Origin of the sequence: Thermoflexus hugenholtzii JAD2 (genome assembly GCF_900187885.1) — a bacterium.
Taxonomy (GTDB): Bacteria; Chloroflexota; Anaerolineae; order Thermoflexales; family Thermoflexaceae; genus Thermoflexus; species Thermoflexus hugenholtzii.
Genome location: NZ_FYEK01000008.1, coordinates 1 through 57,671, shown reverse-complemented (window position 1 = coordinate 57,671; position 57,671 = coordinate 1). Strand labels below are relative to the sequence as shown.

The 57,671-nt window shown below is 67.0% G+C and carries 39 protein-coding genes and 3 tRNA genes; 31 read left to right on the top strand and 11 right to left on the bottom strand.

Going from position 1 to position 57,671, the window contains the following annotated elements; translation table 11 throughout:
- The first annotated feature begins 758 nt into the window (after nucleotides 1-758).
- The 5 genes from trpS (at nucleotide 759) to CFB18_RS02895 (ending at nucleotide 5,604) form a co-directional block, all read left to right on the top strand.
- A complete protein-coding gene (gene trpS / locus CFB18_RS02915; protein ID WP_088570312.1) occupies nucleotides 759-1,799 on the top strand; it encodes a tryptophan--tRNA ligase in 1,041 nt (346 codons plus the stop codon).
- Between the two features lie 61 nt (nucleotides 1,800-1,860).
- The gene (locus tag CFB18_RS02910; protein WP_088570311.1) at nucleotides 1,861-3,231 is read left to right on the top strand and encodes a TrpB-like pyridoxal phosphate-dependent enzyme; all 1,371 of its coding nucleotides are present in this window, start codon (nucleotides 1,861-1,863) and stop codon (nucleotides 3,229-3,231) included.
- A gap of 563 nt (nucleotides 3,232-3,794) precedes the next feature.
- Nucleotides 3,795-4,817: a D-2-hydroxyacid dehydrogenase gene (locus CFB18_RS02905; RefSeq protein ID WP_159461538.1), complete on the top strand. Its 1,023-nt coding sequence runs from the start codon at nucleotides 3,795-3,797 to the stop codon at nucleotides 4,815-4,817.
- A gap of 264 nt (nucleotides 4,818-5,081) precedes the next feature.
- Nucleotides 5,082-5,333 carry a hypothetical protein gene (locus CFB18_RS02900; protein ID WP_088570309.1) on the top strand — a complete coding sequence of 84 codons (252 nt, stop codon included), beginning with the start codon at nucleotides 5,082-5,084 and terminating at the stop codon, nucleotides 5,331-5,333.
- A gap of 10 nt (nucleotides 5,334-5,343) precedes the next feature.
- Nucleotides 5,344-5,604: a hypothetical protein gene (locus CFB18_RS02895; protein ID WP_088570308.1), complete on the top strand. Its 261-nt coding sequence runs from the start codon at nucleotides 5,344-5,346 to the stop codon at nucleotides 5,602-5,604.
- Between the two features lie 40 nt (nucleotides 5,605-5,644).
- Here CFB18_RS02895 and CFB18_RS02890 read toward each other — a convergent pair.
- Nucleotides 5,645-5,719 (bottom strand) — tRNA-Pro (locus CFB18_RS02890).
- A 175-nt stretch (nucleotides 5,720-5,894) separates the two neighbouring features.
- Here CFB18_RS02890 and CFB18_RS02885 point away from each other — a divergent pair.
- The gene (locus CFB18_RS02885; RefSeq protein WP_088570307.1) at nucleotides 5,895-7,196 is read left to right on the top strand and encodes an ABC transporter ATP-binding protein; all 1,302 of its coding nucleotides are present in this window, start codon (nucleotides 5,895-5,897) and stop codon (nucleotides 7,194-7,196) included.
- Between the two features lie 99 nt (nucleotides 7,197-7,295).
- Here the strand turns inward: CFB18_RS02885 and tkt are convergent, their stop codons facing one another.
- Nucleotides 7,296-9,341, bottom strand: a complete 2,046-nt coding sequence (tkt, locus tag CFB18_RS02880; protein WP_088570306.1) for a transketolase — start codon at nucleotides 9,339-9,341, stop codon at nucleotides 7,296-7,298.
- Nucleotides 9,342-10,015: 674 nt separating this feature from the next.
- On the opposite strand from tkt, the gene CFB18_RS02875 reads away from it, so the two are divergent.
- The 3 genes from CFB18_RS02875 (at nucleotide 10,016) to aroC (ending at nucleotide 15,265) form a co-directional block, all read left to right on the top strand.
- Nucleotides 10,016-10,735, top strand: coding sequence for an alanyl-tRNA editing protein (locus CFB18_RS02875; protein ID WP_088570305.1), 720 nt, complete (start codon nucleotides 10,016-10,018; stop codon nucleotides 10,733-10,735).
- A gap of 74 nt (nucleotides 10,736-10,809) precedes the next feature.
- Nucleotides 10,810-13,989 (top strand): isoleucine--tRNA ligase, encoded by a 3,180-nt coding sequence (gene ileS, locus CFB18_RS02870; RefSeq protein WP_088570304.1) that lies wholly within the window; start codon nucleotides 10,810-10,812, stop codon nucleotides 13,987-13,989.
- A gap of 109 nt (nucleotides 13,990-14,098) precedes the next feature.
- A complete protein-coding gene (gene aroC / locus CFB18_RS02865) occupies nucleotides 14,099-15,265 on the top strand; it encodes a chorismate synthase (protein WP_088570331.1) in 1,167 nt (388 codons plus the stop codon).
- A gap of 25 nt (nucleotides 15,266-15,290) precedes the next feature.
- Here the strand turns inward: aroC and CFB18_RS02860 are convergent, their stop codons facing one another.
- Genes CFB18_RS02860 through CFB18_RS02845 form a run of 4 tightly spaced genes read right to left on the bottom strand, consistent with a single transcriptional unit; the run spans nucleotide 15,291 to nucleotide 18,060 of the window.
- On the bottom strand, nucleotides 15,291-16,091 hold the full coding sequence (locus tag CFB18_RS02860; protein WP_088570303.1) for an ABC transporter permease: 801 nt from the start codon (nucleotides 16,089-16,091) through the stop codon (nucleotides 15,291-15,293).
- 12 nt (nucleotides 16,092-16,103) lie between these two features.
- Nucleotides 16,104-17,033 carry an ABC transporter ATP-binding protein gene (locus CFB18_RS02855; protein ID WP_159461537.1) on the bottom strand — a complete coding sequence of 310 codons (930 nt, stop codon included), beginning with the start codon at nucleotides 17,031-17,033 and terminating at the stop codon, nucleotides 16,104-16,106.
- Nucleotides 16,999-17,568, bottom strand: coding sequence for a shikimate kinase (locus CFB18_RS02850; protein WP_088570301.1), 570 nt, complete (start codon nucleotides 17,566-17,568; stop codon nucleotides 16,999-17,001). Before CFB18_RS02850 ends, CFB18_RS02855 begins: the two co-directional genes overlap by 35 nt.
- Nucleotides 17,569-17,598: 30 nt before the next feature.
- Nucleotides 17,599-18,060 carry a dTDP-4-dehydrorhamnose 3,5-epimerase family protein gene (locus CFB18_RS02845; protein WP_088570300.1) on the bottom strand — a complete coding sequence of 154 codons (462 nt, stop codon included), beginning with the start codon at nucleotides 18,058-18,060 and terminating at the stop codon, nucleotides 17,599-17,601.
- Nucleotides 18,061-18,249: 189 nt separating this feature from the next.
- On the opposite strand from CFB18_RS02845, the gene CFB18_RS02840 reads away from it, so the two are divergent.
- The 18 genes from CFB18_RS02840 (at nucleotide 18,250) to CFB18_RS02750 (ending at nucleotide 50,312) form a co-directional block, all read left to right on the top strand.
- Nucleotides 18,250-18,340, top strand: a tRNA-Ser gene (locus tag CFB18_RS02840).
- A 45-nt stretch (nucleotides 18,341-18,385) separates the two neighbouring features.
- Nucleotides 18,386-18,458: transfer RNA gene (locus tag CFB18_RS02835), tRNA-Gly, on the top strand.
- A gap of 283 nt (nucleotides 18,459-18,741) precedes the next feature.
- A complete protein-coding gene (gene rmuC, locus CFB18_RS02830) occupies nucleotides 18,742-19,800 on the top strand; it encodes a DNA recombination protein RmuC (protein ID WP_088570299.1) in 1,059 nt (352 codons plus the stop codon).
- Nucleotides 19,801-19,864: 64 nt separating this feature from the next.
- Nucleotides 19,865-21,445 (top strand): ribonuclease J, encoded by a 1,581-nt coding sequence (locus CFB18_RS02825; RefSeq protein WP_088570298.1) that lies wholly within the window; start codon nucleotides 19,865-19,867, stop codon nucleotides 21,443-21,445.
- Nucleotides 21,446-21,565: 120 nt separating this feature from the next.
- Nucleotides 21,566-25,324, top strand: coding sequence for a hypothetical protein (locus CFB18_RS02820; protein ID WP_143597493.1), 3,759 nt, complete (start codon nucleotides 21,566-21,568; stop codon nucleotides 25,322-25,324).
- Nucleotides 25,325-25,363: 39 nt separating this feature from the next.
- Nucleotides 25,364-30,265 (top strand): DEAD/DEAH box helicase family protein, encoded by a 4,902-nt coding sequence (locus CFB18_RS16175; RefSeq protein WP_088570296.1) that lies wholly within the window; start codon nucleotides 25,364-25,366, stop codon nucleotides 30,263-30,265.
- A gap of 22 nt (nucleotides 30,266-30,287) precedes the next feature.
- Nucleotides 30,288-31,226, top strand: coding sequence for a thermonuclease family protein (locus tag CFB18_RS02810; protein WP_200808052.1), 939 nt, complete (start codon nucleotides 30,288-30,290; stop codon nucleotides 31,224-31,226).
- 174 nt (nucleotides 31,227-31,400) lie between these two features.
- The gene (locus tag CFB18_RS02805) at nucleotides 31,401-34,736 is read left to right on the top strand and encodes a helicase-related protein (protein ID WP_088570295.1); all 3,336 of its coding nucleotides are present in this window, start codon (nucleotides 31,401-31,403) and stop codon (nucleotides 34,734-34,736) included.
- 59 nt (nucleotides 34,737-34,795) lie between these two features.
- Complete coding sequence (locus CFB18_RS02800; RefSeq protein ID WP_088570329.1) at nucleotides 34,796-35,905, top strand: AAA family ATPase; 1,110 nt, start codon at nucleotides 34,796-34,798, stop codon at nucleotides 35,903-35,905.
- Nucleotides 35,902-36,561, top strand: a complete 660-nt coding sequence (locus tag CFB18_RS02795) for a DUF4276 family protein (protein WP_088570294.1) — start codon at nucleotides 35,902-35,904, stop codon at nucleotides 36,559-36,561. Before CFB18_RS02800 ends, CFB18_RS02795 begins: the two co-directional genes overlap by 4 nt.
- 38 nt (nucleotides 36,562-36,599) lie before the next feature.
- Complete coding sequence (locus CFB18_RS02790; RefSeq protein WP_088570293.1) at nucleotides 36,600-39,380, top strand: DUF1156 domain-containing protein; 2,781 nt, start codon at nucleotides 36,600-36,602, stop codon at nucleotides 39,378-39,380.
- Between the two features lie 24 nt (nucleotides 39,381-39,404).
- Nucleotides 39,405-42,734 carry an ATP-binding protein gene (locus CFB18_RS02785; RefSeq protein ID WP_200808050.1) on the top strand — a complete coding sequence of 1,110 codons (3,330 nt, stop codon included), beginning with the start codon at nucleotides 39,405-39,407 and terminating at the stop codon, nucleotides 42,732-42,734.
- A gap of 433 nt (nucleotides 42,735-43,167) precedes the next feature.
- Entirely contained in the window at nucleotides 43,168-44,475 is a 1,308-nt protein-coding gene (locus tag CFB18_RS02775) for an RNA polymerase sigma factor (protein ID WP_088570291.1), read from the top strand.
- A 689-nt stretch (nucleotides 44,476-45,164) separates the two neighbouring features.
- Complete coding sequence (locus CFB18_RS15185; protein WP_234977002.1) at nucleotides 45,165-45,974, top strand: DUF11 domain-containing protein; 810 nt, start codon at nucleotides 45,165-45,167, stop codon at nucleotides 45,972-45,974.
- A 34-nt stretch (nucleotides 45,975-46,008) separates the two neighbouring features.
- Nucleotides 46,009-46,668 carry a hypothetical protein gene (locus CFB18_RS15530; protein WP_088570289.1) on the top strand — a complete coding sequence of 220 codons (660 nt, stop codon included), beginning with the start codon at nucleotides 46,009-46,011 and terminating at the stop codon, nucleotides 46,666-46,668.
- Nucleotides 46,669-46,737: 69 nt separating this feature from the next.
- Entirely contained in the window at nucleotides 46,738-48,204 is a 1,467-nt protein-coding gene (locus CFB18_RS02760) for a LamG domain-containing protein (RefSeq protein ID WP_088570288.1), read from the top strand.
- Nucleotides 48,205-48,546: 342 nt separating this feature from the next.
- On the top strand, nucleotides 48,547-49,470 hold the full coding sequence (locus tag CFB18_RS16170) for an ABC transporter ATP-binding protein (RefSeq protein ID WP_088570287.1): 924 nt from the start codon (nucleotides 48,547-48,549) through the stop codon (nucleotides 49,468-49,470).
- On the top strand, nucleotides 49,467-50,312 hold the full coding sequence (locus CFB18_RS02750) for an ABC transporter permease subunit (RefSeq protein ID WP_088570286.1): 846 nt from the start codon (nucleotides 49,467-49,469) through the stop codon (nucleotides 50,310-50,312). The genes CFB18_RS16170 and CFB18_RS02750 overlap by 4 nt, the downstream gene beginning before the upstream one ends.
- A 157-nt stretch (nucleotides 50,313-50,469) precedes the next feature.
- Here CFB18_RS02750 and CFB18_RS02745 read toward each other — a convergent pair whose 3' ends face one another.
- From CFB18_RS02745 to CFB18_RS02725, 5 genes are all read right to left on the bottom strand, one after another.
- The gene (locus CFB18_RS02745) at nucleotides 50,470-50,925 is read right to left on the bottom strand and encodes a PIN domain-containing protein (protein ID WP_088570285.1); all 456 of its coding nucleotides are present in this window, start codon (nucleotides 50,923-50,925) and stop codon (nucleotides 50,470-50,472) included.
- Nucleotides 50,922-51,164 carry an AbrB/MazE/SpoVT family DNA-binding domain-containing protein gene (locus CFB18_RS02740; RefSeq protein ID WP_088570284.1) on the bottom strand — a complete coding sequence of 81 codons (243 nt, stop codon included), beginning with the start codon at nucleotides 51,162-51,164 and terminating at the stop codon, nucleotides 50,922-50,924. Before CFB18_RS02740 ends, CFB18_RS02745 begins: the two co-directional genes overlap by 4 nt.
- Before the next feature lie 221 nt (nucleotides 51,165-51,385).
- Nucleotides 51,386-51,838, bottom strand: a complete 453-nt coding sequence (locus CFB18_RS02735) for a hypothetical protein (protein ID WP_088570283.1) — start codon at nucleotides 51,836-51,838, stop codon at nucleotides 51,386-51,388.
- A 51-nt stretch (nucleotides 51,839-51,889) separates the two neighbouring features.
- Nucleotides 51,890-52,918, bottom strand: a complete 1,029-nt coding sequence (locus CFB18_RS02730) for a DNA translocase FtsK (RefSeq protein ID WP_088570282.1) — start codon at nucleotides 52,916-52,918, stop codon at nucleotides 51,890-51,892.
- Between the two features lie 55 nt (nucleotides 52,919-52,973).
- The gene (locus tag CFB18_RS02725) at nucleotides 52,974-53,615 is read right to left on the bottom strand and encodes a LexA family protein (protein WP_088570281.1); all 642 of its coding nucleotides are present in this window, start codon (nucleotides 53,613-53,615) and stop codon (nucleotides 52,974-52,976) included.
- Between the two features lie 317 nt (nucleotides 53,616-53,932).
- Between CFB18_RS02725 and rplI the strand changes: the two genes are divergently transcribed.
- The 4 genes from rplI to CFB18_RS02705 all read left to right on the top strand — a co-directional run bounded on the left by rplI (nucleotide 53,933) and on the right by CFB18_RS02705 (nucleotide 57,303).
- Nucleotides 53,933-54,382, top strand: a complete 450-nt coding sequence (rplI, locus tag CFB18_RS02720; RefSeq protein WP_088570327.1) for a 50S ribosomal protein L9 — start codon at nucleotides 53,933-53,935, stop codon at nucleotides 54,380-54,382.
- Nucleotide 54,383: 1 nt separating this feature from the next.
- Nucleotides 54,384-55,103, top strand: a complete 720-nt coding sequence (locus CFB18_RS02715) for a helix-turn-helix domain-containing protein (RefSeq protein ID WP_088570280.1) — start codon at nucleotides 54,384-54,386, stop codon at nucleotides 55,101-55,103.
- Between the two features lie 13 nt (nucleotides 55,104-55,116).
- Nucleotides 55,117-56,517, top strand: a complete 1,401-nt coding sequence (rimO, locus tag CFB18_RS02710) for a 30S ribosomal protein S12 methylthiotransferase RimO (RefSeq protein WP_088570279.1) — start codon at nucleotides 55,117-55,119, stop codon at nucleotides 56,515-56,517.
- A gap of 102 nt (nucleotides 56,518-56,619) precedes the next feature.
- Nucleotides 56,620-57,303 (top strand): pyrimidine 5'-nucleotidase, encoded by a 684-nt coding sequence (locus tag CFB18_RS02705; RefSeq protein WP_088570278.1) that lies wholly within the window; start codon nucleotides 56,620-56,622, stop codon nucleotides 57,301-57,303.
- The last annotated feature ends 368 nt before the right edge of the window (nucleotides 57,304-57,671 follow it).

The window sequence follows — 57,671 nt, the reverse complement described above, 5'->3', positions numbered from 1 at the left end:
ATCACTCCGCGCCCTGCCGGGAGTCTGCCCCCACCAGGGGCGATGGCCCGCCGGCCTTCTTCCAGTCCTATGTTATAACCGAGGACGGCCACGCTGTCAAAAATCCTTCCCACGGATGGAACGGCCGCCCCACATGGTCTCCTTTGTCGTCTGACGACCGGACTTCGCGCGATCGTTCCGCGACGCCTCGCCCTCCGTCCCTCGTCCAAGGCAAGTCCGAATCCCCCACCAGGGGAATCGAAGTGCCTGCTCACCGGATCTTTCCAAGCGCGCAGCAGGGCGACCGACCGCACGCCCCCTGAGCCTGGGGCGGGATTTGACAAATCCGGCTGCAGATGCTAAAGTGAGAAAAAATCAAAGGAAGGCCTCCAGGCCGTATCGCCTTCCAACGGAGAGCCATAAATGCGATGAAGGGGAAGAGTAGGGATCCGGCACCGCCCAGAGAGTCGGGGTTCAGGTGGGAGCCCGATGCGGATCCGGATCCTGAATGGGCCCCGGAGCAGCCGCCCGAACCGGAGGGTTCCTCCGCAGTAGGCGCGGCCGGAGACGCCACCGTTATCGGCTGAGGGCCTCGCCCGGCGATCCCAATCGGGCGGCGCCTGCGCGAAGGAGGGGGGCTGGCTTCTCCCCCGGAGAGGCCAAGCCCAAGAAGGGTGGCACCGCGGGTCACACAGGGCCCGTCCCTTCAGGGGACGGGCCCTGTCGTTTTTCCGGAGGTGATTGGGGCTCTGCATTCTCCAGGACACGAGGAGGTTGCGATGGGGAACAAAAAACGCGTGCTGACCGGCGATCGGCCCACCGGGCCGCTCCATCTGGGCCACTACGTGGGAACCCTGGCCAACCGGGTCCGGCTGCAGGACCAGTATGAGGTCTTCCTCCTCATTGCCGATTATCACGCGCTCACCACCCGACCCGAGAAGGCGGACATCCTGGCCTCCCGGGAATACATCCGGGAGATCGTGCTGGATTACCTGGCCGTGGGCATCGACCCCGAGAAGACCACCATCTATTTGCAGTCCGACGTCCCCGAGGTTTGCGAGCTCACCTTGCTCTTCTCCATGCTGGTCACCCTGCCTCGTGTGGAGCGCATCCCCACCCTGAAGGACATGATCCGGGACCAGAAGATCGAGAACCCCTCGATGGGTCTGATGCTTTACCCCATCCTCCAGGCGGCGGACATCCTCCACGTGAAGGCGGAGATCGTCCCGGTAGGGAAAGACCAGGAATCCCACGTGGAGCTGTGCCGGGAGATCGCCCGCCGCTTCAACAGCCTCTACGGGGAGGTCTTCCCGGAGCCCGAGGCCCTGATCGGGGACGTGCCCACCCTTCCGGGGATCGACGGCCGGGCCAAGATGAGCAAATCCCTGGGCAACGCCATCTTCCTCAGCGATCCCCCTGAGGAGGTCGCCCGCAAGGTCATGCAGATGTTCACCGACCCGACCCGCATCCGGCCGGATATCCCGGCGGACCCCGATGCACCGCACAACGTGGTGTTCCGCTACCACGAGGCCTTCAACGACGACAAAGCCGAGGTGGAGGAGCTCAAGGCGCGCTATCGCCAGGGAAAGGTGGGCGATGTGGAGGTCAAGCGCCGGCTGATCGCCGCCCTCGAACGGTTCCTTGCGCCCATCCGCGAGCGGCGGGCGTATTATGCCGCGCGGCCTCAGCTTATCGACGAGATCCTGGCCGCCGGCGCAGCGAAGGTCCGCCCCATCTCCCAGGCCACCCTGGCGGAGGCCCGGGAGGCGATGGGCCTGAGCGCCCGTCGCCTGGCCGAGCTGAAAGCCCAGCTGCCGTAAACCGCGGGGGGCGGGGCTCGGCCTCGCCCCTCTTTCCGAAAAACCATGGTGGAGGTGCTCCATGAAGAACGAGCGAACGCGTTTCCTGCTCTCCGAAGAGGACATCCCTCGGGCGTATTACAACATCCTGGCAGATCTTCCCTTCGAGCTGCCGCCGGTGCTGCACCCGGCCACCGGCCGCCCCATCGGCCCGGAGGATCTGGCCCCGCTTTTCCCTATGGCGTTGATCCAGCAGGAGGTCAGCCGGGAGCGGGAGATCGAGATCCCGGAGCCGGTGCGGGAGATCTACCGCCTCTACCGGCCCACCCCGCTGATCCGCGCCCGCCGGCTGGAGCGGATGCTGGATACCCCCGCGCACATCTACTACAAGTATGAGGGGGTGAGCCCGGCAGGCAGCCACAAGCTCAACACCGCCCTAGCCCAGGCTTTCTACAACAAGCAAGAGGGAGTGCGGGGACTGACCACGGAAACCGGAGCAGGGCAGTGGGGCAGCGCCCTGGCCATGGCCTGCCGGTTCTTCGACCTGGAGTGCACCGTCTTCATGGTCAAGATCAGCTACCACCAGAAGCCCTACCGGCGCATCCTGATGGAGACCTTCGGGGCGCGGGTGATCCCCAGCCCCAGCCCGGAGACCGATGCAGGACGCAAGGTGCTGGCAGAGAACCCGGACTCCCCGGGCTCCCTGGGGATCGCCATCAGCGAGGCGGTGGAGGCGGCGGCCACCAGCGGCGGGCGCCTGAAATACAGCCTGGGGAGCGTCCTCAACCACGTGCTGCTCCACCAGACCGTGATCGGTCTGGAGGCGAAAAAGCAGATGGAGATGGCTGGGGAATACCCTGACGTGGTCATCGGCTGCGTGGGTGGGGGCAGCAACTTCGCCGGGCTGGCGCTGCCTTTCATGCGAGATCGGATCGTCGAGGGGCGGCCGATCCGCTTCGTTGCGGTGGAGTCCACCGCCGCCCCCAGCTTCACCAAAGGGGTTTACGCCTACGACTACGGGGACACGGTGCGGACCACCCCGCTCCTCAAGATGTATACCCTGGGCCACACCTTCACCCCTGCTCCCATCCACGCTGGCGGGCTGCGCTACCACGGGATGGCGCCCATCCTGTGCGCCCTCTATGAGAAGGGCTACCTGGAGGCCGTCGCCTACCCGCAAACGAAAGTCTTCGAGGCCGCTGTCCGGTTCGCCCAGGCCGAGGGGATCCTCCCGGCCCCGGAGTCGGCCCACGCCATCCGCGCGGCCATCGACGAGGCGTTGCGCGCCAAGGAGGAAGGACGCCCGCGGGTGATCCTGTTCAACCTCAGCGGCCACGGCCACTTCGACCTGGCCGCCTACGATCAATACCTGCGCGGGGAGCTGCCGGATTACGAATACCCCGCCGAGGAGGTCCTCCGAGCCCTCGCCGACCTCCCCCGGGTCCCCGCCTGAACCCGAGGCGCGTGAAACCGCAGCCGGGAGTTTTCCACGGATTGTGGAAAACTCCCGGCCCATCCCCCAGATATGGGAGAAGACCTTTTCGAAACCCCAGGATCTCGGGGCGGCTGATGGGGCTGAGGAAGGCGGCGGCTGGGGAAAACCGGCGTGAAACCTGTGGAAAAGAAGGTCATGCTGGGGATAACTTCTCCCCAGAAGCCATCCTTTTTCCCCAACATCCACAGCGCGCTGGCGATCCGCATCGGAGGATCCCCCATATATGGGGGCTGTTCGGTTTTCCACAATTTCCATGAGTTTTCCACACGCGCCTTTATTAAAGGGTTTTCCACACCCCCTCTCCACGCCCCAGAGGGTGGGTCCTCCCAGATCTGGTTGGGAGAGGGACCCTCGCCCGCAGATATACGAGGGCTCGGACGGGAGCCCTTGAGATCTCCACAATCCACAGTCCCTACGACGGCGACGGAATCTTCATAAATGAGGTTGCGAATTTCCGGCCAAGACGGGTTGGGGGCATCATGCTCGCACAGGTGGATCTTTCCGCATGGAGGGAGAGACAGATGAGCAACGAGACCCGACGGGTGCTGATCACCGCTCGGTTCGATCCGGGGTGGGTGGCTCGCTGGCAGGCCCGCTGGCCGGCGTTGCGCTTCGAGCTTCACCCCACACGCCATGCGGAGAAGATCCCGCTGGAGGTATGGCGGGAGGTCGAGATCCTTTACACCTTCAACACCCTGCCGCCTCCCGAGTGGGTGCCACGCCTGCGCTGGGTGCAGCTGCACTCCGCCGGGGCTGATCATGTGCTAGAGCATCCCCTGTTTCGCAGCCCGGTGGAGTTCACCACGGCCAGCGGCGTGCACGCGATCAACATCGCGGAATACGTGTTCGCCATGGCCCTGGCCTGGTTCCACCGTCTCCCTCGCATGCTGGAGTGGCAAGCCCGGGGCCAGTGGCCGCCGGATCGGGAGCGATGGGCGCTCTTCGTGCCGGAGGAGCTGTGGGGGAAGACCATCGGCATCGTGGGTTACGGCAGCATCGGCCGGCAGGTCGCCCGCCTGGCCAAGGCCTTCGGGATGCGGGTGCTGGCCATGCAGCGCGGGGAGGACCGTCGGGATCGTGGCTTCGTCTTCCCCGGCACAGGGGACCCGGAGGGGACGCTGCCGGATCGTTTCTACACGCCGGCGCAGCTGCACGAGATGCTCGCCGAAAGCGACATCGTGGTCATCGCCGTCCCGCTGACGCCGGAGACGCGCGGGATGTTCGATGAGGCGGCCTTCCGGGCGATGAAGCGGGACGCCTTCCTGATCAACATCGCCCGCGGATCCGTGTGCGAGGAGCCCGCGCTGATCCGGGCGCTGCAGGAAGGGTGGATCGGCGGGGCGGCCCTCGATGTCTTCGAGCAGGAGCCACTGCCGCCGGAGCATCCCCTCTGGCGGTTGCCCAACGTGCTGATCAGCCCGCACGTGGCCGGCTTCACCCCCCACTACGACACCCGGGCCGCGCAGATCTTCGAGGAGAACCTCGCCAGCTACATGCGCGGCGAGCCCCTGCTCAATCGGGTCGACAAGGCCCGGGGGTATTGACCCCCGGGAGGCCAGGAAAGGCCCAAGCAGGGGGGAAAGGGGAGACCGGTGGATCCGTCTTCCCAGATCTTGGGGAAGCCTTGGTAAGACCCGCCAGATATGGGGGAGGGTGGGAGGGTGATGTTCACGAAAGCCTCACGGGACCTTCACCGAACGGCCACGGAGGGAAGCCGGGGGTGGTGTTACCATGGCCTTGGCGCCTCTGGAGAGCCGAGGCGCGCCCCCTGCCGCAGGGGGCGCGCCGGACCTGGGAGGTTGAACGCCATGACGGTCTCTACGCAGGATCTCGCCGGGAAATCCTTGATCTGTGCGGACGGCGTGCTGGGGACGGTGGCCGAGGTGCTGGTCGACCCGGTGTCCGGGCGTCCCACCCATCTGGTCTGGCGGGAGCCGGTGATCCTCTATCAGGAGATCAGCATTCCGATCGCCTACGTGGAGCAGGTGGATGGCGAGGGGATCCGCTTGCGGGTCCGTCGGGAGGATATCGAGCGCCTGCCGCGCTTCGTGTGGCGTTGAGGGAGGGCCCTTGTCCGTCCTGGCGCATCTGCTGAGCGATCTCCTGAGCGGTGGCATCGCGGGATCCACGGGGTTATCCCCTACGCCCCCGCCTTCCCCCTATCACGTGTTCATCCCGGCGGTGGGGGCTCCTTCCCCTTCCCCGGCCGCCGCGACGGTGTCATGGACCCGCTTCCTGGAGAGCCCCTGGCTGTATCTGGCCCTGGGGGTCCTGATCGGAGCCTGGCTGGCCCTGCGGGCCCTGGAGCGCTCTCGGAGATCCCCGAGGTAATTCAAAAGGCCGGCGGAAGGAACCTCTTCCACCGGCCTTGTCGGGGCGGGCGGATTTGAACCGCCGACCTCGTGGTCCCGATCCACGCGCGCTCACCTGGCTGCGCCACGCCCCGTCGTTCCACCAGGGGATTATATCCCCATCCTTTCCCCATGGCAAGGTCCGGGCGAAGCGATCCGGATCTCTCCGGTTTTCTCCGCTCCACTCAAATGGGAAATCCGGGGAAGCCGCCTTCGCTGCGCTATAATGGGCGGGGCGCAGGCTGTTGACTTCGTCCTCCGGAGGGCGCGATGGGGGGGACCGGACCGCTGGTAGAGGTGCGGAACGTCTCCAAGATCTATGGGCGGCCGCCCCGTCAGGTGGTGGCGGTGGAGCGGGTCTCTTTTGAGATCCGCCCTGGGGAGTTCGTGGCCCTCCTGGGTCCCTCCGGCTGCGGCAAATCCACGCTGTTGCGGATGATCACCGGCCTGGCCCAGCCCAGCGAGGGAGAGATCCGCTACCGGGGTCAGCCCCTGCGGGGCATCAACCCCTATGCCACCATCGTCTTCCAGACCTTCGCCCTCTACCCCTGGCTCACCGTGCTGGGCAACGTGGAGCTGGCCTTGAAGGCCCGGGGGGTTCCCCCCGCGCAGCGCCGGGAGCGGGCCCTGCAGCTGATCGACATGGTCGGTCTGGATGGCTTCGAGCACGCCTACCCCCGGGAGCTCTCGGGCGGGATGCGCCAGAAGGTCGGGTTCGCCCGGGCCCTGGCGGCGGAGCCGGAGCTCCTGTGCATGGATGAGCCCTTCTCGGCCCTGGACGTGCTGTCGGCGGAGGCGCTCCGGGGCGAGCTGATGGAGCTGTGGCTTTCCAAGCGCCTGCCCATCCAGGCCATCCTGCTGGTCACCCATAACATCGAAGAGGCGGTGTGGATGGCCGATCGCCTGATCCTGATGGACAAGGACCCGGGCCGGGTCATCGCCGAGCTGGAGGTCCGGCTGCCCCATCCCCGCCGCCGCAAGGATGCGTATTTCCAGGCCATGGTGGATCGGGTCTACGCCACCATCGCCGGGCGGACGGAGGAGCAGGTGCCCGGGAAGCGGCCGGGGGAGCCGGGCCGGGCCTACCGGATGCCCGAGGCCCGCATCAACGCGGTGGCTGGCTTGACGGAGAAGCTGCTGGAGGAAGGGGGCTGGGCGGACCTCTATCGCCTGGCGGAGGAGCTGCGCTACGAGCTGGACGACATGCTGACCATCGTGGAGGCGGCGGAGCTGCTGGGATTCGTGAAGGTGGCGGAGGGGGACATCACCCTCACCCCCCTGGGGGAGGCCTTCGCCGAGGCCAGCATCCTGGCCCGCAAAGAGATCGTTGCCGGCCGCCTCCTGCGCCTGCCCATCATCCGCTGGATTTACGAGACCCTTCACGCCGACGACGACGGACGGGTCAGCGCGGACTACTTCCGGGAGCAGCTCCAGCTGGACTTCACTCCGGAGGAGGCGGAGCGTCAGCTGGACATCGCCATCCACTGGGGCCGTTACGCCGAGCTCTTCGCCTACGATGAGGACGCGGATGAGCTCTTCCTGGAGGAGGTCCCGGCCCCGGCGATGGATTAAGAGCCCCTTTCGTCCCCCATCCGAAGGCCCGTCTTCCGTTGCGACTCCGGCGATCCGGTTCAGCGCGAAGGAGAGCAAAGTTCGGGGCTGAAGCCCATCCTATCCGGAGCCGGGCGCCCCTCCACGCCCGAGCAGCTGCAGGGCTTCCTCCACCACCCGCTCGACGGTGAAGCCCAGGCGCTGGTAGACCTCGGGATAAGGGGCGGAGGCGCCGAAACGCTCCAGCCCGACGACGGCCTGGGCGTAACGATACCATCCCCATGGGATCCCGGCCTCGATGGCCAGGCGGGGGATCCCCGGCGGCAGCACGGCCTGCCGATAGGCCTCCGGCTGGGCCTCGAAGAGCTCCACGCACGGCATGCTCACCACCCGGGTGGGGATCCCCTGGGCCTCCAGCTGCTCCCGGGCGGCCAGGGCCAGGGCGACCTCCGAGCCGGTGGCGATGAGGATCAGGTCAGGCTTCCCGCCTCCGGCCTCGGCCAGGACGTAGCCTCCCCGGGCCAGCTCGGAGGCGGGGGCCAGGACGCTCCGGTCCAGCACCGGCACCTTCTGGCGGGTGAGGATCAGGGCCACCGGCCCGTCGCGCCGCCGCAGGGCCACTTTCCAGGCCTCGGCCACCTCGTTGGCGTCCGCCGGCCGGATCACCCACAGGTTCGGGATGGCCCGCAGGGCGGTGAGGTGCTCCACCGGCTGGTGGGTAGGTCCATCCTCGCCCACGGCGATGCTGTCGTGGGTGAACACGTAGATCACCGACCGGCGCATCATCGCCGCCAACCGGATGGCGGGCCGCATGTAGTCGCTGAACACCAGGAAGGTGCCTCCGTAGACCCGGAAGGGGCCATACAGGCTCATGCCGTTGAGGATGCCCCCCATGGCGTGCTCCCGCACGCCGAAGTGGATGTTCCGCCCCTCGAAGCGGCCGCGGGCGACCGCCGGGAAGCCGTGAAGATACGTCTGGGTGGATTCCATCAGGTCCGCGCTGCCTCCCACCAGGTTCGGGATGACCCGGGCCAGGGCGTTGAGCACTTTGCCGGAGGCGGCGCGCGTGGCCATCCCGTCCGCCGAAGGTGGGAAGGTGGGGACCGCCTCCTCCCAGCCCTCGGGGAGCTCCCCTTGCCACCAGCGCGCCCACTCCGCGGCGAGGTCCGGATAAGCCGCAGCATACGCCTCGAAGCGGGCGCGCCACTCCGCCTCCCAGCGGGCGCCTTCTTCGATCAGCCTGCGCATATGGGTGTAGACCGCCTCCGGGACGTAGAAGGGAGGTTCAACGGGCCAGCCCATCCGCTCCTTGGTCCGTCGCACCTCCTCGGCCCCCAGGGGCGCCCCGTGCGCCTCCGCCCGGTCCTGTTTATTGGGGCTGCCGTAAGCGAGGTGGGTGTGGCAGATCAGCAGGGAGGGGCGATCGCTCACCTGTCGGGCCTCGGCCAGGGCCTGGGCCACTGCCTCCCGGTCGTGGCCGTCGAGGTCCAGCACGTGCCATCCGTAGGCCCGGAAGCGCATCGCCACGTCCTCGGTGAACGCCAGGTCCGTGGGACCGTCGATAGAGACCTCGTTGTCGTCGTAGAGGACGATGAGGTTCCCGAGCCCCCAGTGGCCGGCCAGGGAGGCGGCCTCGTGGGAGATGCCCTCCATCAGATCGCCGTCCGAGGCGATGACGTAAACGAAGTGGTCCACGATGGGGAAGCCGGGTCGGTTGAAGCGCTCGGCGAGCATGCGGGCGGCCAGGGCCATCCCCACGGCGTTGGCGAACCCCTGGCCGAGGGGGCCGGTGGTGGTCTCGACGCCTCGGTGGGGATCGTATTCCGGATGGCCCGGGGTGATGCTCCCCCACTGGCGGAAGCGGCGGATCTCCTCCATCGGCATATCGTAGCCGGAGAGGTGGAGCAGGGCATACAACAGCATCGAGCCGTGCCCGGCGGAGAGGACCAAGCGGTCCCGGTTCGGCCAGAGGGGGTTGCGGGGGTTGTGGCGCATAACATAGCGCCACAGCACGTACGCAGCGTCAGCCATCCCCATGGGCATGCCGGGGTGGCCCGAGCGGGCCTGCTCCACCGCATCCATCACCAGGGCCCGGATGGCGTGCACGCACAGCGCATCGATCTCTGTGTTCAGGCGAAGGGAGGTTTCAGGTCCCGCTGGGATCATCGCTGGCTCTCCTCCGGTGCGGGATGGGCCAACCCGCCTATGGAAGGCAGAGGCCCCACCCGCGGGTGATCCACGGATGTTCACTCAACCTTACCCCGGAACCCGCCGGAGGGGCAACTCCCTGTGGTCGCATGGGCGTCGCGATCTGCGATGTCGATCCGCAGCCGCATGGCCATCCCCAGCGGCGGAGCTCCGCAACCTCCAGACCAACCGTTCGATACGGGATCCGCGCGGGCCACGGCCTCCCGGGTTCCGAGCGGTGCTCGGCGGCCATACGTGGTTGACAACTCCTTCCGATCCCGCTATAGTGTTTCCAAAGCGCTCGGATCAGCGGATTTCGAACAACCGAATCCGGGCAACGGCGATGACGGAGACGAGTAGGCCCGGGCCGTCGGGCTCAGCGAGTCCGGGGCGGTGGGAGCCGGATGCCGACGCCGGGCTGAAGATCCCTCCCGAGCCGGTGACCGAACGCCCGCGATCCGGCGGGTCAGTAGGCTCACCCGGGGTTCGCCTCCCGTTATCCAGGGCGCGGGGATCGGACGGCGGATCCGACCTGTCCCCGTCAGGAGCGGCCCGGCGCAGCCGGGAAGCAGGGTGGTACCGCGGGAGCCGTCGGCTCTCGTCCCTCCGGGGCGAGGGCCGATTTTGTTTCATGATTAAGGAGGGATCCTCCGATGGAGACCCGATTGCTCTACCTCACGGACGCCTATCAGCGGACCTTCGAGGCGACGGTGGTGGCGGTGGAGGGAACAGCGGTGGCACTGGACGCCACGGCTTTCTATCCGGGGGGCGGCGGCCAGCCCCACGATGTGGGATGGCTGACCGATGGCGTCCGCACCTGGCGCGTGACCGCCGTCCGCCGCGCGGGCTCGCTGGTCTGGCACGAGGTGGAGGGAGCGCCCCCGCCCGTCGGGGAGACGGTGCGCGGGGAGATCGACTGGGAGCGCCGCTACGCCCTGATGCGCACCCACACGGCCCTCCACATCCTGTGCGGCGTGGTCTGGCGGGACTACGGGGCCAAGGTCACCGGTGGGAACATGGAGCCCCTGCGCGGCCGCATGGACTTCGAATTCGAAACCCTGCGCGGGGAGCTGGTCCGGGAGATCGAGGAGAAGGTGAACGCGGAGGTGGCCGCTGCCCGCCCGGTGCGGGTCTTCTTCATGCCCCGGGAGGAGGTCGACCGCCACCCGGACCTGATCCGCACGAAGGCCAATCTCCTGCCTCCGGAGATCCGAACCGTGCGGATCGTGGAGATCGAAGGGCTGGACATCCAGGCGGATGGAGGGACCCACGTGGCCAATACTCGGGAGGTCGGGCGGATCCGCATCGTGGATTACAAAAGCAAAGGGCGGATCAACAAGCGCATCGAGATCGCCCTCGATCCCAGCCCGTAAGGATCCCACCGACCGCCGCAGGGTGAAAGGCGCGCGACTTTCTGAAATCAGAAGATCGAATTCGGGAGGTGATCATGTTCGAACCGGTTCCGGCTCGTGCGAATTTCCCGCAATTAGAGGAGCAAATCCTGGCTTTCTGGAAAGAGAAGCGGATCTTTGAGCGCTCGATGGAGCAGACGAAGGGCGGGCCGCGGTATGTGTTCTATGAGGGGCCGCCCACGGCCAACGGCCTGCCGGGCATCCATCACGTGCTGGCCCGGGCTTTCAAGGATCTGTTCCCGCGCTATAAGACGATGCGGGGGTATTACTGCCTCCGCCGGGGCGGGTGGGATACCCACGGGCTGCCGGTGGAGCTGGAGGTGGAGAAGGAGCTCGGCTTCACCTCGAAGGCGGACATCGAGCGCTACGGGGTGGCGGCGTTCAACCAGCGCTGCAAGGAAAGCGTGTTCCGCTACGTGAAGGAATGGGAGACCCTCACGGAGCGCATCGCCTTCTGGATCGACCTGAAGGACGCCTACATTACCCTGAGCAACGAATACATCGAGTCGGTCTGGTGGATCCTGCGTCAGTTCTGGGATCGAGGGCTGCTCTATCAGAGCTACAAGGTGGTCCCCTACTGCCCGCGGTGCGGCACCCCCCTCTCCGACCACGAGGTGGCTTTGGGCTATCGGGAGGACACGGAGGACCCCTCGGTGTACGTGAAGTTCCCGCTGCGGGAGGAGGAGGGGACGTATTTCCTGGTCTGGACCACCACGCCGTGGACGCTGCCGGGCAACGCGGCCCTCGCCGTCCATCCGGAGGCGACCTACGCGATGGTGGAGCAGGAGCGAGACGGCGAGGTCGAGCGTCTGATCCTGGCCGAGGCCCTCCTGGAGCAGGCGCTGCAGGGGGATTATCGGGTGGTGGCCCGGATGCCCGGGCGGGAGCTGGCCGGCCTGCGCTACCGCCCGCTCTACACCTTCCTCCCCATTGAGAAAGAGGCGCACTACGTGGTCACGGCCCCCTTCGTCAGCCTGGAGGAGGGGACGGGGATCGTGCACATCGCCCCGGCCTTCGGCGCGGAGGATATGCAGCTGGGTCGGGAGCACGGGTTGCCGGTGCTGGTCACGGTGGACCCGCGGGGCCGGTTCATCGACGAGGTGACGCCCTGGCGGGGGATGTTCGTCAAGGACGCGGATCCTCTCATCATCGAGGACCTCCGGCGGCGAGGGCTGTTGTATTTCGCAGGGACATATCTGCATACCTATCCCTTCTGCTGGCGGTGCGGGACGCCGCTTTTGTATTACGCCCGGACCTCCTGGTTCATCGAGACCACGCGCTTCAAGGACCGCCTGGTGGCCTTGAACAAGACCATCCGCTGGTATCCGCCTCAGATCGGCGAGGGGCGGTTCGGCAACTGGCTGGAGAACAACGTGGACTGGGCCCTCAGCCGGGAGCGCTACTGGGGCATCCCGCTGCCCATCTGGGAGTGCGCCCGCTGTGGCCACCGGGAGTGCATCGGCTCCTACGCCGAGCTGCGCGAGAAGGTGGAGGCGGCAGGCTTCCGCTGGCCGGAGCCCTGGGATCCGCACAAGCCGTATGTGGATGAGGTGCGCTATCGTTGTGGGCGGTGCGGGGAGCTGATGCAGCGGGTGCCCGAGGTCATCGACGTCTGGTTTGATTCCGGGGCCATGCCGGTGGCCCAGTGGCACTACCCCTTCGAGAACCAGGAGCTTTTCCGGGAGCAGTTCCCGGCCGATTTCATCTGCGAGGGGGTGGATCAAACCCGGGGCTGGTTCTACTCCCTGCACGCCATCGCCACGCTGCTCTTCGACTCGGTGGCCTTCAAGAACGTGATCTCGCTGGGCCTGGTCCTGGACGAGAAGGGCCAGAAGATGTCCAAGTCCCGAGGCAATGTGGTGGATCCCTGGGAGGTCATCCACGTCCACGGGGCGGACGCCCTGCGCTGGTATTTCTACACCGTGTCGCCGCCGGGCCAGGAGCGCCGCATCTCGGTCAACCTGGTCGGGGATGTGGTGCGGACCTTCCTGCTGACCCTGTGGAACACCTATCGGTTCTTCGTGACCTACGCCCGGCTGGACGGCTTCGATCCCCGGGCGGTCCCGGCGCCGCCGGTGGCCGAGCGCCCGCCCCTGGACCGCTGGATCCTGGCGGAGCTGCACGCCCTGATCCAGGAGGTCACGGAGGCCCTGGAGAACTACGATCCGACGACGGCCGGCCGGCGGATCGCGGCCTTCGTGGACGATCTCTCCAACTGGTACGTGCGCCGCAGCCGGCGCCGGTTCTGGAAGAACGAGAACGACGTCGACAAGGCGGCGGTCTATCATACCCTCTACGAGTGCCTGGTGACCCTGAGCCATCTGCTGGCGCCCTTCATCCCCTTCACCGCCGAGGCCCTCTACCGCAACCTGGTGGCGCGGGTGAACCCTGAGGCCCCGGAGAGCGTCCATCTCTCCCGCTGGCCGGAGCCGGACCCGTCGCGGGTGGACGAGCGGCTGCGGGCGGAGATGCGGCTGGTGATGCGGCTGGCCAGCATGGGCCTGGCGGCCCGCAACGCCGCCCGGATCCGGGTGCGCCAGCCCCTGGCCCGGATCGCCTTCCGGGTGCGGAGCCCGGAGGAGGCGGAGGCGGTGCGCCGCCTGGCGGATATCCTCCTGGACGAGTTGAACATCAAGGAGCTGACTTTCATCGCGGACCTCACGGAGGTCGCCGATCCTGAGATCCGGGTCCGGCCGGACCGGCTGGGCCCGCGGCTGGGGGCGCGGTTCCCGCTGGTGCAGGAGGCCCTGGCCGGGCTGCCCGCCCGGACGATCCTCCGGGCGCTGCAGCGGGGGGAGACGGTGGCCGTGCAAGTGGACGGGGAGGTCGTGGACGTGGGGTCGGAGGACCTGGAGGTCCGTTACCGACCGAAGCCGGGGTGGGTCTTCGTGGCGGAGAACGACTACGTGGCGGCGGTGTGGACGGAGCTCACCGACGTGTTGCGGAAGGAGGGGCTGGCCCGGGAGGTGGTGCGGCGGATCCAGGAGCTGCGCAAGCGAGCCGATTTCGACGTGGCCGACCGCATCGTGACTTACTATCAGGCGGATCCGAAGCTGGCGGAGGCCATCGCGGCCCACGCCGATTACATCCAGGCGGAGACCCTGTCGGAGCAGCTCCTCCCCATGGCGCCGCCCCCGGCGGCGGAGGCGGTGGAGCGGGCCACCATCGACGGGATGTCCCTCCTCCTGGGCGTGCTCCGGGTCGCTAAAGGGTGAAAGGCCCGGGCGGGTGAGGAAGCGGGATGCGACATCGGGTTCGGGGGACGCCCGCGGGCGTCCCCCAAATCGTATTAGATTCTCGGGCGGGGGGTGAATAGGCGTGCCCTTGCGGTTTCTCACGGCCGGCGAATCCCATGGGCCGGCCCTGGTGGCCATCTTGGAGGGCCTCCCGGCCGGCCTTCCGGTGGATGTGGAGGCGGTGAACCGGGAGCTGGCCCGACGGCAGCGCGGCCTGGGGGCGGGGCCTCGAATGAAGATCGAGGAAGATCGAGTGGTCCTCCTAAGCGGGGTCCTGGAGGGGAGGACCACGGGGGCCCCCATCGCCCTCCAGATCGAGAACCGGGATCACGCCAAATGGCGGGGGCGGGCGGTGGCGCCGATGACCGTCCCCCGGCCGGGCCACGTGGATCTGGCGGCGGCGGTCAAGTACGGCTACCGGGACCTCCGTCCGGGCCTGGAGCGGGCCTCCGCCCGGGAGACGGCCGCCCGGGTAGCGGTGGGGGCGCTGTGCAAGCAGTTCCTGAAGGCCTTCGGGATCACGGTCGGCAGCTACGTGGTCCAGATCGGGCCGGTCCGGGCGGCCCTCTCGGAGGATCTTCCCTATGAAGCCCGGTTCGAGCGGGCGGAGGCGGACCCGGTGCGCTGTCCCGATCTGGAGGCCTCGGCCCGCATGCGGGCGGCGGTCGAGGCGGCCATGCAGGAGCGGGACACGTTGGGCGGGGTCATCGAGGGGGTGGCCCTGGGGGTGCCGCCGGGGCTGGGCTCCCATGTGCACTGGGACCGTCGGCTGAGCGCCCGGTTGATGATGGCGCTGGGGAGCATCCCAGCGGTTAAGGGGGTGGAGATCGGGGAGGGGTTTGCCCTGGCGGCCCGACGGGGCACGGAGGCCCACGACCCGATCTTCCGGGAAGGGGACCGCCTGGTCCGCCGCACCAACCGCGCCGGGGGGATCGAAGGGGGGATCTCCAACGGGGCCCCGATTGTGGCCCGTGTGGCCATCAAGCCTATTGCCACCACCCTCACGCCCCAGCCCTCCGTGGACCTCTCCACCGGCCAGCCGACGGAGACCCGCTACGAGCGGTCCGACTTCTGTCCGGTCCCTCGCGCCTGTCCCATCGTGGAGGCGATGATGGCCTTCGTCCTGGCCGACGCCCTGCTGGAGAAGCTGGGGGGCGACACCCTGGAGGAGTGTCAGGCTCGCTTCGAGGCCCTCCGCCAGGCCCGCCTGGGGGATCTCTCGATCGATGGGTCGCCCCACGTGTTCTGGCCGTGATGTTTCACGTGAAACCTCTTGACCCTCAGCGCCATCGGGTGAGGATGGTCTCCCGCTCGAAGAGGGCCACCGCCAGAGCGAGGAGGAGCCCATCGGCTGTTAGCAGGAAGAGGGCCACCCCCAGGAGCAGGGTCCCGCTCAGCCACAGAACCCCCATGCTCTGGGCGATGATCAGCCCCAGGAGGGGGAGGACCACGATCATGCCGATCTGCTCAGCCAGGCGGGGGTCGTTGACCCGGGAGGAGACGCTCAGCCCCAGCAGGGTGGCTAGCAGGGTGAGCAGCGGGCTGATCCCGAGGACCTGGAGCCAGGCGGTGGGACCCCAAAGGACCCGGAAGGCGGGGGCGGAGAGGCCGATGATCCCGGCGGCTCCCACCATGAGCAGGTAGGTCAGCCCGCTGAGGGCGATCCCCGGGGCGGCGGCGGCGAGGGCCTTCCCGGCTAACAGTTCCACGGTGGTGATAGGGGTCGCCAGCAGGGGCTCCAGGGCTTTCTCCCGCTTCTCCCCGACCACGCTGTAGGTGGCGATGGTCATCGGGAGGGCCAGGGGGGCGATCCAGAGGATGAGCATGAACTGAGAGGTCAGGAAGACCTCCAGTTGCTCCCGGGGGGAGAGGCCGGCCAGCCGTCGGGCCAGGGCCGGAGGCAGCCCGCGGGAGGTCTCAGAGGGCGGCGAAGCCGGGAGCCCTCGGATGCTGAGCAGGCTCACGACCGGGAGGGCGGCGAAGGCGATCGGCAGGGTGATGAGCAGCATCAGCACGTAACGATTGCGAAGAGCTTCGTGCGCTTCTTTCTCAGCGATCGCTGCGATCCGGGACCACGCCATCGAAGGCCTCCTTCAAGGCGTGTCGGGGAGCTCCGGCTCTCCGCGCACGATCCGCAGGTAGATCTCCTCCAGAGAAGCCTCCACCGGGGTCACGCGCAAGATGGGGGCCCCCGCCTCCACCAGCCGCCGGACCAGATGGGGGGTGACAGCCCGGGGATCCGTGACACGGGCTTCGATCCGAGCCCCCTGGAGCCTGGCGGTCTGCACCCCGGGCTGGCTCTGGACCACCGGAAGGTAGCGGGCGGGGTCATCGGCCACCTCGATGGCCACCGCCGCGCCCGACCACCGGGCCCGGAGCCGGGCGGGGGTGTCGAGGGCCAGCAAGCGGGTGCGCAGGATGGCCACCCGGTCCCCCAGGCGCTCTGCCTCCTCCAGGTCGTGGGTGCAGAGGAGGATGGTGCGCCCCTCGCCTTTCAAGCGTTGCAGGAGCTCCCGAACCTCCCGGGCGGCCTCAGGGTCCAGGCCGGCGGTGGGCTCATCGAGGAGGAGGATAGGTGGATGCGGGAGCAGGGCGCGGGCGAGGGCCAGGCGCTGGCGCATCCCCTTGGAGAACGTGGCTACGGCCTCCCGGGCCCGCTCCGCCAGGCCGAACGTCTCCAGCAGGGCCATGGCCCGACGCCGGGGATCCGGGACGCCGTAGAGCCGGGCGTAGATCTCCAGGTTCTGGAGGGCGGAGAGCCGCTCCCAGAACCCGGGGGTCTCCGGGAGATAGCCGATCCGTCGACGCAGGTCGTGTCGGGCCGGGGTCATCGGCTCCCCGGCGATCCAGATGCGCCCGGATGTTGGAGAAATCAAACCGAGGAGCAGGCGGAGGGTGGTGGTTTTGCCGGCGCCGTTGGGGCCCAGGAGGGCCAGGAGTTCCCCTTCCCGGACCTCCATGGTGAGCCGGTCCAGGGCGAGGGTGCCGTTATAGCGTCGGGTCAGGTCCTCGGTGCGGATCATCGTCGTCGGTCCTTTCGAGCTCATGCAGGCGCTGGAGGATCTCCTCGGCCACCGCTTCGGGGGAGCGGCCGGTGGTATCCACCCAGTGGGGGATGGCCCGGTAGGCAGCCTCCCGGGCGTTCCAGAGGGCCTGCAGGCGCTCGAGGAGGGTTTCCCCGGGCCGGAGCCGGAGGAGGGGGCGATCGGTGGCGTCGGCCAGCCGCCGGGCAACTTCGTTGAGGTCCGCATACAGGAAGAAGAGATGGCCTCCGGCGGCCAGGGCAGCCCGGTTGGCGGGGTGGAGGCAGGTCCCCCCGCCGGTGGCCAGGACCCATCCCCGGGGGGTGGACCATTCCCGGCAGAGGGCGGCCTCCATGGCCCGGAAGGCCGCCTCGCCGTCCTGATCGAAGATCTCGGGGATGGAGCGTCCGGCGCGGCGGGCGATCTCCTCATCGAAATCCAGGAAGGGGCGTCCCAGGCGCCGGGCCAGGATCCGGGCCACAGTGGTCTTTCCGGTTCCGACGAAGCCGGTGATCACCAGGTTGCGGAGGGGCATGGGGTGCGCTCCCCGATCTCCAGCGGGCCTTCAGCGGATGGGCGGCGGGGCCAGCCAGTCGTAGCCGATGGCGGGGTCGTCGTGGGGGATGCGGCCCTCGTCGGACGGATCGTAGGTGCGGGAGGTGATGTAGAACAGGTGGACGGGGGTGGGGCTGACCACCTTGCAGCCGTGGGCTACCCCGGGGGGGATCTTCAGCACCCGCGGAGGGGCGTGATCGCCCAGGTAGAGCTCCATCGTCCGGCGGTAGGTGGGGGAGTCCGGCCGCAGGTCGTGAAGGGCGACCTTGAGGGTGCCAGAGGCCACATACCACCAGTCCGTCTGCTTCCAGTGGATGTGCCAGGCCTTGATGACGCCGGGATACATCAGGGAGTGGCTCCACTGGGCGAACCCTTCAGCGAAGATGGGGTCGGTGACCCGCAGGATCTCCCGGAAGAACCCGCGGTCATCGACGTGGGTGATGAGCTCCTTCAGCTCCACGCCGGCGATCATGGATCTCCCCTCCCGGATCGGATGGCCTGAAGGTGCGCCACGAATCGTTCGGGTTGTCCGCCTCGTGCGGTTCTGTTGTAGCACAGGCCGTGCCAGGGGGAAAGAGGATCGAAGCGGAAGGGGCGGGAAGGGCCCTCCGGGGGTCGGTGGAGGGGCGCGCATGGAGGGGCCTGCGCTATAATAGAGGACGGAGGGGTGGCCGAGTGGACGAAGGCGGGTGACTCGAAATCACCTGTGGGCCCTGGAAGGCTCACCGCGGGTTCGAATCCCGCCCCCTCCGCTCAAGTCCCCCATCCGGTCTTCGACCGGACGGGGACCCCGAAATGCGGGCGTAGCTCAGCCGGTAGAGCGCCTCCCTGCCATGGAGGAGGCCGCGGGTTCGAGTCCCGTCGCCCGCTCTGCCGCCCGGCTGGATTCTCCCAGCTGGGCCCGGTTTTGGTCCCTGGGGCCTTGTGGTCTCCCGTAAGGCCTTCGGATGGAGAGAACGAGCATGACCGGTAGGAGACCGGAAGGGTGCGTAAGAAGATCGAATCCCCCGATTCGGGGAGGATGCCTCAGCGCGCTCCCCACCCAGTCTCCACATGAGGTGGGCTCCCTACTTGGCGGCCTCCCTTTTTTCCCCTCAAGTTTCATTCTCTTACGACCTGAACCCGCTTCAGCCCGCCTGTCCGGGAGGTCCCCATGAATGTCCCGGCCGAGTTGCTGATGGTTCTGATCCTCGCTGTGGCCCTGGCGTTTATCGGAGGGATGGTTATGGCCGTGATGCTGGCCGCACGCTCCAACCACCATCTGCTCCGCGAGCTCCAGGGCCTGAAAGAGCACGTGGAGGAGGTCCACCGGAAGACGGAAAGCCTGGCTCATTTCCCTGACCTCCATGCCCGGCTGGATCAGGCCCGGGAAGACCTTACGCGGCTGAACGAGAATTTGAAGAACGTGCACGGCTTCCTGTCGGACACGGTGTATCAGCAGGTCACCCGGCAGATTGAGGAGACCCTGAAAAGCCTCGCCCGTCTGGAGGAAAAGCTGCGGTCCGCTTCGGAGGATCAGATCGCCCGCATCGAAGAAGAGATCGATCGGATCAGCGCCATCCTGCTGGGACGCCGAGGAGGCGCTGCGGGGGAGCGCATTGTGGAGGAGCTCCTCAGCATGTTCCCAGAGGAATGGGTGCGGCGGAACGTCCAGCTGGGGGAAGGGGTGGTGGAATTCGCCGTGGTGTTGCCGGGTGGCTATCTCGTCCCCCTGGACAGCAAGTTCGTCGGTGCCGAGATTCTGGCTGAGCAGGACCATGAAGTGGACCCGAAGAATTCCCAAAAGATTCGGAAGAACATCAAAGAGCAGGCGCAGAAGATCGTTAAATACCTGAGCGATCCGCAAGTCCCAGGGTTCGGGATTGCGGCGGTCCCGGACTCTGTCTATGCCATGTGCCGATCCGCGGTTCGGGAAGTGGCCAGCAAACATCAAGTCGTTGTAGTGCCCTACAGCCTGCTGGTTCCTTTCGTCCTTAGCCTCTATCTGATCGCTCAGCGCCTGGGGATTTCAGTTCGTTCGACCGACATCCGGGAGCTTGCAAGCGCCCTCGACGCGCTACGCAAGGCTCGTCGGAATTTGGAGAATATGAGAAATGAAATCGAAGCGGCGAGTAGTCAGCGGGAGGCCGCTCTGAAGGCGGTGCAAAGCGTGGAGAAAACCCTTGACCGCCTCTTAGGCAATACGCCTCCTGAAGTTGAGGGCAAGGCGTGATGAGCCACGCGGTTTAGGGGAGGGGCTGAATGAGAACGCATGCTCGGATCCGGGGAGGTGCCCGATGAGATCCTTTGCGGTGGGCGGGCTTCGCGTTCATGTCTTCGGCGGCTGGGGGGAGATCGGCGGCAACCAGCTGCTCCTGGAGGCCGGCGGCGAGGCCATCCTCCTGGATTTCGGGCGTCCCTTCGGCCGCTGGAAGGAATACTTCACCGAGTTCCTGGCTCCCCGGAGCGCCCTCGGCCTGCGGGACCTGCTGGCCCTGGGGCTTCTTCCCCGTCTGAGAGGGCTCTATCGGGATGGCCGGGACGACACCCTCTTTCCCACAGACCTGGAGCGGGGGCTGCTGGACGGCGCGCCGGACGCCGGGCATATCCAGGGGCTTCTGCTCTCCCACGCCCATCTGGATCACTCGGGGGCCATCGCTTACCTGCGGGCCGACCTTCCCATCTACACGACGCCGGAGACCGCCGCCATCCTGAAGGCCATGCAGGACACGGCCCAGGCGGGGCTGGACGGAGAAGGAGTTTACCTCAGCCTGCGACGGGTGAACGAAGAGGGCGTCCTGAAGGCGGATGCTCGGGCCTCCTACCTCCGACGGCCGTATCGTTGCTTGAGGGGGCTGCCGCAGGGATTCCATGAGCTCTCCCCGGCCAAAACGAAACGCTTGGAAGGTCATCCCTGGGAGGCGGTGGATCTCCCTTTCCGGGTGGGAGGCTTTCGGGCGCAGGCGTTCCCGGTGGACCACTCTGTGCCGGGGACGGTGGCCTTCGTTGTGGAGACGGCGGAGGGCCTGGTGGTCTACACGGGGGATCTGCGGTTCCACGGCCGGGCGGGTTCCCGCACGGAGGCGTTCCTGCGGGCGCTGGAGGAAGAGAAGGTCTTCCTTTTGATTGTGGAGGGGACCCGCTTGGGGCGGCCCGGGAGCGCCCGCACCGAGGAAGAGGTGAAGGAGGCGCTGCACGAGGAGATCCGGCGGCATCCGGGGGCTCCGGTGGCGGTGGACTTCGCCCCGCGCAATGTGGAGCGCCTGGAGTCCTGTCTGGAGGTGGCCCGGGATCTGGGTCGGGAGCTGGTAGTGACGTCGAAGGACGCGTATCTGCTGTGGGCGCTGTCGGATGTGGATCCCCATTATGAGGATGTGCGGAGAAGCGTTCGAGTCCTTCGGGAGACGAAGGCGCAGGTGCGCGGGTGGGAGGAGCGGCTCTGGGAGGAGGCGCCCGGCCTCCGGGGTGTGACCATCGAGGAGGTGGCCCAAGCGCCGGGGAGCTTCCTTCTGGCCTTCGGCTTCTATGAGATCAACCGTCTCCTGGACCTGAGGCTGCACATCGGCCCAGAGCCGGAGGGCCTCTACATCTTCAGCAACAGCTACTGGGCGGATGACGAGCAGATCCTGGATCTCCGGATCCTGATGCGGTGGCTTTCCGAGTTGAACTTCCGCCTTCTTCCGGAGAGCCTCCGGGGTCTTCCAGCAGATCCCCTGGAGGTGGACAATCCCTATCACACTTCCGGCCACGCTCCGGAGGAGGATCTGGCGAGGCTGGTCCGCCGTCTCCGGCCCCGCCATCTGCTCCCGGTGCACACTTTGCATCCAGAGCGATGGGCGGAGCTCCTGCGCAGGGAAGAGATCCGGATCCTCTTCTGATACGATGCTTGTATTTGCTTTCAGTTGAGTGTCCTTCACAGCCCGTCCGGCGTCTGATCCTTAAGCAGGACACCGGGCGTGAATCGGGCATGGTCCCGCAATCAATGGAAAGGGATGATCATGGATCAGCTGGATAAATGGGAGGAACGACTGCGTCCTCAGGTCATGGAAGTGGATCTGCTGGGGGAGGTGCCTCTCTCAGAGGATGAAGTCCGTCTTCTTGGACAGCTGATCGGGGACCTGGTGCGCCGGAAAGGGTGGACGCAGGCCGCGCGCCTCCTGCGGGAACAGTATCCCTGTTCGTATGCCGTATTCATGGTCGCGCAGGGGGCTCGGGGCTATGAGGCGGGAGATTTCTGGTCGGCCATTCGAGAGGCCACCGGCCTTTCCATTCCCCCAACCCAGGCCCTCCAGTGGGGGCAACTCTTTGAAGAGATTGTGCAGAAACTGCCTGTGGTCCAATTCCCGCCTCTGGGTGGCCCCCGCTACATCGGGCCCATCCTGGCCCATGGGGGCATCCCCGACTACTGCTTGGCGGACTTCTTTGACCATTTCCTTCGGCCGCTAGTCACCCGTCCCGAGTATGCCTCCCTGTCCGTGGAAGAATTCATCCAGCGCCGTCTCCTCCAGGCCAGCGTGACCTTCCTGACCGACAAGCCGGTCCTGCGCTTCCTGCAATACGGCGGTCAGCCGGCGGTCGACTTCGTGGAGCGCTGCCGGGAGATGGCCCTGGCCTGGGAAGAGCGGGGGGAGATTCCTTCCCCGGAAGCGTTGGGGCTTCCCCCCCGCGTTGTGAAGGGATACCAGGACTGGCTGGAGGGCCGGGCCCGGCCTTCCCTCCGGCGGCGGGCCATCTACCGCAGCCCGGTGCTCTTCCTGGACCCCTGGGGCTGGGGACCTGCCCTGCGCCTCCCCTCCCAGCCCGTACCCGGTGCTGGGGCGGATATGAAGGCCCTCTGGCTGATCTTCCTGGATAGTCCCACGAAAATCGGGGTGGACGTCCGAAAGGACGAACCGGACTGGAAAACCGTTCCCTGCGATTTCCCCCTGCCCGGTCCGGCGCCGGAATACCGGGTGGCCCTGGCGTTTGCCCGGGTGGAAGAGGACGAGAGGTTCCCTCAAGAGGTTCAACGGGAATGGTGGATCCCGGGCCTTCGGGAGGAGAGTCCACTGCTGTGGTTTGACCCGAAGGACGGTCGGCAACTTCTCCCCCAGGACACCCTTCCCGCAGGACGGCTGTGGGTTCTGCGTCCTCCCGACGTCGTCCTGGAGACGGACCCCCCGGAGAGCCTCCAGGTCACCGAGGAATTCCCCCGGATGCCGGGAGAGTGGTGCGATTACATCGGCGAGGAGGTGGACCTGAGCCAGGCCCGGCGCCTGACCGTGCGCCGCGGGAACCAGCCGGTGCGGGAATACACCGTCCTGGGCCTGGGGCCGGAGGACCAGCCCGCACTGGTGGGAGGCCGGCGCCTGCCCATAGACGATGACCGGCCCCCCTTCTACGTGGGAGTTCCTCCCTCCCTGCGCATTCCGCTCCCACCCACTCCCCGCCTGCACCGCTGGTATGTGGAGATCCGGAACGAAGGGCCTGCTCTACCGCCTGTTCAGGTTTCGTTCACCTTAGCCGACCTCCAGCAGGATGTAGATGTAGAAGACGGCGTTGCCGTTCTGGACCTGCGGGAGTGGCTGGGCGAGGAACCAATGGGGACGTACCAGGTGAAAGTGCGGGGGCCTCTGGGGCACAAGGCTAACCTGGCCTTCCGCATCCTCCCCGTGCTGGGAATCGCCGGACACGACACGCTCTACCTGCCGGAAGCGATGGAGGAAGCTCGCCTTCTAGTGGAGACCGATACCCAGACTACGCTGACCCTGCAGCCCGGCACAAACCACTGTCGGGTGGACTTGATGGTGGAGGAAAACGGACGGCGGCTCTACGAAGTGACGGCCGGAGTCGCCCGCGCGGACTTCCCCCTCCGCTTCGTCCGCCCCACCGACAGGGGCGACGCTGTCTATGTGCCCCTCTCCGTGCCCATCCGCCGCCTCCGCTGGATGCTCGTCCTCGGTCGGGAGCACGCAGGGATACCGGAGTGGCGGACCACCTCACTGCGCCTCCCCCTGGACGCCCTGGAACAGGCCCGGGAACCGCTTCTCCTGGTGGACCTCTTCGGCGGCACGGTCGGAAACCTCACGGTGCGCCTCTCCCTCCAGGATGAAGACGGGACGGTGCTCCAGGAGCGGGAAGGCCGCTGGCGCGCGGGGCAACCCCACCTCCGATTTGACCTGGCCGCCTTCCTGGACACCCTCCGCCAGTCCGCTGGTCTATCCTTCGTCTTTCATCTCGTCATGCAGGGACTCCCCGGGCGGGGCGAGGTCTCCTATCCCACCCTTCAGGTCGCCCGCCGCTTCGTCGCCCAGTGGAAAGAGATAGAGAGCGCGCAGATCATGGATACCATATACCTCCGTCTCCGCTGGGAGGCTTCCTTTCGAGTTCGTCATCGCTTGGTCCGCCTGTGGCCGGTCTGGCGTCCATGGGAGCCGCCCATGGAAATCCCCATCCCGGACAAGGCACAGGACGAATATGTCTGTGCGTTCCCGGCTGCCCAGCTGGTCCCGGGAAGATACCTGGTGGAGTTCAGCGTCCAGGACCCTTGGACGGCAGCTTCGCCAAACCGACCGAGCCCGACTTCCCCAACGGTCCGTTCAGTGCTTATTCCCCGTGATGCGGTGATGAAACGGTTGCACGAACTGCGCCACCGGGCTGCCCGAGATGGGCTCTCATTTCTCTTGGCTCTGGAGGCTGCCTGTATCCGCCGGGATGCAGGCCAGGAGGGGCTGGCCCGGAAAGCCTTCCAATGGTGCTTTGAGCACCTGGATGAGGCGGAGATCGCGCACATCCTGGCCTTGGTGCGTGAAGTCGTAGGGGATCCCGACCTGGAGGGCCCGCTGCGGGTGAAAATGGCTGCGGCATCGCGAATTCAGCGGATGTTGGACACGTTCCATCGCGGGGAGTTGCCCAAAAGCCTGTATCGGGAATACCTTGCTGGCTTGCCCTCGCCTTCCCTCTGGCCGACTGAGACCTGCAAGCTTCTTATGGAAGTGGATGATGAGCAGACGCGCTTTCAAGCCGGGAAACAGCTGATCATGCGGAAAGACCCCAGCGGCGCTCAGGTCATAGCCCAATGGCTACAGGAGTGTGGCGGAGACATGACAAGTCTGATCCGTCGCTTCACAGGCGCGGGTGATAAGCAACTGCGCTTTTATATTATGAAGTGGTCGATAGAGACGGATCTAGTCAGCGGTGTTCAGACGATCGTTCGCTGCTTGAAGGAAGGCCTACTCTCTCATGAGGAGGCCACAAGCTTGATCCAGGAGCACCTCCCGCAGAGCCTAGAGGCGCTTGTGAACATCCTGCCTGATCCCGCGGCCCAAAGCTTGCTGGAGCAGCTGCGGCGTCGCGATCCTGAGCGAGTTCCTGTGATTGCTTACCCGGGGTGCTGGATACGCTGCGTCGCTGGGTGGGGACGTCTGGAGCGCATTGAGGGAGCAGACGGACTCCCCCGACAGGTGGTTGTGTTCTCCGATCCTGAGCCCGGCCTGCACTTCTATGTCCTCCTGCGAGCCCATGATCCTCAACGGTCAGAGAAAGCCCTCATCAATCTGGATGAGAACACCGTGGTGTTTCCAGACGCTCAACGGGTTTATATGTGCTCAAAGTGCAGGATGTTCTGTTCTGCAGATTACAATTTGATCATCGAACATCACGATCGGGTGGCGCATGGCGGGATTCATCCGAGCTTTCAGACAGTCTCCGCCCGGTCAATCCAGCAGTTGGTCCCTCTGACATTCTCGCGCTCTATTCCTCCTCAGCCATGGGAATAATGGGGTGTTATAGGATGGGAGCGAAGAGGAGGTGTCCGAATGGGTCTGCATCCTCTGGTGGTTGCGGAGCGAATCCGTGAAGACTACGCCCGCTACCTGCAGACTATTTACTTCTTCCGCGACCATGCCCTGCGCCGCCAGTTTCGGGAAGCCATCTCAGCCCCTCACTTCCTGACCAAGGGCCCGATCTTGGAATCCGCCGCCCCTTTCTGCGTGGGGCGGTCCATAGAGGATATGGTCCGGGACGGCATCCTCCACCCGGGCTTCCGCACCCTCTGCTCCGACGCGCTTCCCTTGTATCGCCCTCTCTACCTCCATCAGGACCGAGCCATTGAGAAGGTCGTCGCCGGGGGCCGGAACGTGGTGATCGCCACCGGGACGGGGAGCGGCAAAACCGAGGCTTTCCTGATCCCCATCCTGGACCATCTCCTTCGGGAACAAGAAGCGGGCACGCTGGAACGTCCGGGCGTCCGGGCCCTCCTCCTCTATCCGATGAACGCCCTGGCCAACGACCAGTTGCGGCGTCTGCGACGGGTCCTGGGTTCCTTCCCGGCCATCACCTTCGGCCGCTACACCGGCGAGACGGAGGAAGAGGACGGGAAAGCCGAGACCCGCTTCCGGGACCAGTTCCCCGATGAACCACGCATTCCCAACGAGTTACTCAGCCGGCGCCAACTGCGCGCCCGTCCTCCGCATATCCTCATCACCAACTACGCTATGCTGGAATACCTTCTCCTCCGCCCCCAGGACTGCGAGTTCTTTGACGGCGAGACCGGCCAGCACTGGCGCTTCATCATCCTGGACGAGGCCCACATCTACAGCGGCGCCGAAGGGATAGAGATTGCCATGCTGCTGCGCCGCCTGAAAGACCACATCGTGCGGAGTGAACCCGGTCGGCTGCGATGCATCGCCACCAGCGCGACCCTGGGGCGCGGCCGGGAGGATTTCCCTGCCATTGCCCGCTTCGCCGCCGAGATTTTCGGGGAACCGTTTGAATGGGACGACAACGACCCGACGCGCCAGGACGTCGTGGAAGCGGAGCGGGAGCCCGCGGCCGCGTTGGGCGAGCGCTGGGGCGAGGGCACCCCCTCCCTCTACAGGGCCCTGGCCGACGCGATGGAAAAGCAGGCTGCTCTGGAGACTCTCTGCCGTCTGGCGCTGGGCGAAGGCGTCCCAGCGGACGTGGTGGAGCAGGCCCGGCAGGAAGCAATGACGTCGCCCCAGGAAGCAACCTCTCGCTTCCTGTATTTCCTCCTGCGCGGCGACGGCCGCCTCCACCGCCTGCGCAACGAACTCTCTCGCCCCCGCGACCTGGCAGAACTGGCACCGGCCCTGTTCCCGGAAGACCCCCAGGCCTCCGAGCACCTCATCCGGCTGGTGGATCTGGCCGTCCGGGCCCGTCCCGGTCGGGAGGAAGTCCCCCTGCTCCCTACTCGTTACCACCTCTTCGCCCGCGCGCTGGAGGGGGCCTTCGTCTGCCTGAACGAGGTGGCCCATCGGCCCGGCGGCCCCGCCGCCGGAAAACTGTCCCTCTTCCTCACCCGCCAGGAGCGATGCCCCCACTGCGGCGCCCGAGTCTTTGAACTGGCCGCCTGCCCCCGCTGCGGCACCGCCTACCTGGTGGGCCGTGAATCCGGCGGATCCCTTCAGCAGCCCACGCTGCAGGACGAGACGACCCCCTGGCTTTCCTACTACATCCTGGCCGAGGCCGTGTCGCCCCTCGACGAAGACGAAGCGGTGGCCGCCGGGCAGAAGCCGGAAGCGCTGGAAGAAGAGGGGGCCGAGCCGTACCTCCTTTGCGCGGGCTGCGGCGCGCTGGCTCCGGCGGAGCGAGGACGCCCCACCTGCTCCTGTCCTCCGGAAACCTTCCGCGTACAGGTGCATCGAGTCCGGCGGCGGCCCGACGCCTCCACCCTCACCTTCTGCCTGGCCTGTGGAGCCCGCAGCCTCTCCGGCGTCGTCTACCGCTTCCTCACCAGCCGCGACGCGCCGGTCAGCGTCCTGGCGACCACCCTCTATCAGGTGATCCCGCCGGAGGAGGAGGGGCCCGCCCGCGACCTACCCGGGGCTGGCCGCAAACTGCTCACCTTCTCCGACAACCGCCAGGACGCCGCCTTCTTCGCCCCCTACGTGGAGCGCACCTACAGCCGCCTCCTTCGCCGTCGCCTCATCATGAAGGCCCTTCTGGAGGACGAGGCGGGCCGGGAGGGCCGCCTGCGCCTGGACGACCTGGTCGGTCGGGTCCTGCGGCACGCCGAAGCGGCCAACCTCTTCACCCTGGAGCAGGGCTACGACGAGCGCCAGCGCCTCATCCGCACTTGGCTCATGCAGGAACTGGTCGCGCTGGACTACCGTATCGGTCTGGAGGGGCTGGGCCTGGTCGCCTTCCGCCCCGTTCGCCCGCCCCAGTGGTCCCCTCCGGCCCAACTCCTCCAGCCCCCCTGGAACCTCTCCCCGGAGGAGGCGTGGGGCCTGCTCTGGCTCCTCCTGGATAGCCTCCGGCGCCAGGGCGCAATGACCTACCCGGAGGGAGTGGACCCCCGCGCTCCGGCCTTCGCCCCCCGGGCAAAGGAATTCTTCGTCCGCGAACGAGAAGGGGACCCCCGGGCCGGCATCTTCGGCTGGCTCCCCGCTCGCGGCAGCAACCGGCGGCTGGACTTCTTGCTCCGCCTGCTGACCCGGACCTCCGACCTGGAACTGGGAGAACGGTCCCGGATGGCCCGAGAAACCCTCCAGGGCATCTGGCGCCACCTCACCGCGCCCGGAAGCCCCTGGCAGCTCCACCTCCCCGCCGAGAACCGCCCTCGGGTGGGCGTCGTCCATCGGCTCAACTACCGCCTCTGGGAGTGGGTCCCCGTGGCTGACGGGACCCCCATCCTCTACCGCTGTAACCGCTGTCAGGCCGTCTCCCCGGTGAACCTGCGCGGCGTCTGCCCGACCTACGGCTGCGACGGGACTCTGGAACCCGTCGCGCCCGACGACCCGGTCTGGCGGGAAAACCACTACCGCCACCTCTACCTCCACCTTCTCCCCATCCCCCTGCAGGCCGAGGAGCACACCGCCCAGTGGCGGCCCGAGGAGGCGGGCAAAGTCCAGGACCGCTTCGCCCGCGGCGAAGTGAACCTGCTCAGTTGCTCCACCACCTTTGAGCTGGGCGTGGACCTGGGCAGCCTGCAGGTGGTCCTGATGCGCAACGTTCCCCCCACCACCGCCAACTACCTGCAGCGGGCCGGCCGGGCCGGGCGCCGGACCGACACGGCTGCCATTGCCCTCACCTTCGCCCAGCGCCGCTCCCACGACCTCAGCCACTTCAGCGACCCCACCCGGCTGGTAGCAGGCCACATCCACCCGCCCCTGGTCGCCGTGGAGAACGAGAAAATCGTCCGCCGCCACGTCCACTCCGTCCTCCTGGCTGCCTTCTTCCGCTGGGCCCGGGATACCTACGGCCGCCTCTTCCGCACCGTGGGGGACTTCTTCGCCCCTGAATCCGGCCCCGGCGGCCCCGAGCTCCTGCGGGCCTACGTCGCCCGCCGCCCGAAGGAGGTGACCGATGCCCTCTACCGCATCGTCCCCTCCCCCATGCAGGAGGAACTGGGCCTGCGGGACTGGGGGTGGCTCCCCCGACTGCTGAACGACCAGGGGGACGGCATCCTGGACTTGGCGGCGCGGGAGGTGGTGGGCGACCTGGACCTCTACCGGAGACTCGAGCAGGAGGCCGCCGCCGCGCGGCAGTATCGGGAGGCGGAGCGGTACGCCGAAGTGGCCCGCACCGTCTGGGGCCGGGAACTCCTGGGATTCCTGGGCTCCCGCAACGTCCTGCCCAAGTACGGCTTCCCCACCGACGTGGTGGAACTGCGCGTCGCCCACGTCCCGGACCGGGAGGCCGCGCGGGTGGAACTGCAGCGGGACCTGCGCATCGCCATCGCCGAGTATGCCCCGGGCGGGCAGGTGGTGGCCGCCAAACGGCTCTGGACCTGCGCGGGCATCTACCGGCCTCCGGGACGGAACTGGCAGATCAAAGAGTACGCCGTCTGTCCGGAGTGCGGCCGTTACCACAGCGCGCCGGAGCAACTGCCCCAGCGGACCTGCACCGTCTGTGGGTCTCCCCTTTTCTCCGGCGGACAGCGACTCTACGGCCGCTTCCTCATCCCCGAATTCGGCTTTCTGGCGGCCCGGGAGACCGCCGAGCCGGGGGAGGACCGCCCGGAGCGCTTCTACGCCACCCGCCCCTACTTCGCCGAGTACGAGCGGGAACCGGAGACGTTTCAGGTGGTGGACGCCCTCTCCGGCCCCTCCGTCCGCGTCCTGGCCCGATATTCCCGCTACGGCAAACTGGCCCTGGTCAACAACGGCCTGGCCGGACGGGGCTTCCGGGTCTGCACCCAATGCGGCTGGGCCAAACCGGCTCCCGCTCAGGGAGCCACTCCGCAAAAGCAAAACGACGGTCACACCGATCCCCGTTCTGGCCGTTCTTGCAAGGGCAAGATTGAGACCTACCACCTGGGCCACGAATTCATCACCGACGTCCTGGAACTCCGCTTCCATGGGCCGCTGGCCCGGTCCCCGGATCGGAGCCTGTGGCTCTCCGTTCTCTACGCCCTGCTGGAGGGGGCCAGCGAGGCGTTGGGCATCCCGCGTGAGGACCTCAACGGCACCCTCTATCCCTATCCTGACAGCCCCAGCCCGGCCCTGGTCCTCTTTGACGACGTCCCCGGGGGCGCGGCGCTGGTGCGGCGAATTCTGGACGACCCTCTCCCTGTCTTCGGGGCCGCTTGGCATCGGGTACACCGCTGCGAATGCGGAGAGGACACCAGTTGCTATCAGTGCCTACGCAATTACTATAACCAGTTTTGCCACGACGAGTTACGCCGCGGCTTAGCTCGAGATTTCCTGAACAAGTTGTTGAAGGGCGCAGATGGATCAGCAATGATCAATTGGTAAGAGCATGGATCGGAGTTGAGAGATGATCTCGTTGTCCTGGCTCTGGAGGATCGTTGGGGAGCTCCCGGAGATCCGTGTCTTGCTGGGGCTGATGCTGGTCGCCTGCGCGCCAGGACCTGCTCCGGTGCCCGCCCGATCGCCGGAGGCATCCGTCATGATCCCCACGTCCATCATGATCTTCCCTCCTGCGACCCAGGTGGTTCCCCTGGCTTCCCCGACGACCGCCATCGCGCCAGCAGTATCGCCCATACCCACTCCCGCCCCGCCGCCGCCAACCCTGAGTCCGATGTCCGCTCCGGCACCCCGCTCAGAGGCCCTGCGGTCCCTGCCGGGGGCGGACTGCGTCCCGCCTGGCCGCCCCGTGCAGCCAGCCCGGCTGGTCCGAATCCTCGACGGGGACACCATCGATGTGCAGATCGAGGGCCGGACTTACCGGGTGCGCTACATCGGGATCGACGCGCCGGAGCGGGGTCAGGCCTTCTACGCCGAGGCCACCGCGGCCAACCGGCGGCTTTTAGGGAGCGGGCCGCTGCGGCTGGTGCGGGACGTCTCCGAGACGGACCGCTACGGGAGGCTTCTGCGCTACGTCTTCGCGGGGGATGTCTTCGTCAACCGCGCCCTGGTGGAGGGGGGCTACGCCCAGGTCATGACTGTGCCGCCGGATGTTTCCTGCGCGCAGACGTTCCTGGCGGCGGAGCGGGAGGCCCGCTCGGCCGGTCGGGGGCTGTGGGGTTTGCCTCCGCCTACAGCGACGCCAATCCGGATCCAGCCAACCCGGACGCCGGCGCCGACGCCGGAGCGGGGGAACTGCCATCCGGCCTATCCCACGGTGTGCATCCCTCCTCCGCCGCCGGATCTGGACTGCGGGGACATCCCCTACCGCAACTTCCCGGTGGACCACCGCTACGGGGATCCGCATCGCTTCGATGGGGACAAGGACGGGATCGGGTGCGAGCGGTGAGAGGGCGCTGGCAGGTCTATGGCTCTTTAAGCGACAGTCCCAACTGTGTTATGATGTTCTTCGCTTAAGCCGCCCCCTGGTCCTGGCCAGAGCGCTTGCAGCGCAAAGTGGGAGGAGAACGCTTCGGGCCTGCTTGTGACGGCGCCAGCATAGAGGATAGAGAGGGTTGGGGTTATGGACCTCGTCCCGGGTCAGATCCTGGAGTCGCCTTTTTGGAGCGAGCCGGTGCGGGTGCTCTCGGTGCAGCCCTTGGGCACGCGTCTCCTCCTTGAAGCCGTCGGCGTCCGCACCCAGCTCTTCTACTCCAATGTGCTTAGCCCGGAGGACCTGAGCCGGGTGCGCCCCGTCAAGGCGGACCAGCGGGATTTCACCGGCGACCCGAAGGCCTTCTTTCTGGCCATCGAGGCTCACCGCATCCGCTTCGCCCACCAGTTCGATCCCCTCCTGGCGGTCCACGTCTCTCAGATCGATCCCCTCCCTCATCAAATCGAGGCCGTCTATCACTATATCCTCCGCAGCCCCCGCATTCGTTTCCTGCTGGCCGATGATCCGGGCGCCGGCAAAACGATCATGGCCGGCCTCCTCCTCAAAGAACTCAAAGCCCGCGGCCTGGTCCGGCGCACGCTCATCGTGGTCCCTGGCCACCTCCGAGATCAGTGGCTTCGCGAAATGAAGGAGCGCTTCGATGAGGCCTTCACCGTGGTGGACCGAAATGTCGTGAACGCCACCTGGGGGCGTAACGTCTGGCAGGAACACCCCCAGATCATTACCTCCATGGATTTCGCCAAGCAGGCGGACATCATGGCCGCTTTGGCGGAAGCCCGCTGGGATCTCACTATCGTGGATGAAGCCCACAAGCTGGCCGCTTACCGTTATGGGGAGAAGATCGCCCGCACGGAGCGCTACCGGCTCGGAGAACTTCTTTCTCGCAACAGCCAGTTTCTGCTCTTCCTGACCGCCACCCCCCACCGAGGCGACCCCGAGAACTTCCGCCTCTTCCTGGACCTGCTGGTCCCCGGCTTGTTCTCGACCAGCGATCTCCTGCTGGAGTCTGTCCGGAACGGGGACAATCCCCTTTTCCTGCGGCGCTTGAAGGAGGACCTCCGAGACTTCGAGGGGCGCCCTCTCTTCCCGCCCCGCCACGTCTTCACCCGCACCTTCCGGCTGAACGACGACGAGAAGCGCCTTTACAACGCCGTCACCGAATACGTGGAGCGTTCCTACAACCGGGCCCTGGCCGCCGACAAGCGCAACGTGGCCTTCGCCCTCCTGATCTTGCAGCGTCGCCTGGCCTCCAGCGTCCGTGCCGTCCGCCGCTCCCTGGAGCGCCGCAAGGCTCGCCTCGAAGAGCTGCTGAAGCTCGGGCGGTGGCTCTCTGAGGGTAGGATCCTGGATGAGGAGGAGCTGGAGGACGCCCCGGAGGTGGAACGGCTCCGTCAGGAGGAGGAGCTTTTAGAGCACCTCACGGCCGCTGAAACCCGGGAGGAGCTGGAACGGGAAATCCACACCCTGGCCGAACTGATCCGCCTGGCTCGCGAGGCGGAACGCCACGAGGTGGAGACCAAGCTCAACGAGTTGCGCCAGGTGATGGAAGACGAGCGCATCCGACAAACCGGCGAGAAAATCCTCATCTTCACCGAATCCCGGGAAACCCAGGACTACCTGGCGGAGAAACTCACCGCGTGGGGCTACACCGTCACCCGGCTCCACGGCGGGATGAGCCTGGACGAGCGCATCCGCGCCGAGCACGAGTTCCGGGAGCGCACCCAGGTGATGGTCTCCACGGAGGCCGGCGGCGAGGGCATCAACCTCCAGTTCTGCTCCCTCATGGTCAACTACGATATCCCCTGGAACCCCAATCGCCTGGAACAACGGATGGGCCGCATCCACCGCTACGGCCAGCAACGGGAGGTCCACATCTATAACCTGGTTGCCCTGGACACCCGCGAGGGGAAGGTCCTCAAGGCGCTCTTCGACAAGCTCGCCCGCATCCAGGCCGCCCTGGGGAGCGACCGCGTCTTCGATGTGATCGGCGAGGTGGTGCCTGGGCGCAGCCTGAAGGACCTGATCGTGGACGCCATCGCCCGTCGCCGCTCCCTCGATGAGATCCTTCGGGAGATCGAGGCGGTGCCCGATGAGGAGGCCATCCGCCGGGCCCGGGAAGCGGCTCTGGAGGCCCTGGCCACCCGTCACATCGATCTCCAGCGCGTGCTGGGCGAGGAACGCCGCGCCCGGGAGAACCGCCTGGTCCCCGAATACATCGAGCGCTTCTTCGAAGAGAGCGCCCGCTTCCTGAACATCCCCATCGAGCGACGCCGCGACGGGCTGTGGCGCGTCCCTCACGTCCCCTATGAGCTCCGGCGGGTCTCCCAGGAGTTCCGCAACCGCTACGGCGAGGTCTTCTCCGAATACAACCGCATCGCCTTCGACAAGGCCACGGCCCGCCGCCACACGGCGGTCTTTGTCGCCCCCGGCCACCCCCTCCTCGAGGCCATTATCGAGCGGCTCCTCGCCCTGCGGGCCGAGGACCTCCGGCGCGGTGCCGTGTTCCTGGACCCCGACGGTCGGCTGGACGGATGGATCTGGTTCCTCCAGGCGGAGCTACGCGACGGGGCCAACCGTATCGCCGGCCAGCGCCTGTTCGCTGTCTTCCAGCCTCGGGAGGGCCGCCCGGTCCGCCCGCTCCCATCCTCCATTCTGTGGGACCTCAAGCCGGCGCCCGGACGGTCAGCCCCCGAAGGCCAACCCTCCGAGGAGGAAGTCATCGCCTTCGTGGCCGAGCACCTCCTGGAGGAGTACCGCGAGGAGATCCTGCAGGCGCGCCGGCGGGAGGCCGAGATCAAACGCAAATACGGCCTCCGCTCCCTGGATCAAATGATCGGGGAGTGCCAGGCGAGGCTGATGGACTACGAGATCCGTCGGGCCAAGGGCGAGCCGATCCCCGAGGCGGAGATCCGCAATGAGGAGCGCCGGAAGGAGGAGCTGGAAGCCCGCCGGCGGGCCCTGGAGCAGGAGATCGAACAGGAGACCCACCTGCTCCCCGCCTCCCCCCGGGTGATCGGTGTCGCCCGCGTGCTCCCGATGGAGGCGGGGGATCCGGAGATGCGGCCCGATGCGGCCATCGAGGCCATCGGCATGCAGGTGGCCATGGCCTACGAGCGGGAGAACGGACGGGAGCCGGAGGACGTCTCCACCCGGAACCTGGGCTACGACATCCGTTCCCACGCCCCTGACGGCCGCATCCGCTACATCGAGGTGAAAGCCCGGGCGACCACCGGCCCCATCGTGTTAACCCCCAACGAGTGGCTGATGGCCCAACGGCTGGGCGAGGAATACTGGCTCTATGTGGTCGAGGACGCAGTCCGTCAACCCCGTCTTCACATCATCCAGAACCCCGCGGCGAAACTGGAGGCCGAGCCCGTTGTGGAAACAGTCCGGTTCATTGTAAAACACTGGAAGAAGGCTGCCGTCCCCATCGCCTGGGGCATCCAACCTTCCCTCCCGGATTGACCCAAAGGGCATTGGACTCATGGGGCACTTCTTCAAGAGGTGATGCGATGGCCTCTTTGATGCTGGAGCGGGTTGTGGTTCAAGGATACAAGTCCTTCCGGGAGCTGGACCTGCCCCTGGAGCGGATCAACGTGCTCATCGGCCCCAACGGCTCCGGCAAATCCAACTTCATCCAGCTGTTCCAGATGATGAACCGAGTGACGCTCCAGGGGCTGCAGATCTATGTGGCCCAATCGGGCGGGGCGGATTCGCTGTTGCACTATGGGCGGAAAACCACCGAGCGGATGCGTGTGGAGCTCTGGTTCCGTCAGGACACGACGCTGGCGAACGGCTATGTCGCCACCCTGATCCCCACGGCTGAGGACACCCTCGTCTTCGCAGAGGAAGCTTGCTATTTCCACAGGCGCGATCGCTACGATCGCCCGTATCAGGCCTCCTCCTCCTCAGTGATCCATCCTGAGTCCTTCCTCCCCGAATGGGCCGAGCAGGACCGGGTGGCCTTCCACGTGCTGAAGGCCATGCGGTCCTGGCAGCTGTATCACTTCCACGACACGAGCGATTCGGCCAAGGTCAAGCAAACCGGCGACCTGCATGACAATCTCTTCCTGCGCCCGGACGCCTCCAACCTGGCGGCTTACCTCTATCGGCTGCGGGAGACGGCCCCTGCTTCCTATCGCAACATCGTGGAGACGATTCGGATGGCTGCCCCCTTCTTCGGTGATTTCGTCTTGCGCCCTTCCCCCTTTAATCCGGAGAAGATCCGCCTGGAATGGCGGGAGCGGGGCTCTGACATGGTGTTTGGACCTCACGCGCTCTCCGACGGCACCCTCCGGTTCATGTGTCTGGCCACGCTCTTCCTTCAGCCGCCTGATCAAATGCCCGCCACCATCGTCCTGGATGAGCCGGAGCTGGGGCTACACCCTTACGCCATCGTGCTGCTGGCGGAGATGGTCCGCTCCGCAGCGGAGCACACGCAGGTCATCCTGGCTACCCAATCGGTCACGCTGGTCAACCAGTTCTCCCCTGAGGATCTTCTCATTGTCGATCGCGTGGAGGGAGTTTCATCGATCCGGCGCCTCTCCCCTGAGGAAACAGGCCAATGGCTGGCAGACTACGGGCTGGGGGATCTCTGGGAGAAAAACCTGATCGGAGGTCGGCCCGCTCGATGAGGAAGGTGTTCGTATATGTGGAGGGACAGACCGAAGAAACCTTCGTCCGGGATATCCTGGCCCCCTATTTGTCTCAAAAAGATCTCATCCTCTGGCCTGTCCTCGCGAAGACCAAGCGCACGTCGTCCGGGGCTACCTTCAAGGGCGGAATCACCTCCTATGGACGGATAAGACGGGATATTATCGAGTTGTTGCGAGATTCCAGCGCTATCCGGGTCACCACGATGATCGATTACTATGCTTTGCCTGATGATTTCCCTGGCAAGAACCGCTTGTCGGGCGGCACTCCGGCCCAGCGGGTTGCCTTCCTGGAGGATGCTTTCCGACAGGATATTGATCATCCTCGCTTCCTTCCCTTCCTGGTCCTGCATGAGTTCGAGGCCCTGCTCTTCGCGGATCCGAGGCAGGTCATCGAGGTTTTCCGCGATGTGAACTTGAACGGAGCCTCCCAGCTGGCCCAGGAGGTGCAAGGGCTTCAGCCCGAGGAGATCAACGATGGGCCACAGACGCATCCCTCGGCGCGGATCCTCCGCCACATCCCCGAATATCGCAAGCCGCTACACGGGCCCGTGATCGCCGGCCGGATCGGGCTTGCGACAATCCGGGCTCGATGTCCGCATTTTGACGGCTGGGTGCGCCAACTGGAAAATTTATAAACAAATGAAGGCCCGGCAAGACAGGGAGGGGGAGGGAGATGCCCAGCCTTCGTCTCATCGAAGTTGATTTCCCCATCCGGCCCGTCTCGGAAGAGTCCGTCCGCGAGAAGAACATCCGCCACGGGCACATCTCCACCCTGCACATCTGGTGGGCCCGGCGGCCCCTGGCCGCCTCCCGCACCACCGCCCTGGCCGCGTTGTTGCCCGATGAGCCTCACCGCCGCGAAATCTTCCTTCGATTGGTGCGTGATCTGGCCCCCTGGGAGGCTGTCCAAGGGAAGAACTCCGAGCTGGAAAAGGCCCGGGCCCTCATCCGGGAAGCCTTCGGCGGACGGCCACCGCGCGTCCTGGACCCCTTTGCGGGCGGTGGCTCTATCCCCCTGGAGGCCCTCCGCCTGGGCTGCGAGACCCACGCCCTGGACTACAACCCGGTGGCCGTTCTCATCCTGAAGTGTGTTTTGGAGTATCCGCAACGATACGCCAGACCGGATTCGGTTTCCGTCCTTCCCCTTCCGTCCAGCAAGCCGAGGTCGCAAAACCCCACCCTGCCATACTTCCCCGGCAAGGGGGACGGAGAAAGCCAAGCAGGCGAATCCCCGCTCCTGCGCGCGGTCCGCGCCTGGGGGGCGTGGGTGCTGGAGGAGGCCCGCCGAGAGCTCCAGCCTTTCTATCCTCCCGACCCTGACGGGAGCGTCCCCGTGGGCTATATCTGGGCGCGCACGCTGCCATGCCAGAACCCGGCCTGCGGCGCCGAAATCCCGCTCATGCGCCAGACCTGGCTGGCGAAGAAGGACAACCGGAAGATCGCCCTGCGCCTGGTCCCCAACCGGGCCGCCCGGCGGGTGGACGCGGAGATCGTGGAAGGGCAGGCTATCGCTTTTGATCCCGACGAGGGCACGGTGACCCGGGCGCATGTGCGCTGCCCCCTCTGCGGTGGCACGATAGACGACAAGACCACGCGCCGGCTGTTTCGTGAAGGCAAAGCGGGGCAGCGGATGATGGCGGTCGTGCTGCATCACCCCAAGCGCGCCGGCAAAAGCTACCGCCTGCCCACCGCGCGCGACCTGGAAGCGTACCACGCCGCCGAAACCGCACTTGAGAAGAAATCTGCAGAGCTGCGCGAGAAGTGGGGCATGGAACCCGTGCCGGATGAGCCAACACCACTTGGCGGGGGTCCTGGTGCTGAGCGCGCATTTTCTGTGCATAAATATGGCCTTACCCGCTGGGGCGACCTGTTCAACCCCCGCCAGCAGCTGGCGCTGATCACCTTTGCCGACAAAGTCCGCCAGGCCCACGCCCAGATGCTCGCCCAAGGCGCCGACCCCGAGTTTGCCAAGGCGGTGGTGACGTATTTGGCAATCACTTTCGATAGGTTAGCCGCTGCCCTGAATACTCTTTGCCGATGGCAACCGGCTGGCGAAAAAATAGCAGACGTTTTCTCGCGACAAGCCTTGCCTATGGTTTGGGATTTTGCAGAACCTAATCCATTTGGCGGCGCCTCTCGTAGCTGGGAAGAGTTGTTTGCTGATACATATAATGTTTGCTTGCACCTTAGCCACATCCCACCCCTATTCCCCAATCCCCACCCCCCAATCCCCACCGTCACCCATGGCTCCGCCACCGCGCTCCCCTGGCCCGAAAACTTCTTCGACGCCGTGCTCACCGACCCGCCGTACTATGACAACGTGCCCTACAGCGATCTGTCGGACTTTTTTTACGTCTGGCTCAAGCGTACGGTGGGCGACCTGTACCCCGACCTTTTCGCCACGCCGCTCACACCCAAGTCTGAGGAGATGGTCGCCGATGCCAGCAAAGCCGGCGGCATGGAGAACGCCATGCGCCGCTTTGAGAACATGCTGACCCAGGCTTTCCGCGAAATCCACCGCGTACTCAAGCCCAACGGCATCGCCGTCATCGTCTTCGCCCACAAGACCACCGAAGCCTGGGAAACTGTCATCACGTCGTTATTGGATGCCGGGCTGTACATGACCGCCTCCTGGCCCATCCACACGGAGATGCAGGCCCGGCTCCGGGCACAGGAATCGGCAGCCCTGGCTTCCTCCATCTACATGGTCTGCCGCAAGCGCACCACGGAGGAGATCGGCGACTACACCCGGGTGCGGCGGGAGATCGAGGCGCGGGTGCGGGAGCGGCTGGCCCAGTTCTGGGAGGAGGGCATCCGCGGCGCGGACTTCTTCATGAGCGCCATCGGCCCGGCCGTGGAGGTCTTCGGCCGCTACGCCCGGGTGGAGAAGCTCTCCGGCGAGGAGGTCACCGTTGCGGAGCTTCTGGAATACGTGCGCAAAGTGGTGGCCGAGTTCGCCCTGGAGCGCATCCTCCAGGGCGCCGAACTCAGCGGGGTGGACCCCCTGACCCGCTTTTACCTCCTCTGGCGCTGGACTTACAACCACGCCCGGGTGCGCTTCGATGAGGCCCGCAAGCTCGCCGCCGGAGCCGGCATCGAGCTCACCGACCACTGGGGGCCAGGAGGGCTGGTGGCCAAAGACGGCGAGCACGTGCGCGTCCGCTCCCCCATGGAGCGGGCCAAAGATCCCCGCTTCGCCGCCCGGACGGAGTTCCAGACCATGGTGGACGCCATGCATCGGGCGGCGGCCCTCTGGAGCGAGAACCGCATCGCCGAGCTCCGAGAGCATCTCGCCGCCACCTACGGCGAGAACGAAACCTTCTGGCAGGTGGTCCAGGCGGCCAGCGAGGTGTTGCCGGAAGGGGATAAGGAGCGCCAGATCCTCCAGGGCCTACTGTATGGCCGCCGCTCCTACACCCGCGGCCCCTCCCAGTTGTCGATGTGGGGGAATTGAGACCACCCACTGAAGGGGGATCGCATGGCCCAGAACTGGCAATCCCGTCTCGATCAGGCACGTCGTCTCCTGGACCAGGGCCTCACCGCTCAGGCGGTGATGAGCGGCGGGCAGATCCTGGAAGACCTTTTCCGCTGGCTTTACGGGGAGCTCGTGCCCCGTCTAAGCCCTCCCGAACAAGAGAAAGTGACGCGGGCGCTGGCCGATTTCGGTAAGTCGGTGGGCGAGCTCACCCTGGGTCAGCTGGTCGGCTTCTTCCGCAAGGCGGAGCTTCTGGATCTGGCCGGTCGGAAGCTGGGGCGGGATTTCTCGTTCCTGCGCTCGGCCGGGGACTGGATTGAGTTGCGGAACCGGGCGACGCACTCCGGCAAGCCCATCACCCGCACCGAGGCGGAGGCCTTTCTCGGCGCGGTGGCCCTCTACCTGGAGCGGGCGGGCCTGACGACGCCCCCCTCGGTGACCACCGGTCCCCTGCCCCCGTGGCATCAGGTGATCCTCCCCCGCCGCGACATCCGCGCGGGAGGGCTGGACGAGTCCGTCTTCGCTGCGGATCTCTCTGATGTGGTGGCAGGCCGGGGGCCACTGGAGTATCGGGACGCGGTGGCCTTCTTCCACCGGACGTATTTCACGCGGGGGTTGCGGCACCTGCTGGCCACCGTCCTGTCCCGCCTCAGCGGAGGGACAGGGGATCCGGTGATCCAGATCCAGACCCCCTTCGGGGGCGGCAAAACCCACAGCCTGATCGCGCTTTACCACCTCTTTCGATCCCGGCCGGACCCCGAAAAGGTGCCGGGCCTGGAGGAGATCCTGCGGGAAGCGGGGCTCTCCGCCCTCCCGGAGGCCCGGGTGGCGGTGTTCGTGGGGACGGCCGCCGATCCCCTGCGGGGGCGAACCCCCTGGGGGGCGATCGCGGAGCAGCTGGGGCAGTATGAGCGGTTGCGGGAGCACGACGAGCGGCGCCTGGCGCCGGGGAAGGATCTGCTGCATTCGCTGCTCGGGGAGGAGCCGACCCTCATCCTGATGGACGAGATCGCGGAATACGTCGCCCGCTGCGTCCAGCCGTCGGAGATCGAGAAGGCCCCCTCCACCCCAGAGGTCGGGCGGGCCTATCAGACCCAGGTCCTGGCCTTCTTCCAGGAGCTCACCGAGACGGTGAAGGTGCTCCCGCGGTGCGTCCTGGTGGCCACCCTCCCTTCCAGCGCCCCCTATGGGGAGGAGGGCGAGCGGGCGCTGCTGCAGCTGCAGCGGATCTTCGGCCGGGTGGAGGCGATCTACACCCCGGTGGAGGGCGAAGAGATCTACGCCGTCATCCGCCGTCGTCTGTTCGACGAGCCGGAGGATCCGGAGATGGCCCGCCGGGTGGCGGAGGCCTACATGGCCCTCTACCGGGAGCTGGGGGAAGACGTGCCGGCGCCGGCTCGGGAGCCGGGCTACCGGGATCGCATGGTCAAGGCTTATCCGTTCCATCCGCAGGTGATCGACATCCTCCTGGAGCGCTGGAGCACTTTCCCGGGCTTCCAACGCACCCGAGGGGTGCTGCGACTGCTGGGGCTGGTCGTTGCCGATCTTTATCAGCGAGGGCATCCGGCCCCTCTGATCCAGCCGGCCCATCTGAACCTGGCCCATCCGGAGATCCGTCAGGAGCTCCTCAAGCACATCGGCAACGAATATGAAGGCGTCATCGCCACCGACATCACCGACGGCAACGCCAGGGCCCAGCGACTGGATCGGGAGCTCGGCTCGGAGTATGCCCGCTTCGGGATCGCCAGCGGCCTGGCGACGGCCATCTTCTTCGCCTCCTTCAGCGGAGGGGAGCGCCGTGGTGTCGGGATCGCAGAGCTGCGTCTGGCCGTGTTGCGGGAGGGCATCCCGCCCGCGATCGTCGGCGACGCTCTCAAGCGTCTGGAGGAGGAACTCTGGTATCTCCATACGGAAGGCGGACGCTATTGGTTCTCCAGCCAACCGAACCTCAATCGGATCCTCATCGAACGCGAGGCAGAGGTCCGGGAGGACGAGATCTACCGGGAGCTCCGGTCCCGGCTGGAGCGCATCGCGGGGAAAGAGCTCCGGGTCATCGTCTGGCCCCAGAACCCGGAAGATGTCCCGGACCGGCGGGAGCTGCAGCTGGCGATCTTGCCGCCGGAGCGTTTCCGCTCCACACCCTCGGTGGAAACCTACATCCGGGAGTTGCTGGAACGCTGCGGGTCTGTGTTCCGTCAGTATCGCAATGCCCTTTTGATCCTAACGGCCGACGCCCAGGAGTGGCCGCGCATGCGGGGGCAGCTCAAGCGGCTGCTGGCCCTGCAGGCCATCAAGAGCGATAAGGTTCTCTGGCGGCAGCTCTCATCAGAGAACCGACAGGAGGTAGACCGTCGGATCCAGGATGTGGAGGGTGGGCTGCTCCGCATCCTGCAGGAAGCCTACCGGTATATCGCCCGGGCGGGGAAGGAGGGGATCGAATGGCTCAACCTCGGCCTACCCACTGCGGGGGAGCGGGCCTCCCTAATGAAGCGGGTGCTGCAGCATCTGGAGGAAGAGGGGATCCTGGTGAAGCGATTGGCGCCGGATCAACTCTTGCGGAAGGCAATGCGGCCGGAGGAGGAGGAGAAGCCACTCTCGGAGATCCTGGAGGCCTTCCGGCGCTATCCGGAGTTGCCGATGATCTCGGGCGATGAGGTGATCTGGGAGAGCGTCCGGCGCGGCGTGCGGGAGGGTCTCTTCAGCCTGCGGGTGGGGGAGCGGGTGTATTACCGGGAGGAGGTGCCCGTAGAAGCGCTGGCGAATGAAGCCGTGCTGATGCGGAGGACGCCGGAGCCCCCCCCGCCCCCTCCGCCGCCGTCCCGGCTTTCCCCGGAAGATCTCCTATGGGCCATGGGGGAGGCGGAGGAGCTCCCCGTGTCGAAGATCTACCAGCGGCTCTGGGCCGAGCGGGGATCCGCGTTCCCGGCGGAGCCCATCTTCCGGGAGGCCTTCATCGCCGCCCTGCGGGAGGGATGGGAGCGGGGGCTTTTCCTTGTTGATCCTAAGCCAGTGGGGGAGCCATCGGGACCATCCTGGGAGGCTGTCCTCGCCCAAGGAACGCTCCGGCGTCTGAAGCTTCCTCCTCCGCCTTCGTCTCCATCATCCCCCGGGGCGTATACCCTGCGGGCCCGGGTGCCGTGGGAGCGTCTCTCCGATTTCCTGCGTGGCGTGTTGATGCCGCTTCAGCGGGCAGGAGCGAGGCTGACCCTGGAGATCCGGCTGGAGGCGCGCGCGGAGCAGGGGCCATTCCCCCGATCTGTCCTGGAGGGGACCGTGCGCGAGACTCTAAGGCAGATCGGTGCGCAGGTCCTGGAGGAACGGGAGGAGCCGTAACCCTCCTGCCCGGGGAAGCGGTATAATTTGATACAATCACCGGAGATCCCGTGAGGGCGAGGATCCGGGAGAGGTCCGCTGGTTGAGGCGGATCGGGGTTCCCGTCCCGCCTGCGGTGCGGATGGCCTGCCGGTCGGAGGGGCCGGGTTCAGGGCTTGAGGCGCTTTCCTCGATCATTCCCCCATGGGCATCTCCGCTTTCCGGGGATCCCCGCGCGCGAGGAATGGGAGCTCCGGAACCGGGTGTTCACCCCGGCGGAGGTCGCTGCCCTCGACAACCATGAGGCAGCCGGCAACCCGAAGCGCTCCCCATCGGGAGGCGCTGCGGTTCCCCTGTAGCCCAGCGCTGCCGGGACCATTCGCCCGTTGACGACGGATGCGAGCGATCCGGAGCGGCAGCTCGGGCCTCATCGATCCCGTGAAAAAGGAGCGCAATGGGAAATCCGACCGGCCTTTCCCCAACCTCTTTCGAGGCTTCAGAGGAGGCCATCGCGGCCCGCATGCTCCAGGGCGATCCGGAGGCCTTCTCCTGGCTTTACGAGCAGTATTTCCCCCGCCTCTATGATCTGGCCTGCCGCATGCTGGGGGATCCGGATGAGGCGATGGATGTGGCTCAGGAGACCTTCCTCAAGTTCCTGGAAGGGCGTCCTCGCCAGCCTCCCCGCCATTTCCGGGCTTACCTCTACACCATCGCCCGCCGGGAGATTTACGACGTTCTCCGAAGATCCCGCCGCCACGTTCGATGGGCCGAGGGGGAACAGGAAGAAGCGGAGGAGGCAGAACCCCGAGCGCCGGATGAAGGGGTGGAAAGGGAAATCCTCCAGAGGGAGCGGATGGCGTTCCTCCAGGAGGCCTTGCAGGCGCTCCCAGAGGAGGAAGCCATGCTGCTGGATCTGCATCTCCGCCACGGGCTGACCCCCGCGGAGCTGGCCGTGGTCTTCGGCCGCTCCAGCGGGGCCATCCACACTCGCCTGAGCCGGGCCCGCGATCATCTCGAGGAGGCGATGGCCGCCTGGATCCTCCTTCGCATGGGCCGGCGGGCATGCCCCACCCTAACGGCGATCACAGGAGGGCCGGACGAACCGCCCCCGGCCCTCACCCCGGACCTGCGCCGGGCTCTCCGACGGCATCTGGAGCGTTGCGCGGCGTGTCAGGAGACGCGCCGGCGGTATCTTTCCGCGGCGGAATGGCTGGGCGGGATCACCATGCTTTCCCCTTCCCCGGAGGGCGCCCGGCGGGCCCGGGAGCGCCTGAGCCAGGCAGCGCAAGCCCGGACGGCGGGCGGGGTCGCCGTGGGAGCGGCAGGCGCGGCGGGGATCGGCTGGCTCAAGGGCCTGGGGGTCGTCCTCCTGACGGGCGCGGTGATGCTGGGCCTGGCCGCCGCCGCCCTCGGGCTCTGGATCACGGGGTCCGGATCCGCCGAAGTGCGTGTGGAGAACCGGGATTGCCCCCCGCTGGTGAGCCCCTCGCCCGTCGGCCGCTTGCTTCGGATCCTGCCCAACGTGGAGGTGCCCGTTCGGATCGAAACGGGCGCGACGGAGATCGCCCGCCTGCCTCCGGCCACGCTCACCCTCCAGCGCCGGGAGGATGGGATCCGGGCGGCGGCCTATGGGATGGCCTTCGATCTCCCCATCGAAGGCCTGAGGGCAGCCGAATGGGATGGAGCTGATCTGCCCCCCGGACCCTATGCCATCACGCTGCGTCCCGGGGAGCGGCATACCCTTCGGGTGCGCTGCCGGTAGCGTGTAAGATCCCCCGGGCTTCGGACGTCTCATGAGTAGAGCGCCCCGACCGCAGGGCCGCAGCGGCGGATTGTCCTGGTGGCCGTCTTCCAGATCAGGTGGGGTCGGGAACGGGCTCAAGCGTTCCTTCGGCCGTGGGAGTGATCCCTGCGCCGGCGGCGGGAAGACGGAGAGAGCCCGAAGGGAGGGGCGGGGCGTGCCCTGCCCGTGCAATCCCCGGCATACGTCCGGCGGGACATGGGGCGAATGCTTCAGGAGTTGGGCACTCCTGCCCGTCGGCTCCAACCCCGAGGAAAACCCGTGGGGCGGCGGGAGGGGACACGCCCGACGCTCCGGGCCCGGCGGATCACCGGGTGAGGAGGATTTTTGTCCAAAGTCCAGCTGAAAGGAGGGGTCCGATGTCCATTTTTCGTGCGCTTCGCTTCGGGCTGTGGCTGGTGTTTCTGGGGGTCCTGGGCGCGTGCAAGGCTCCGCCGTTGACGCCCCCCGGGCTCACGCTTGTGCCGGTCGCTACTCCCACTCCCAAGCCGACCATCCCGGCGACGGCGGTGTTGCTCGACCCCTACGCAACCCCGCCGATGGACGGCGAGGTGCCGACAGCCACCAATACCCCCACGTCCACGCCGACGCCGACGGCTACCAAGACCCCGACTCCCTCCCCAACGGCTACCGCCAGCAGCACCTTTGATCTGGCCGTTCAGAAGACGGCCCAGTGCAATCAGGCCAGCGGCGCCTGCACCTTCAGCATCACGGTGATTAACAATGGCCCCGGCCCGTACACGGGCGGTGTGCCCACCCAGGATACCATCAGCCCGACGGTCCCCTTCACGCTTACGGCCTTCGGGGGCGGCGGCGGCACCCTCTGCTATACGAGCGGGTCGGCCGTGAACTGCGGCCCCCATTACCCGGTCAACCTACCGCCCGGAGGGGCCTACCATCTGACCTTAATGGTGCAGGTTGGGGCGGCGGGAACGTTCCAGAACTGCGTGAGCCTACAGCTGCAGGATCTCAATCCTGCCAACAACCAGGCTTGCATTCCCTTTACGGTGATGCCGACATCCCCTCCGACCGCCACGCCGACCCCCACGCCCTCCCCGACGCCCATGGTCAGCGGCTCCCTTGACATGGCCATTGGCAAGACGTACGTGTGCTCCAGCCCCGGCTACTACTGCACGTTCACGCTGGTCGTCACCAACCAAGGCCCGGGCACCTATAGCGGTCCCCTCACCGTCACCGACCAGCCCAACCCGCCCTGGTCCACGCTCCTTGCCTCCGGGGGCTACGCCGGTGGTCAGTTCTGCAGCAGTATCAGCAGCGCTGACAGCGTGTTGACCTGCTCTGCGCCCTCGGTCACCCTGAGCCCCGGCGGGGTTTACACCTTCACCTTCAACGTCTACTTCGGCCCTGGCGGATACAGCCAGACCTTCCAGAACTGCGCCAGCCTGCCTGGGGACAGCAACCCGGCCAACGATCAGGTCTGCATCCCGGTCACGCCGTGAACCGGAGTGAAGCATCTTGTTCAGGAGGTGCCGGATGTCACGTTTTCAGATCGGAGGGTGGGCCCTGATCCTCGGGGCTCTGGCGGCGTGTCAGGCGTCGCCCCTGACCCCCGGGACGGCGCCGACGCCGTCTCCGACGGCCGCGCCCACCTCGACCCCGTCGCCGACGGCGACGATGACGCCGACGCTGTCCCCAACGGCCACGTCCACCCCGACTCCCCTGCCGACCGCGACGAAAACCCCCACGCCGCCGGCCCCGATGTCCGCTCCCTCGGGGTCGTCGGGGGGTGAGGCGCCGCCCCTGCCGACGATCCCTGGGTGCGACCTTGCCGCCGGCTTCGGCCTTGTGGAGGGGCCCACGCTGGGGATATACGCGGTGACCTTTGGGGTCCAGAGCGTGGGGGGGACGGACTGCCCGGCCCCGACCACGCTCAGCCTGAGCGTGCCGAGCGGCGCCATGTCGTTCACGGGCGCCTCTCCGGCCTACGAATACAACGGCAGCGCCGGCTGGAGCTGCAGCGGGACGACCTGTGTGGCGGCCGCCGACATCCCGGCCAGCCCGCCGGGCTTTTATGCGGCCGGTTTCCAGACGGGGGCGACCCTCTCCTCCGGGTCGGCGCAGCTGTGCGTGGTCGTCTCGAACAGCGCGGATGGGAACCCGGCGAACGACACGTTTTGCCAGACGCTGCCGTGAGGTTCGAGGGCGGCGGTCGTTTGGCGCGGATGAGGAGATAAGCCCGAGAATCCTGAAAGGAGGGGCCCGATGTCTATCGCGCGTGCGCTTCGTTTCGGAGTTTGGCTGGTGTTTCTGGGAGTCCTCGGCGCGTGCAAGGCTCCGCCGTTGACGCCCCCCGGGCTCACGCTTGTGCCGGTCGCTACTCCCACTCCCAAGCCGACCATCCCGGCGACGGCGGTGGCGGTCGACAACCCCACCCCGCCAATCGACGGCCAGTCCACGGCCACCCCATCTCCCACGCCGACGCCGCCGTGCGTCCCGCCTCCTCCGGGCTTGGTGGCCTGGTGGCCGATGGATGGAAATCCCCTCGATCTCTGGGCCTCCAACAATCCGTCGGCGACCAACACGATCACCTTCGTTCCGGGCATGGTCGGTACAGGCGTGACGTTCGGCACGGGCGGCTACATCGACATCCCGCACTCGGCGGCTCTTGCCAATCAACAGTTCACCATCGATGCATGGGTTAAGCCGCAAGGCCCCGGGCCGAACAACGACTTCTGGGGCAGCGTCATCGTGCAGAAGGGATTGCCGCCGCCGACCGGATCCACGAATGTCCCGATCTCCCTTTGGTGGAGCGCGCAACAGCAGAAGTTCATCTTTGGGTTCGGCAACATTAACACGGAGCGGATCGTTTCAACCGCAACTTTCCCGGCAGGGCAGTGGTACCACGTCGCGGCGAGCTACGACGGCAGTGTCTTCAAGCTCTATGTCAACGGTGCGCTTGAAGCGCAAATGGCGCTGGTCAAGACCATCGTTTACAGCCCTTTGATTCCATGGACCATCGGATCGACGGCGGCTCCGATTCGTGCCGTCGGCTATCCGCGCACGTTTAACGGCGTGATCGACGAGGTGGAGATCTTCAATCGGGCGCTCACGCAAGCCGAGATTCAAGCCCTCTACAACGCGGGCTCGGCGGGCAAGTGCAAGACGCCCACTCCGACTCCCTCGCCGACGGCAACGAGGACGCCGACGCCGACGGCTACCAAGACCCCGACGCCGATGCCGTCTCCCACCGCGACGAAGACTCCCACGCGCACCCCGACGGCCACGGCCACCCGAACCCCGACCCCCTCGCCGACGCCCATGCCTTCCCCGACGGCCACCTCGACGCCGGCCGGGATGTGCGACCTCGTCGTCGATAAGTCCATGCAGCCGACGAGCAACCCAGCGGTCTTCACGGTTATCGTGACGGTCAGCAACGCCGGATCGGGACCTTGCCCCGTCGGCACCCAGATCTCCGACACCGCCAACCCTTCCGGCTCCATGAGCTTCAGCGGACCCCTGGTCTTCACCCCGGCCACGGCGGCGGCCGATTGGTCCTGCAGCGGCACTTCATGCACCGCCGTCAACCCGCTGCCGCCGGGATATATCGTCCAGATCCAGTTCACGGCGACCGTGAACCAGAAGCCGGCCACCAATTGCGCGCGTGGATTGGTGCCGCAGAACGCGGACGGGAACCCGAATAATAATTTTTCGTGCGTGACGGTGCAGTAAGCCGCTCCGAAGAGCGGTCGGTTTTCCCGGAGTGCTCCGGAGGGGGAGGCCGGCAATAGCCCTCCCCCTCCGTTTTCCTGGGGGATGTGGCGGTAAGGGAGTTCGCGCAGGGGCGTTGGGTTTTCCTCGAATCTTCCGGAAGCCTATCATGAGGAGGGACCCGACCCGTAGCGACAGCGAGGGGAGGTTCTGCGCGCCGCCCTGCCGGCCGACCCCGCCCGGCCGTCCGCGGGTCCAGAGGGTGAGTGCTTGGGCGGATTTCAAGGTCCGGCTCTGCGAGAAGGCCCGGGCGGGACGGTTGCAGCGGCGGAGGATCGAACCCTCCGCAAAGGAGTGTGAAGAATGAGTGAAGCCCTCGCCATCGAGATCCGCGATCTGGTGAAATCCTACGGTCGGGTGCGGGCGCTGCGCGGGGTGAACCTGGAGGTGCGCCGGGGGGAGATCTTCGCCTTCCTCGGCCCCAACGGCGCCGGCAAGACCACCACCATCCGCTGCATGCTCGACCTTATCCGTCCCGATCACGGCTTCCTCCGGGTGCTGGGGATCGACCCGCAGCGCGACCCGGTGGCGGTGCGGCAGCGGGTGGGGTATCTCCCAGGAGAGCTGCACTTCGATGAGAACCTGACCGTGGAGGGCGCCCTCCGCCTTTTCGCCGCCATGCGCGGGAAGGCGGTGGACTGGGCTTGGGTCCGGGCGCTGGCGGAGCGGCTGGATCTGGACCTGCGCCCCCGCATCCGCAACCTGTCCAAGGGCAACAAGCAGAAGGTGGGGGTGATCCAGGCCCTGATGCACCGGCCGGAGCTGCTGATCCTGGACGAGCCCACCCTGGGGCTGGATCCCCTGATGCAGCGGGAGGTGCTGCGGCTGATGCGGGAGGCCCGGGACGCGGGGGCCACGGTGTTCTTCGCCTCCCACATCATGGGCGAGGTGGAGCAGGTGGCCGATCGGGTGGGGATCATCCGGCAGGGCGTGGTGGTGGAGGTGGCCGGGACGGAGGATCTGATCCGCCGCGCCGTGCGTCGGGTGCGCGTCCGGTTCGAGGGGCCGGTGGATCTCCGGCCGCTGACGGCTCTGCCCGGGGTGCGGCTCCTCCGCCGCGAGGACGGGGAGGAGCTCCTGCTGCAGGTGGAGGGGCGGATGGACCCCCTGATCAAGGCCCTGGCGGCCTTCCCGGTCCGGGATCTGGAGACCGAGCGCCCGAGCCTGGAGGAGGTCTTCCTCGCGTATTATGAGCCGTCCCCTGTGTCTTCGGAGGCCGATCCATGAAAGCGGTCTTTCGTTACACGCTGTCCGGGTTCCGCTGGGCGGTGATCGGCTGGGGGCTGGGGCTGGGGCTGCTGGGCGCCTATCTGATCCCGTTTTACGACACCATCTTCGAGCAGCGGGCTCAGTGGGAGGAGCTGTTGCGTGCTTATCCTCGGGAGCTGCTGGTCTTCTTCGGGGAGGTCCAGGACATCGCGGATCCGCCGACGTATCTGCACGCGGAGTTCTTCTCCTGGGTGCCGCTCTTCCTGGGGTTTTTCGCCATCCTCGCCGGGAGCGCCCTGATCGCCGGCCTGGAGGAGGGCGGGCAACTGGATCTGTTCCTCGGGCAGCCGGTGGGCCGGTGGTCCTTCTTTGCCGCCCGCGTCCTGGCCTTCCTGGTGGCCACCGTGGGGATCCTGGGGCTTTCGTATCTGGGCCTGATCCTCGCGCGGCCGCTCTCCCGGCATCTGGGTCTGGGGCCCTGGGAGATGCTAACGCCTTTCCTCTCGATGTTCGCGCTGCTGTGGCTGTTCGGGAGCTTATCCCTGTGGCTCAGCCTGGCGCTGCCCTCTCGGCGGATGGCGGCGGCGGTGGTGGGCACGTTCCTCGTCGCAGGGTTCTTCCTCACGGGCTTCGCCCAGCTGGACGAGCGGTTGGAGCCTCTGGCCCGTCTTTCGCCCTTCACTTACTATCAGGGAGGGGAGGCCGTTCGGTCTCTGCGGGTCGACTGGCTTCTGGGGCTGCTGATCGCTTCGCTGGTCTTCCTGATCCTGGCAGGGTGGCAGTTCCAGCGCAAGGACCTGCGGGTGAGCGGCGAAGGCACCTGGGCGCTCCCCCTCCCGCGTTCCCGGGGCTCGGCGTGAGGTGAAAGGAGCTGCCGCGGTTTCATTGGGAAATCATCCTTGGGGAAGCTGCCCTGCCGGCTGGAATGATCGCTGCTGCCGCTACTGCTCCCGGAGTTCGGCGGGGCAGCATCGGTAGTGGGGGATCCCGCATCTCTCGACTTCCTCGAACCGAAGCTTATCTAGCTTGCTGGGTGAGAGATTGACGAAGCCATCCCAGCAGGTCGCTGGGAGTGCCCATGCGCAGCGGAAGGGCATCGGGCGGGAGGGTCAGGAGGTGGCGGGCATCGTGAGTCACCAGCCCGTCTGCCCTGGCCTCCAACGCCTCGGCCAGGATCCGCGCGTCAGGTGGATAAGAGATCCACTGAAGGGCCTGCTCCAGGGCTTTCGGGCTGGCCTCGGGGGTCATCTCCACGTGGGCTGCGTTTAGCAGGAGGGCCAGGTCAGAGAGAGAACCGGGAGCTTTGCGGCGCACGACCTCCTCGCATTCCCGCAAGACCTGGGGGCCTACCATCAGGCGCAGGTAACCGATTTCGCCCAGGCGCAGGACCATCCGCGCGCCTCCCTGGGGTGAGAGGACGGCGGCGAAAATCACGCTGGTATCCAGGAAGACTTTAGCGAACGGCGGATTCACTCCGGATCTCGCGCAGGCTGTTCAACATAAGTCTCCAGGTCGATGCTCTGGGCGCGCCACTGCGCGGCCAGCCGGTCCGCCAGGCGGTCTGTCTCCAGAATCCGGGGGACCAGGACCAGTGCGCCATCCAGGTCCAGGAGGGTCAGGATGCTGCCCTCCCGGATCGCCAGGCTGCGGCGCACCGGTGCGGGCAGGGTGATGACGCCCCGCCTGGTCACCCGTACCGGATAGCTCCTCATCGTCCATCCCTCCGCTGATGGGATTCCTGCATCGCAGCATATCTGAAAATCCGTCCGTGTCAATGCCGGTGCATGGGGCGGTCCGAACGGAAAGACCGGCGGATGAGCGGCGAAGGCATTTGGACGCTTCCCCTCCCGCGTTCCCGGGGCTCAGCGCAATCGCATCGCTTGCAAAAAGCGGAAGCGCTGGGGAGGCTACCGGAAGGGCCTCCCCAGCGGCTTCACTCCTCCCCATCCTCTCCGATCACCGTGAAGGTGCGGGGCGTCGGAGGGGGCAGAAGGGGCCATCCCGCACGGTGGGGCTCCGTCGCCGGCGGCCCAGGCATCCAGGCGATCCACGAGATCCAGGGGATCGTTGGGAAGGGAAGCCCGAGGGGCGCCCGGCCCGGAGAGGCCATCCCCCAGCCGTTCGCCGGGATGGCCCAGGGCGCTCCGTTTGCGATCCCCGGCGCGGGGTCGTGCCCTGCCCATGGTGTCGTCACCGCTTCTCCGACCCAAACGGCCGGCCGGGGCCGTGCGGAGAGCAGCAGAGCGGCCACCGGGATCCCCAGGGCGAGCCCGGTGACCACCGCCAGCCCCCACCCGCCGAGATGAAGCCCCACCCAGATCGCCCCCGTGATCCCGAAGGCGACCGCGAAGAGCATCCCGAACAATCCCAGCCACGCCGTCCGCATCTGTGACCTCCTGTTCGAGATCGCGAACCGCAAGCCGCATGCGAGCGTTGTTCATCCCCTCTCATTCGCCGTTCTCTGCCGGAGCATGGCGCGGAGCTCCTCGGGCGCCAGATACGCCGCCTGGAAACGGGTGACCGTTCCGCCCACCACCGCCAGGAAATCCCCCTTCCCCTGCAGGCGCTCCGCACCGGTCCCGCCGATCCCCGCCGCTACCCGTGCGTCCTCCGCCGAGACCACCCGCCCCACCAGGCGGGCGGGGAAGTTGGCGGTCAGCTGCCCGCCCAGCAGCGCCGCCGACGGCTTCTGAGTGCAGGCCAGGAGATGAATCCCCGCCTCCCGGCCCCGCTGGGCCAGCCGGGCCAGCAGCCCGCTCACCTCCCGTCCTCCCTGTTGCACCAGATCCCCCAGCTCATCGATGACGATCAGCACGCGGGGGGTCGAGATCCCCTCCTGCGCGCGACGCTCCATCCACCGGACCGCCTCCTCTAAGCAGGCAGCCGCCTCCGAGGGATCCCCCGGGACGAAGGCCTGCACGTGGGGGAGCTCCCGGAAGGCCGCAAAGGCCGTCCCCTTGGGATCCAGGAGCACCAGGGCCAGCTGAGCGGGCCGGTGGGTCAAGACCAGGCTGGCCAGCATCGTCCGGGCCAGCGACGTCTTGCCCGACCCCGTGGTCCCGGCGATCAGGATGTGGGCGACCTGCGGGCTGGTCAGGCGGATCAGCAGCGGTGCGCCGTCTGTGGCCAGCCCGAGGAGGGCGGTGTAGAGCGGATAGCGGGGCAGCGTCCGGCGGACCTGTTCCATCAGCGGGAGGAAGCGCACCGTCTGGGGATCGGGCCGGGGGATCTCCAGCTGCACCACCGGCCCCTCCCGCTGGATCCGCACGCTGGGCACCCCCAGGGCCAAAGCCAGCTCCTCCGCCAGCCCCTTCAGGCGCGACCAGCGGACGCCGGGGGCGGGGACGATCTGAAAAAAGATGGCGGTCGGCGTGAGCCGGCCGCCCGTCACCCGCCCGGGCGATCGATGCTGCCAGAGCACCTGCTCCACCAGATCCGCCTGGGCCTCCAGCCACCGCCGCTTCATCCCGATGCCTCCTCTCCGCCTGCGAGGAAGGGGGCGCGGCGCCGCTCCGTTCCGGTCAGGCCGCCGTGATGCTCCCCAGATCCCGCACCGGCCCGAACCGGAACGCCACGCGGCCCTCCAGGGTCCACGTCTGCCAGTCCATCCGCACGGGCGCCAGCTCTGGATGGGCGGGCCGCAGCCACCATGTCCGGGTCTCCGGATCCTGAACCAGCTGCTTCAGGGTCATCTGGTTGCGGCCCTTCACCCGTGCCACCACCAGATCCCCGGAGCGGACTTCCTCCGGGAAGACCGGCTCGACCAGGACGATGTCGAAGGGACGGATCCCGAGGCCGATCATGGAATCCCCCCGCACCCAGAGGGCGAACCGACAGCGCGGAGGGACCCATGCGGTGGGGAGCCATAGATCCCCGAGCTCCTGTGGCACCACCTCATCCACCTGATCCGGATGGGAGGCAGGGACCACGCCTTTCAGGGGGATAGAGATCCGGGAGGCGGGACGAGCGGTCGGGCGCCACGTGCGATGCTTGCCGGGCTCCTGCTGGACCCGGCCTTCCTGGGCCAGGGCCCGCAGGTGATAGAGGGCATGGGAGCGGGAGGAGAGCCCTACGTGGCGCCGGATCTCCTCCAGGGTGGGGCCGTAACCGTGGGTCTCCCAGTACGCCTCCAGGAACGTGAGCAGCCGATCCCGAAGGGCCATCGCTGCTTCCGATTAGAACAAATGTTCTAATCCCAGCATAAAGGGTTTCCCGTGTTTTGTCAAGGGGGCCGGCCGCCCTGACGAAGCCCTGCGGCGCGAATTCGGCGCCACACGGATGATTCGTGGAGCGCCTTCGATCTCCAGATCTCCGCCAGCCGGAGGGGAAGATGCGGATCCAGGCTGCGGGGCGAACCTTCGGCGCCGAAGGCCGGTTGTCCGGCCATCGCTTTCTTGCTAAGATACCCTTCTCGGAAGCGGGCCCCTGAGCGGCGCGCCCGGGAGGCCCGTGAGTGGATCTCTGTCAGGAGGATCCGGGGATGAAAGTGGTCCTGCTGCGGGATGTGCCGCACCTGGGGCGGTCCGGCGAGGTGAAGGAGGTGGCGGACGGCTACGCGCGCAACTATCTCATCCCGAAGGGCCTGGCCGTCCCGGCCACCGAAGGGCGGATCCGCCATGCCGCCGAAACCCGCCAGGCGCTGGAGCAGCGGCGGGTCCGCCAGCTGACTTCCGCTCGGGAGGCGGCTGCCCGTCTCCAGGGGGCGACGGTTACGATCCGGGCCCGCGCCGGCCAGGGGGATCGGCTCTACGGCTCCGTCACCTCGCAGCAGATCGCGGAGGCCATCGCCCAGCAGCTGGGCGTGGAGATCGATCGCCGGCGGATCGAGCTAGACCAGCCCATCCGCACCCTGGGTACCTATCCGGTGATGGTGCGACTGGGGCCCGAGATCACGGCACAGGTGCAGGTGGTGGTGGAACGGGAGGGATAAGGTGGGCATCGGGGATCGCTTGCGCGCCGCCCGGGAGGCTCGGGGGTTTTCTCTGGAGGAGGCCGCGGCGCAAACCCGCATCAAGCGGGCCTATCTGGAGGCCCTGGAGCGCGAGGCCTTCTCCCTCCTGCCCAGCCCGGCCCACGCCCGCGGGTTCCTGCGCCGCTACGCCCGCTGGCTGGGGCTGGATGCGGAGGCCCTCCTCGCGGAATGGGACGGCGCCCCGGTGGCCCTCCCGCCGGCTCGGCCGTCTGCGATGCCCTCGATGTTCGAGCTCGCCCCGATCCCCGCCCGCCCGGCGGTCCCCTGGCGTCGCCTGGCCGCCCTGGGGATCGCGCTCCTGGTCCTCGCCGGGCTCTTCGGGGTCGTTCGAACCCGCTGGCTGCCTCGCCCCAGCGCCCTCTCGCCCTCACCGACCGGCATCGCCCCGGGCGCCGTGGCGCGCCCAACCGGCACTCCGCTGCCGGCAGCCGGCGTGCCCCTTCTCCAGCTGGAGGTGACCGCCGCCGAGCACGTTTGGGTCCGGATCCTCGCCGACGGGCAGGTGGTCTATCAGGGCTTGTTGCGGCCCGGAGAGACCCGGACCTGGGAGGCCCGCTCCACCATCGGCTTAGAGACCGGAAACGCCGCCGCCCTTCAGGTGCGCCTGAACGGCCGGCCGGAGGCTCCCTTAGGCGGACGCGGGGAGATCGTCCGCAAAACTTGGTCCCGCTCGCCGTAGCAGGGGGAGGGGGATGACCCATCGCGCTGGGAAGCGTTATCATCTGATCACCCTGGGCTGCGCCAAGAACGCCGTCGATTCGGCCAGCATGGCCCAGCTCCTGGAGGGGGCCGGCTATGAGGCGACCGAGCGCCCCGGCCGGGCCGATGTCCTCATCGTGAACACCTGCGGCTTCATCGAGGCGGCCCGCCAGGAATCCCTACGGGTGTTGCGGGAGCTGGCGGCCCGGAAGAAGAAAGGGCAGCTGCTCATCGCCGCCGGATGTCTGGCCCAGCGGTGGGGAGCCCGCCTGGTGGAGGAGGTGCCCGGGATCGACGGCGTGATCGGCACCCGTCGCTGGATGGACATCCTGGAGTTCATCGAGGCCCTGCGCGGGCGCTCCATCCCGGAGCCCCTCTTCCACATCCCGGACGGAGGGCCCATCCGCCGGGAGGAGCGTGGGGTGCTGCGGGCCGCGGTGCAGGGGGTGAGCGCCTACCTGAAGATCGCGGACGGGTGCCGCCGCCCCTGCGCGTTCTGCGCCATTCCCCTAATCAAAGGCCCCGCGGTCAGCCGGCCGCCGGAGGCCATCTGGGCGGAGGCCCGCCGGCTCGTGGACCAGGGGGTGCGGGAGCTCATCCTCATCGCCCAGGACACCACGGATTACGGCCACGATCTGGGCATGCGGGATGGGCTGCCTGTGCTCATCGAAGGGCTGGTGCAGCGCGTCCCCGAGGCGAAGTGGATCCGCATCATGTATGCTTACCCGGGCGCGGTCTCTGATCGCCTGATCGAGGTGATGGCTCGCTACCCCCAGGTGGCCCACTACCTGGACATCCCCCTGCAGCATGGCCATCCCGCTGTGCTGCGCCGGATGCGGCGCCCGGCGAACATCGAGTGGGTGTATCGCACCGTTGAGAAGCTCCGCCGCGCCATGCCGGATATCGCCATCCGCACCACCTTCATCGTCGGCTATCCCGGCGAGACGGAGGAGGAGTTCGAGACGCTGCTTCGCTTCATCCGGGATCTGGAGTTCGATCGCGTGGGCTGCTTCACCTACTCCTACGAGCCGGAGACCCCCTCCGCCCGCCAGCCGGGCCATCTGCCCGAGGAGGTCAAACAGGAGCGTTACGAGCGCCTGATGGCCGCCCAGCAGCCGATCTCCCTGCGCAAGAACCAGGCGCTGGTGGGGAAGACCCTGGAGGTGCTGATCGAAGGCGTGGGGGACGGCCTGAGCGTGGGGCGAACGTATCGGGACGCGCCGGAGATCGACGGGCTGGTGCTGGTGGAGGGGGAGTGGCCCGTCGGGCAGTTCCTCCCCGTCCGCATCACCGGGGCTATGACCTATGACCTGATTGGGGTCGTCGTCAACCCCACCTCCTCCCCGGACGGCTCTTCCCGGCCTCCGAGGGCGACGCGGGAGCCGTCCCGGTAAATGCGCCCCGTGGCCGCTAAGTTGTGAAGTTTTTGCCGCCGTGTCCTTCCCGCATTAAACTGAACATCCCTTCAAGGGGGAAGCTGGGCAGAGGGAAGGGCGATGGGCGGCCTCCGGTTGCGGTATTTGATTCTGGATCTGGACGATACCCTCTACCCCCGGCGCTCCGGGCTGATGGATCTCATCAGCGAGCGGATCGGTCGTTATATGGTGGAGCGCCTGGGCTTTCCCCCGGAGCAGGCGGAGGCCTTGCGGCAACGTTACTACACCCAATACGGCACCACCCTGCGCGGGCTGATGGAGGAATACCACATCGACCCTGAGGATTATCTGGCGTATGTGCACGATGTCCCGCTGGAGGATTACCTCCAGCCCGACCCGGCTCTGGACGCCATGCTGGCGCGCATCCCGCTGACCAAGGTGATCTTCACCAACGCCAGCGAGGAGCACGCCCGCCGGGTGCTCGAACGCCTGGGGGTCGCCCATCATTTCCCGATCATTCTGGATGTGCGCCGCCTGGACTACTGCAACAAGCCTGACCCGGAGGCCTATCGGCGGATCCTGCAACATCTGCGGGCCCAGGGCCCCGAGTGCGTCTTCGTGGACGACTCCCCCCGCAACCTCCGGCCGGCGCGGGCGCTGGGGATGATCACCATCCTGGTGGATGGGGACGCGACGGATGGGGTGGACTTCCACGTCCCCAACATCCTGGGGATTGAGCCGGTGATCCTCCGCCTGGTGCAGGAGCGGAACGGGGATCGGGAGGAGCGCCCGCGGCTCCGCTGAAAGTGTCGCTCCGATCCGCAGGGGTGAAGAACCCGGCCTCTGTGCCGTCGGATTGTAGGTCGAAATTCATTTCGGCCACTATCCCAGTCAGTTGAGAGGACCCCCGCCGTTCGCAGGTGTCCGGATCCATTTTTTAAAGCCCGTGAACGGCGGATTCCGGCTCCTGGCCGCTTCATCGGGAGATCCGCGAAGGACCCCGGCCGCGTTGCGAGGGGTGCTTTACATCCGGCCAATTTATCCCAGGGGTTTGTCCTCCGAGAGGGACCAGAGGGTGGGGGGGGACGAGCATCCCCTGCCGCCCGATGAGCAGCCCGACCCGCGCCCGCTGCGCCGCCTCCAGGGCCCGATGATCCAGGGCCCGTCCGAAC

Bases quoted from the DNA above. Each gene is read 5' to 3' on its own strand.
- trpS (WP_088570312.1), top strand. From the start codon at position 759: ATGGGGAACAAAAAACGCGTGCTGACCGGCGATCGGCCCACCGGGCCG.
- CFB18_RS02910 (WP_088570311.1), top strand. From the start codon at position 1,861: ATGAAGAACGAGCGAACGCGTTTCCTGCTCTCCGAAGAGGACATCCCT.
- CFB18_RS02905 (WP_159461538.1), top strand. From the start codon at position 3,795: ATGAGCAACGAGACCCGACGGGTGCTGATCACCGCTCGGTTCGATCCG.
- CFB18_RS02900 (WP_088570309.1), top strand. From the start codon at position 5,082: ATGACGGTCTCTACGCAGGATCTCGCCGGGAAATCCTTGATCTGTGCG.
- CFB18_RS02885 (WP_088570307.1), top strand. From the start codon at position 5,895: ATGGGGGGGACCGGACCGCTGGTAGAGGTGCGGAACGTCTCCAAGATC.
- tkt (WP_088570306.1), bottom strand. From the start codon at position 9,341: ATGATCCCAGCGGGACCTGAAACCTCCCTTCGCCTGAACACAGAGATC.
- CFB18_RS02875 (WP_088570305.1), top strand. From the start codon at position 10,016: ATGGAGACCCGATTGCTCTACCTCACGGACGCCTATCAGCGGACCTTC.
- ileS (WP_088570304.1), top strand. From the start codon at position 10,810: ATGTTCGAACCGGTTCCGGCTCGTGCGAATTTCCCGCAATTAGAGGAG.
- CFB18_RS02860 (WP_088570303.1), bottom strand. From the start codon at position 16,091: ATGGCGTGGTCCCGGATCGCAGCGATCGCTGAGAAAGAAGCGCACGAA.
- CFB18_RS02855 (WP_159461537.1), bottom strand. From the start codon at position 17,033: ATGATCCGCACCGAGGACCTGACCCGACGCTATAACGGCACCCTCGCC.
- CFB18_RS02850 (WP_088570301.1), bottom strand. From the start codon at position 17,568: ATGCCCCTCCGCAACCTGGTGATCACCGGCTTCGTCGGAACCGGAAAG.
- CFB18_RS02845 (WP_088570300.1), bottom strand. From the start codon at position 18,060: ATGATCGCCGGCGTGGAGCTGAAGGAGCTCATCACCCACGTCGATGAC.
- rmuC (WP_088570299.1), top strand. From the start codon at position 18,742: ATGAATGTCCCGGCCGAGTTGCTGATGGTTCTGATCCTCGCTGTGGCC.
- CFB18_RS02825 (WP_088570298.1), top strand. From the start codon at position 19,865: ATGAGATCCTTTGCGGTGGGCGGGCTTCGCGTTCATGTCTTCGGCGGC.
- CFB18_RS02820 (WP_143597493.1), top strand. From the start codon at position 21,566: ATGGATCAGCTGGATAAATGGGAGGAACGACTGCGTCCTCAGGTCATG.
- CFB18_RS16175 (WP_088570296.1), top strand. From the start codon at position 25,364: ATGGGTCTGCATCCTCTGGTGGTTGCGGAGCGAATCCGTGAAGACTAC.
- CFB18_RS02810 (WP_200808052.1), top strand. From the start codon at position 30,288: ATGATCTCGTTGTCCTGGCTCTGGAGGATCGTTGGGGAGCTCCCGGAG.
- CFB18_RS02805 (WP_088570295.1), top strand. From the start codon at position 31,401: ATGGACCTCGTCCCGGGTCAGATCCTGGAGTCGCCTTTTTGGAGCGAG.
- CFB18_RS02800 (WP_088570329.1), top strand. From the start codon at position 34,796: ATGCTGGAGCGGGTTGTGGTTCAAGGATACAAGTCCTTCCGGGAGCTG.
- CFB18_RS02795 (WP_088570294.1), top strand. From the start codon at position 35,902: ATGAGGAAGGTGTTCGTATATGTGGAGGGACAGACCGAAGAAACCTTC.
- CFB18_RS02790 (WP_088570293.1), top strand. From the start codon at position 36,600: ATGCCCAGCCTTCGTCTCATCGAAGTTGATTTCCCCATCCGGCCCGTC.
- CFB18_RS02785 (WP_200808050.1), top strand. From the start codon at position 39,405: ATGGCCCAGAACTGGCAATCCCGTCTCGATCAGGCACGTCGTCTCCTG.
- CFB18_RS02775 (WP_088570291.1), top strand. From the start codon at position 43,168: ATGGGAAATCCGACCGGCCTTTCCCCAACCTCTTTCGAGGCTTCAGAG.
- CFB18_RS15530 (WP_088570289.1), top strand. From the start codon at position 46,009: ATGTCACGTTTTCAGATCGGAGGGTGGGCCCTGATCCTCGGGGCTCTG.
- CFB18_RS02760 (WP_088570288.1), top strand. From the start codon at position 46,738: ATGTCTATCGCGCGTGCGCTTCGTTTCGGAGTTTGGCTGGTGTTTCTG.
- CFB18_RS16170 (WP_088570287.1), top strand. From the start codon at position 48,547: ATGAGTGAAGCCCTCGCCATCGAGATCCGCGATCTGGTGAAATCCTAC.
- CFB18_RS02750 (WP_088570286.1), top strand. From the start codon at position 49,467: ATGAAAGCGGTCTTTCGTTACACGCTGTCCGGGTTCCGCTGGGCGGTG.
- CFB18_RS02740 (WP_088570284.1), bottom strand. From the start codon at position 51,164: ATGAGGAGCTATCCGGTACGGGTGACCAGGCGGGGCGTCATCACCCTG.
- CFB18_RS02735 (WP_088570283.1), bottom strand. From the start codon at position 51,838: ATGCGGACGGCGTGGCTGGGATTGTTCGGGATGCTCTTCGCGGTCGCC.
- CFB18_RS02730 (WP_088570282.1), bottom strand. From the start codon at position 52,918: ATGAAGCGGCGGTGGCTGGAGGCCCAGGCGGATCTGGTGGAGCAGGTG.
- CFB18_RS02725 (WP_088570281.1), bottom strand. From the start codon at position 53,615: ATGGCCCTTCGGGATCGGCTGCTCACGTTCCTGGAGGCGTACTGGGAG.
- rplI (WP_088570327.1), top strand. From the start codon at position 53,933: ATGAAAGTGGTCCTGCTGCGGGATGTGCCGCACCTGGGGCGGTCCGGC.
- rimO (WP_088570279.1), top strand. From the start codon at position 55,117: ATGACCCATCGCGCTGGGAAGCGTTATCATCTGATCACCCTGGGCTGC.
- CFB18_RS02705 (WP_088570278.1), top strand. From the start codon at position 56,620: ATGGGCGGCCTCCGGTTGCGGTATTTGATTCTGGATCTGGACGATACC.